Below are 57,671 nucleotides of genomic sequence, written 5' to 3'. Positions count from 1 at the left end.
TTGGTACAGTCTGGAATCCTAGTGCAACAGGACCAGATGGCAAGCCGCTAGTTGGTGCTTTACCGATGATCTTAGGATCGTTTATGGTTACCTTTTTATCGGCTATTGTAGCAACGCCTTTTGCAATTGGGGCGGCGGTCTTCATGACTGAAATTTCTCCAACCAAAGGACAGCGATTTTTACAGCCGGTCATTGAGTTACTTGTAGGGATTCCTTCGGTTGTATATGGGTTTATTGGTTTAACAGTGATCGTACCGTTTATTCGTTCGATTTTTGGCGGCACGGGATTTGGGATCTTATCTGGGACATTTGTTTTGTTCGTCATGATTTTACCAACTGTAACTACGATGACCGTGGATACGTTAAAATCAGTACCACGTCATTATCGGGAAGCCTCACTGGCTCTTGGCGGCACACGCTGGCAAACGATTTACAAAGTTGTCTTGCGTGCGGCAATACCAGGAATTTTGACGGCGGTCGTTTTTGGTATGGCTCGTGCCTTTGGTGAAGCCTTGGCCATTCAAATGGTTATCGGGAATGCGGCATTGATGCCAACAAGCCTGACCACTCCAGCATCGACATTGACTTCGATTTTGACAATGGGAATCGGAAATACGATTATGGGCACAGTAGAAAATAATGTTCTGTGGTCATTGGCACTGATCCTATTATTCATGTCTTTAGTTTTCAATATCTTGATTCGCTACATTGGAAAGAAAGGGGAGATCAGCAATGGATAAAGCAAAACGTGCAGATAAAATCGCAACGGGTATTCTATATGCCGTCTCTGGCCTAATTGTCGCAATCTTAGCTTTTCTATTACTTTATATTTTAATTCGCGGCTTGCCGCATGTTTCGTGGGAGTTCCTGACCTCGCCTTCGAAAGCTTATCAAAAAGGCGGCGGGATTGGTATTCAATTATTTAACTCGATCTACTTATTGCTGATAACGATGATTATTAGTCTGCCTATCTCATTAGGTGCAGGTATTTACTTATCTGAATATGCGAAGAAAAATTGGGTTACTAATCTTATTCGTACCTCAATCGAAATTCTGAGCTCGCTACCTTCAGTGGTTGTCGGTTTGTTTGGCTTCTTGATTTTTGTTATTCAGTTTGGTTACGGCTTTTCAATCCTTTCAGGTGCGTTGGCTCTAACATTGTTTAACCTACCATTATTAACAAGAAATATCGAGGAATCACTAAGAGCGATTCATTATACTCAACGGGAGGCAGGCTTGGCTTTAGGCTTGTCACGTTGGGAAACTGTTACAAAAATTGTCGTACCGGATGCTTTACCAGGAATTTTAACAGGGGTTATTCTAAGCTCTGGCCGAATCTTTGGCGAAGCGGCAGCCTTAATCTATACGGCAGGACAAAGCGCACCAGCTTTGGATTTTACCAACTTCAATCCATTAAGCGTTTCGAGCCCGTTAAGCATTTTCCGGCAAGCAGAGACCTTAGCAGTGCACATTTGGAAGATTAACACTGAAGGCACGATGCCTGATGGAACTTCTGTTTCAGCAGGGGCTTCAGCGGTCTTAATCTTAGCAGTTTTATTGTTTAATTTTGGAGCACGGGCAATCGGTAAACGACTGCATCGAAAAATGACTTCAGCTTAAAATAGTTACATTAGTGTGAACTAGGATGTCAGTTCTGCTTTTCGCAGGAAATATCGAACTAGGAGAAATTCAATGAAAGAATACAATTGGGAAGAGCGTAACATCATCAGAATGCCTGGTGAAATCGCCTTGCATACGGAAGATTTACATGTTTATTATGGAGATAACGAAGCCATTAAGGGTGTTGATCTTGAATTTGAAAAAAATAGAATCACCGCTTTAATTGGACCTTCGGGTTGTGGAAAATCAACTTATCTACGTTCGTTAAATCGGATGAATGATGGAATTGCTAGTGCCAGCGTGACTGGAAAAATCGTATATAAGGATGTTGATGTTAACGCCTCAAATATCGATGTTTATGAAATGCGCAAACGTATCGGCATGGTGTTCCAGCGTCCGAATCCTTTTAGTAAATCGATTCGCGACAACATCACTTTTGCGTTAAAGCAGCACGGAATGCGTGATAAACAGCAATTAGAAGAAGTGGTTGAAACAAGTCTGAAGCAAGCGGCTTTATGGGATCAAGTAAAGGATAATTTAGATAAAAGTGCTTTGGCTCTATCTGGGGGACAACAACAACGTCTATGTATTGCACGAGCAATTGCGATGAAACCGGATATTTTACTATTAGATGAACCCGCTAGTGCGCTGGACCCAATCTCAACAGGTACCGTTGAAGAAACCCTGGTTCAATTAAAAGAAAACTATACCATCATCATTGTGACCCATAATATGCAGCAAGCTGCTCGGATCAGTGACTATACTGCCTTTTTCTATTTAGGTCATGTTATTGAGTACGACGAAACAGCCAAAATCTTTACGCGACCGAAAATCCAAGCTACAGAAGATTATGTATCAGGTCACTTTGGTTAATATCAGTTCCTCTTTTCGCAGTTTGTAATAGTTGAAAGAGGTATATAATGAGCAGCCGAACCATACAAAAACCAAACTAGAGGAATGATATACGGCTTGAAGATCAGACTAATTTTTCTGACAAGAAAAATTAATTCCTAAATATGAAAAAGGAGCGAACGAATGTCGAAGATTATTACTTCCAAAGACCTTCATTTGTATTATGGTAAAAAAGAAGCCTTGAAGGGCATCAACATGGAAATAGAAAAAGGCGAGATTACAGCGATGATCGGACCATCGGGTTGCGGCAAATCAACCTATTTGCGGTCACTAAATCGCATGAATGACTTAATTCCAGGTGTGACGATCACAGGCAGTGTGATGTATAAAGATAAAGATATTTATAGTCCGAAAACAGATACTGTAAAGTTGCGTAAAGAAATCGGCATGGTATTCCAACAACCGAATCCTTTTCCATTTTCGATTTACGAGAATGTCATCTATGGGTTAAAATTAAAGGGTGAGAAGGATAAAAGCAAGCTCGATCAAGTCGTGGAAGAAAGCTTGAAAGCTGCTTCAGTTTGGAACGATGTCAAAGATAAGCTCCATGAGAGTGCGTTATCCTTATCAGGCGGACAGCAGCAACGAGTTTGTATCGCACGAGTATTAGCGGTCAATCCGGAAGTGATTCTGATGGATGAACCGACAAGCGCATTGGACCCAGTTTCAACAGGAAAAATCGAAAACATGCTATTGGAATTAAAAGAAAATTACACTATCATTATTGTTACCCACAATATGTCACAGGCATCACGGATCTCAGACCGCACTGCTTTCTTCTTGCAGGGTGAGCTGATTGAATTTGACAAGACCAAGAAGATATTTTTAGACCCAGCAAAACAAGAAACCGAAGACTATATTTCAGGAAAATTTGGTTAGAGATAGAAGGAGGGCAACGATGTTACGTACACAATTTGAAGAAGAGCTGTTGAATCTTCACAATCAGTTTTATGAAATGGGCATGATGGTCTCAAGCGCTGTGCACAAATCAGTCCGTTCATATATTGATCATGATAAGAAATTAGCACAAGAGGTTATTGACCATGACATTGAAATCAATGACATGGAAGTCCGTTTGGAGAAAAAAAGTTTCGAAATGATTGCCCTGCAGCAACCAGTTACGACTGACCTGCGTACGATCATTACGATCATGAAAGCTAGCTCTGACTTGGAACGTATGGGAGACCATGCGGTGTCAGTAGCAAAATCAACAATTCGCCTAAAAGGCTTGCCGCGAATATTAGAAGTTGAAAAAGAAATTAATGAAATGTCTAATTACGTAAAAAAAATGGTAGACAATGTTTTAATTGCGTACGTGAAGACAGATGAAAAAGATGCTCGTATGATCGCAAAAATGGATGAGCGGGTCAATGATTATTTCCAAAAAATCTATGATATGACGACCAATACGATGGAAAAAGAATCTGATACCATTATCAGTGGAACGGATTATCTGCATGTTGCCGGCTACTTAGAACGTGTGGGAGATTACGTGACAAACATTTGTGAGTGGATCGTTTACTTAGCGACAGGAAAAATTACTGAACTGAACAGTAATCGTAACGAAACATTTTAAAGTAAGTACCAGTTAGAGAATTTTCTAGCTGGTTTTTTTTATTTTAAATAGGAAGAAACACAATCTTCAAAAAGTCGGATAAAAAGATGGGTCTTTAGTCCTATGACAAATACCCAAAAACATTGCATAATATGAATGTAACCAAAAGTAATGTATTTGCTTTTTGAAGGAGGCAATTTCTATGAATGAAAGACAACGAATTTTAGAATTAGTTAAAAAAGGTATTTTATCAACTGAAGAAGGTTTAGATTTATTAGAAAGCATGGCGAAGGCGAAGGATGAAGCGCAGATTAAACAAGCTGCGGATAAAGTGGATTCTTATCACCGCGACCAAGCAACCAATTTAGTTGATGAGTGGGAAACAGGACAAGATACAGAAGAAGCTAAAGGCTCTGAAAAACAGGACTTGGAAGACCTTGAGGCTTACTTCGATGATTTAGCGACAGAAGCGAATCAGATTTCTGCTCGAATTGATGAAATCAATCAAAAGAAAAATGAACTGAAAGCCGCGCTTCATGAAAAACAAGAAGTTTTGATGGAGTTGGACACGAAAGAAGAATTAGATACATTATCAGAAGAAGATGATGACATTCGTGAAGCAGTTGAAGATGAAATCGATGACTTGAAAGAAAAAATCGCTAAGTTAGAAGAAAAAGTTGCTGAAGAAGAAGAACTGAAAAATGTTCAAGACAACCAAAGTGAAAATCGCAAAGAACGTAATCGTACACGTTTTGATATTCCAGACGATTTGAAGGATCAAGCAAGCGAAACTTTCTCGCAAGTTGGTGAAAAATTGGGAGAAGCCGGCGTTCAATTAAGCCGCTTGATGAAAAAGACCTGGAAAACCGTTTCTGATACGGTAGAAGAAAATGTTGATTGGAAAGACTTCAACGTCAAAGTTCCTGGTTTAGTAACGTCTAAGTTTGAACATCAATTCTTATATACTGATGTTGAACCAACCTTGATCGATATCAAATTAGCAAATGGTAAAGTTACCTTAAAAGCTTGGGATGATGCGGCTATTAAAGTAGATGCCAAAATCAAACTTTATGGTAAAATGAATGAAGCAACGCCATTACAATCATTAATGGAACGAAGCCAGATCGAAGTGAATGATGAACATATCTCATTCCAAATCCCGAATAAACGCGTTCAAGCAGAATTAGTCTTCTACTTGCCAAAACGGACCTACGATCATGTGGCGGTTAAATTACTAAATGGTGATTTGAATGTTGAAGAGATGGATGCCAAAGATGTATATGCAAAATCAACTAACGGCAATATCACCTTCAAACATATTGATGCGACAATGCTTGAGATCCAAGGGGTCAACGGCAACATTGAGATTCGTGAAGGCGCGATCCTAGATTCGATTATCGAAACCGTTAATGGAAATATCGTTACGAAAGCAGCGATTCAAAATTATGGCATTTCGTTAGTCAATGGCGATGTGAAATTGACGGCTGGTCATGATAGCCTACAAAAAATCAAAGCCAGCTCAGTGAATGGTAATGTTAAAGTTTCTTTAGGAAAAACAATCGGCTTGGAAGGCTTAGCCAAGACAAGCTTAGGCAGTATCAATGATCGCTTATCAAACTATGAAGTGATCAGAGAGAAAAAAGAAAAGACCAATCGTTTATTACAATTCCGTCGAGTTGCCGATGACATGGCAAAGATCGATGTTTCGACAACGACTGGTAGTATTTTCTTGAAAGATTTCGACAATTAGGAAATAATAAGGAAGGAAGATTCATATGCAAAAGAGATTACAAAAGTCACGAACAAATGTGGTACTGACAGGTACCTTAGCCGGGATCGCCGAATACTTCGGGATCGATCCAACAATCGTGCGTGTGATTTATGTTTTCTTAAGTTTCGGCTTAATCGGCGCACCGGTTGTATTATATGTCTTGTTAGCATTGGTGATTCCCGCAGCTCCAAGAGGGGGACGGGATTCATATGGACACAATAATCCATACTATGGAAACAACGACTACAACAATTATGAGAAAAAAGCGTCACGCCAACGTAAGAAAGCGGACAAAATCGACGATGATGACTGGAGCGACTTTTAATGACTTACCTACAGCGCTTAATAGCTAATGCACTGATCTTTATTTCACTGTCAGTGCTCTTTCCTGATCATGTATATGTGGAAAGTCTGATGATGGCTATTACTGCAAGCTTTGTCCTATCCATTTTAAATACCTTAGTGAAACCGATTCTGATTTTACTTTCACTACCGTTGAATATTATGACTTTGGGACTGTTTAGTTTTGTAATTAGCGCTGGTATGCTGCAATTGACTTCCAACTTATTAGGAAATTATCGTTTTGGCTTTTCCAGCTTTGCCATCTCAATTCTGGTGGCTGTCGTCATGGCGATTGTCAATGCGATCGTTTCAGATCATAATATCGATAAGTACACGGATAGGTAATTTACCTATCCGTTTTTTGGAAAAATAATTCCTTAAAAGTGAGCTAGCTGTTAACCAATATGCTATTTTGCAGATAAGTATATTATAAAAAATCTGATTCTTTTAGGAGAACAGCACCTAAATCGTGGCTTTACAAAATATTTGTAAGGCCTTTTTTTATTCTTTCTTGGAAAGTTGTCTCTACCTAGTCACTCCATGGATAAAATGATAAAATAGAGCGGAAGTGTAGAAAAGAGGGATTATATGGCTGAAACAGTAAAAGTAAAAGAACTAGTTGATAAGCTTTCGTTGGAAGTAGTAACTGGAGATGAAGAAAGTCTTGAACGAGTCATCACCACTGGCGATATTTCACGTCCCGGGTTAGAATTGACCGGCTATTTTAATTATTATTCGCATGATCGTTTACAACTTTTTGGAAATAAAGAAATTACCTTCGCAGAACGCATGATGCCAGAAGAACGATTGATGGTTCTACGTCGGATGTGCAGCGATGATACACCTGCTTTCATTGTTTCTCGGGGGTTGACACCACCAAAAGAAATGATCGAAGCAGCTAGTGAACGGAATATTCCGGTACTGAGTTCTCCAATCTCAACCTCACGTTTGTTAGGGGAGATTTCAAGTTTTTTAAACGGCGGCTTAGCGCCTCGGACGAGTGTTCATGGGGTATTAGTCGACGTTTATGGATTAGGTGTGCTGATCCAAGGGGATAGCGGTATCGGTAAAAGTGAAACCGCATTGGAATTAGTTAAACGCGGCCATCGTCTGATCGCAGATGATCGTGTCGATGTCTACCAGCAGGATGAACTGACATTAGTTGGTGAACCACCAAGAATTTTACAGCATTTAATCGAAATTCGTGGAATCGGAATCATCGACGTGATGAATCTATTTGGGGCTAGTGCTGTTCGGGGATCAATGCCTGTTCAATTAGCCGTTTACCTAGAAAGCTGGTCCAAAGATAAAAAATATGACCGCTTAGGCAGCGGCAACACAGAAGTAGAAATCGCAGAAGTAAAAATTCCACAAGTGAAGATTCCTGTGAAGACTGGCCGAAATGTCGCGATTATTATTGAAGTTGCGGCAATGAATTTCCGTGCGCGTACTATGGGCTACGATGCGACGAAGACCTTTGAAGATCGTTTGACCCAATTAATCGAAGAAAATTCTGGGCAGTAAGATGGTTGCTCAAATAAATCGTGTGGCCTTTGAATTGTTTGGTCTTCAAATTTATTGGTACGCGATCATCATCGTCTCTGGAATTGCACTTGCTCTATGGATGTCTAATCGTGAAGCAGTGAGAGTCGGGCTAAAGGAAGATGATATGACGAATTTTATTTTATGGGCACTGCCGATCGCGATTATCGGTGCTCGCTTGTATTACATCTTGTTTGATTTAGAACCTTATCTTGCTGATCCAATCCAAATCTTCAATACACGAAGCGGTGGTCTAGCTATCTATGGTGGATTGATTGCAGCAGTCATCGTATTGATTGTATATACTCGCCATAATTTTATTGATCCATGGCTGTTTTTAGATGTAGTTGCGCCAGGCGTAATGCTGGGGCAAGCGATGGGTCGTTGGGGGAATTTCACGAATCATGAGGCTTATGGCGGAGAAACAACGCGTCAATTTTTAGAGAGTCTACATTTGCCGCAGTTTATTATTAACAATATGTATATTGACGGCGCTTTTCGTCAACCTACCTTTTTCTATGAATCAATGTGGAGCCTATTAGGACTTATCCTAATTTTGATTATTAGGAAAAAAGTCGCGGTTAAACGTGGAGAATTGTTCTTAGGCTATGTGACATGGTACAGCTTTGGTCGTTTCTTTGTCGAAGGAATGCGAACAGACAGTCTCTATTTCTTTGGGGGACTTCGCGTCTCTCAAGTATTATCACTGGTTCTTTTTGTTGGAGGAATCGCTCTATTATATTATCGACGAAAAAAACGAACAGACATCAAGTTATATGAACGTGATCAAGGAACTAATCAAGCCTTGATATGAGAACCTATTACCAGTTTATGCTATGATAGTAAAAAGAACTTTCTTACGAAATAAATTATTTACTATGTTATCAATTCGATGAAGTATTTAGAAAATTGTTATCTTGTTAGCTATCTTCTATTTACAATCGAATGCGCTATTATGAACTAGGAGGAAATTTCTTTGAAACAAAAAGTTGCAGTTTTAGGCCCAGGATCTTGGGGAACGGCGTTGGCACAAGTATTAGCCGAAAATGGACACGAAGTAAGACTTTGGGGGAACCATGCGGCACAGATTGATGAAATCAATACTTACCATACGAACCGCCATTATTTACCGGATTTAAAAATTCCTGAAAGCATCAAAGGTGAGAAAAATCTTAAGGATGCTGTGAAGGACGCGGATGCTGTTCTTTTCGTAGTTCCAACAAAAGCGATCCGTTCAGTCGCTCAGGAATTTGCTCAAGTGGCAGAGAACAAACCTGTGATTATTCATGCTAGTAAAGGGCTTGAACAAGACACGCATAAACGAATCTCTGAAGTTTTAATCGAGGAGATCCCAGAAGCGCATCGCCAAGGAGTCGTCGTTTTATCTGGACCAAGCCATGCAGAAGAAGTAGCGGTTCACGATATCACTACCATCACTGCTGCCTGTAAAGACGAAAAATTAGCAGGGTATGTACAAAAGCTGTTCATGAACGAATATCTTAGGATTTATACGAATCCAGATGTGATTGGTGTTGAAATGGGCGCGGCATTAAAGAATATCATTGCTTTGGGAGCCGGAGCTTTGGCGGGGCTTTCTTATGGGGATGATGCTAAAGCAGCGATTATGACTCGGGGATTAGCGGAAATCAGTCGTTTAGGCGTTAAAATGGGTGCGAATCCATTAACGTTCATCGGTTTGAGCGGTGTTGGTGATTTGATCGTAACCTGTACTTCCGTTCACTCACGTAACTGGCGCGCTGGGAATCTATTAGGAAAAGGCCATAAGCTAGATGAAGTTCTAGATAATATGGGCATGATCGTCGAAGGTGTTTCAACGACGAAAGCTGCTAAAGAGCTAGCTGATAGTATGGATGTCAGCATGCCGATTACAGAAACGATTTATGATGTTTTATACAATGACAAAGACGTACGTCAGGCTTGTCGAGACTTGATGATGCGTGAAGGTACGTTTGAAAATGAATTTACTTTAGAATAGAAAGAGTGGGATAAGATTTATGCGAGTAAAAAAAGCAGTTATTCCAGCCGCAGGGTTGGGAACAAGATTTTTGCCAGCTACAAAAGCAATGGCTAAAGAAATGTTGCCTATCGTCGATAAACCAACAATTCAATTCATCGTTGAAGAAGCGCTGAAATCTGGGATTGAAGATATTTTGATCGTAACTGGCAAAGCAAAACGACCAATTGAGGATCATTTTGATGCAAATATTGAATTAGAAATGAATTTACAGGAAAAAGGTAAAACCGATTTGTTGAAGTTGGTTGAAGAAACAACTGATGTGAATCTGCACTTTATCCGTCAGTCACACCCTAAAGGACTAGGTCATGCAGTTTTACAGGCGCGGGCATTTGTCGGCAATGAACCATTTGTTGTCATGTTAGGTGATGATTTAATGGAAGATCGTGTGCCGTTGACGAAACAATTGATGAACGATTACGAGCAAACGCACGCATCAACAATCGCAGTGATGCGCGTACCTGAAAAAGAAACGTCAAAATATGGAATTATTAATCCAGGCGAAGAAGTTTCTAAAGGATTATTCAATGTAAAAAACTTTGTAGAAAAACCAAAACCAGAAGAAGCACCAAGTAATCTGGCAATCATTGGCCGTTACTTGCTGACACCGGAAATTTTTGAAGTGTTGGCAGCGCAAAAGCCAGGCGCGGGTAATGAGATACAATTAACAGATGCAATTGATACGTTGAATCGCACACAACGCGTATTTGCTCATGAGTTCAACGGAAAACGATTCGATGTTGGTGATAAATTTGGCTTTATGACAACGAGTATTGAATACGGCTTGAAGCATCCTGAAATCAAGGACAAATTACATGATTACATCATCGCCCTAGGCAAAGAATTAAGCGGACAAAACAAAGTAAAAAAATAATTTCCTAAAGCGCAGTTTTGAAACTGCGCTTTTTATATTGATAGTTATTTTAAAAAAATAAATTATTAGTTTTTTAAATGCCAATCATCACTATTACTAATAGAAAAAATTAGTCTTTTTGTTATATAATGTCTCTTGAAAATAACTAAATACAAAGAGGAAAATGAATGAAAAATTCCCGCTTAACGAGAGAAATCGTGATTGATTGCGCAATGAGCTTGGTTCATGAATCTGGCCTTCACGGCTTGAGACTAAATAAAATTGCTGAACGTCTAGAGGTCAAGTCCCCTTCACTGTATACGCATACTGGGAGTGTTACTGAATTGCGTCAAGCGGTGGTCAAAAGAGCAATGGAGGAATTTCGTGAGGAGTTAGTAGATTCCTTACTTGGCAGAGCAAATCTTTATGCATTTATCGAATTAGGTAAAACTTGGGCTGCTTATGCGAAAAAAAACAATGCTTTTTATATTGTTTTTTATGAAAAAGATTACATAGACTTTTATGAAGAAAACATTTCTTTTTTCCTAAGAGCTGCATTTGAACGAATTTTTCTAGAATGCGATCTGACTGATCAGGAGGTTCTTCAAGTTGAACGTGTTTTAACGAATTATTTCCGCGGCCACGCAGATAGCTTCGCTGACAGCAGTTTTGATGAGTCGGATTTGATTAGTGATTTAGAGATTATTTACAGTGGTATCCTGCAAAATTTTATGAAGGTATCTCAATGAATTCATTGAGATATTTTTTTTATTAGAGTTTATTACAATTCTTTCTCTTTCATTAATTTCTTTGGGAATGGTATAATTTAAGTTAGCATAATGAGTGAAAAATGAGAGGAGCGATTGAATGAGTTTAGGCGGTATTGCGGCAATTATTGCGGCACTCGCATTTGTTGTGTTGGTCATCTTTTTAGTGCGTGTCTTGAGTCAGGTTTCAAAAACAGTTGAAAAGGTTGAGACAACAGTAACTGAGGCGAATACAACAATCGATGTTCTTACAAAAGATGTTGATTTACTCATGCAGCAGGTGGAAGGATTACTAGTTAAAGGAAATCACTTGCTGAATGATATTAATGGGAAAGTAGAAACGATTGATCCATTGTTTACGGCGGTGGCTGATTTGAGTCAGAGTGTTTCTGATTTAAATACGACGAGTCGAAATCTTGCTGGAAAAGTTGGCGGTGTCGGAAAGAATGCGGCAAAGGCGAGTGTCGCAGGAAAAGTTGGCGCGACAACGATGAGATTCTTTAGAGATCGTAAGACAACAACGAAAACGGAGGGATAACAACATGACTAAACGTGGAAGATTTTTTGCAGGAGCCTTAATTGGTGGAACGGCAGCAGCTGTAGTAGCATTGCTATTAGCACCAAAATCGGGCAAAGAGATGCGTGAAGATTTAGCGAAGAAGACAGATGAGTGGTTAGACTTAGCTTCAGATTATACCGATGATTTTGTATCAAAAACCAGTGAAGTGGGATCTATTGTAAAAGAACGTGCTTCTGATTTGGGCGATCAAGCCAATGACTTAGCTTCAAACGTGAAGAGTAAAGTAAGTGATTCGATGGATGACATGGATGATATTACTTCTGATACGTTAGAAGATTTGAAACGCCAAAGCTCTGATTTATCTGATCGTTTCCGTAAAGCAGCCGGCGATGCCAAAGATGTTGCAGAAGATGCTTCAGAGGATATCGTGATCGATGTTAAGGAGACAAAAGAAGAGGCGAAGGAAACCGTTACTGAAGGCGCCGATGAGTTAGCAGATAAAGCCAAAGAAGTAAATGAAGAAAAACCGGCTTTCGAGGAAGTCAAAGAAGAATTAAAAGAAGAAGTCGAAAAAAATAATCCAGAATAAAAAATCTAGTCCTCAGCTTTGAGGGCTATTTTTTATGCGGAAAGTATAAAAGTTTCTCATGAATAAATCGCTTTACAGCAGGAGTATCCATGTCCGGCTTCACGAACTAGCTTTTCTACGCATACAGTTACTGCTAAACTCCGTTAAGCAGAACTAGCATTTCGGCAATAAGCAAAAATATTTCTAAATTTGAGAAGCACCAAGTAGGTACCAATCAACATCAGTTCTCTTCGATCACTGTGTTTCTTGGCAATTTAGAAATATTTTGGTCTTATTGCTGAGACACACAGCGACTGCTTGCAGAGCTGATGTGGAACAGTACCTACCTGGTGCTCAAAAGCTGAGCGAGTTCGTGAAGCCTTTTTTATGCAGAAAAATCGGTTTGCTTAAGAAAATCTTTCAAGAAATAGACTCATTTTAAAAGTGTTGCGTGCGCAACGCCTGTTGTTGCTGTAATCTCAAGATATAGTAAATAATAATAGAGGAGTAACGAAAATTTGGAAATAGGAAAAATTATTCGTTCAAAAAGAGAAGAATTGAAGATGACCCAACAGCAATTGGCGGATCAACTTTATGTTACAAGACAAACGATTTCAAAATGGGAGCTAGGAAAAAGTGAACCAGATGCGCTTTCAAAAAAAAGTTTGGAAAAAATTTTGGCCGTTCAATTAGTGCAGGAGTCTTCTTCAAAAGAAAATGAGGAGGAACATGTTATGAAGAAAATTCAGTGGTTTGTGGGGTTGTTTTTATTTGGTATTGCTTTTTTACCATTGCGCTTTTTATGGGTTACGATACGTCGATACTGGAGGCAGCCTTGGATTCGTTTTGCTGTGATGCCAGTGCTGTTATCCTTTATACTATGGTATTTGCATTCGCTTAAGGACAATGTCTTCTATTTGTTTTTAGCAATGATTGTAGCGGCATACTTGATTACCAGTTATTACTTTTTTGGCGATCGTGAAGGAGTAAGGGATAATTAAAAAAAAGTGATCCTTATCAATTAAGATAGATAAGGATCACTCGCTTTTTTCTATAAGATAATCAACTCTTTTGATGTCTTAGTAAATGGAATGCATCCGTCTTTTGTCACATAGATGCAGTCTTCGATTCGAACGCCTACATCATCTGGTAAATAGATGCCTGGTTCAATTGAGAAGCACATACCCTCTTTAACCACTAAATCATTACCGCCTACAATTTGTGGAAATTCATGGATCGTTGTTCCGATTCCATGACCTAGGCGATGATTGAAGTATTCTCCATAACCATGGCTTTCAATGACATCACGTGCGATTTTATCAAGTTCGCCACAAGTAATACCCGGTTTTACCGCTTCTTGTGCGCTTAGTTGAGCCTCTAGGACAATATTATAAATATCCTTTTGATGATCGGTTGGTTTTCCGCAGGCAACAGTTCTTGTCGCATCACTGCAGTAACCGTTAACGATCGTCCCTAAATCAAACAAGACCAATTCGTTTTCTTTACACGTATTTTTCCCTGGTGTGCCATGAGGACTAGCAGCGTTTGGTCCAGCGAGTACTTCGGTTGGGAAGGACATTTGTTTGATGCCTTTTTTCTTCAATTCATATTCGATTTCTGCCACGATCTCTTCTTCAGTAATACCTGGTTTTACGTGTCTGAAGCCAATTTCAAAAGCAAGATCCGCAGTTGAGCCAGCTTCAATCAACTGTTGGCATTCCTCTTCGGTCTTATATAATTGCAATTCTTGAACTAGCGGAGTCAAGTCAGCTGAAAAATCAGCAGCTGGGAACGCTTCGCTTAATCGCAGGTAGCGGTCTAGAACTAATTGATTTTTTTCTAACGCAATTTTTTTAGGAGAACCGTAACGTTTTTTGATTTCATCCACGATGATAGAGAACGGGTCTTGGCTGTCTAAGTAGCCCACAACATCATATTCGAAGCTGCTGGCTTTAGCATCTTCTACTTCAAGACCGGGTGCAAATAGAAAAGGGTCTTTTTCAAGTGGAATGAATAACGCTAATACACGTTCCATCGGATTGCTGTCAAAGCCTGAGAAGTAGCCAATATGGCTGGCGTCAGAAATATAGGCTAGATCGACATTGTTTTTTTGCATCCAATTTCGTAATTCTGAAACTTTTTCTTGGTTCATTAAAACTTCCTTCTTTCTTTCAGCATTATTATTATTGTAACACTGATAAATTTTATTGGAAAACGATTTTTATAAAACGCTTACAAAATTTTGAGAAAAAATGTGTAAAACGGTTGCAATCAATGAAACAACGTGCTATTATCTTTTAGAAATGTAAATGATATTTTCTGAAAACAATTTTAAAGGAGCATATCCATGGAAAAGCAAACAATTACGATTTATGATGTTGCCCGCGAAGCTAATGTTTCAATGGCGACCGTTTCTCGTGTGGTCAACGGCAACCCCAATGTGAAACCAACAACACGTAAAAAGGTGTTAGAAGTTATTGAGCGTCTCGATTATCGTCCAAACGCTGTCGCACGAGGACTAGCAAGTAAGAAAACAACGACAGTCGGTGTAATCATTCCGGATGTCAGCAATATGTTTTTCGCGTCATTAGCACGGGGAATCGACGATATTGCAACAATGTACAAGTACAATATTATTTTAGCTAACTCAGACGGCGAAGCACAAAAAGAAGTAAATGTGCTGAACAACTTATTAGCAAAACAAGTTGACGGAGTGATTTTCATGGGTCATCGAATCACTGATGAAATCCGTGCGGAATTCTCACGTTCAAAAACACCGATCGTTTTAGCTGGTTCAATCGATCCAGATGAACAAGTCGGCAGTGTAAACATCGACTACAAAGCAGCAACGAAAGAATCAATCGACTTATTAGCAAAACATGGCAATAAGAAGATTGCCTTCATTAGTGGCGCCTTAATTGATGCCATCAATGGACAAGCTCGTATGGGCGGCTACAAAGAAGCATTAGCTGAAAATGGTTTAGACTATAACGAAGGCTTAATCTTTGAAGCACCTTACAATTTTAAAGAAGGTTTAGCATTGACTGAACGCATCTTAAATAGTGGAGCAACAGCCGCTTATGTAACCGATGATGAATTAGCGATTGGTTTATTGGATGGTTTAATCGACAAAGGCGTGAAAGTTCCTGAAGACTTTGAAATCATTACAAGCAATGACTCATTACTGACAGAAGTAGCTCGTCCACGCCTAAGCAGTGTAACACAACCGTTGTATGATATCGGTGCTGTCGCAATGCGTCTATTAACAAAAATGATGAACAAAGAAGAGATTGAACAAAAAACGATCGAATTGCCACATGGTATCTTCGAAAAGGGTTCAACAAAAGAATAATTTTAAAAAAAGCTGTGCCGATTTAGGCGCAGCTTTTTTTGTAAGTATTCTACATCGTCGAAGGATGACGTCGAGCAAAATCAAAGAAACGAAATTTATCCACTTGATGACGACTTTCAGTATATTGGAACTGACGGGCATCGCTGGTAAAAACGCGGCTCTTTACTGAAACGATATTGATGTCATGCTGATTGAGATCAAGCAGTTCACGATCTTCATCAGTCAATGCATCAATCGTAATTTCTTTTTCAGCGAAAGAAATAGTCAATCCAAGTTGGTTTTCAAAATAGCGATAAATTGAGTCTTTTGCAATTTCAGTATCTAATTCTGGTACGATAGTTGTTAGTAGTATGTCCTTGTCGAGGATTACTTTCTTTTGATCAATGGCACGCGTACGGATCAATTTCCAACAAACGGCGCCTGCTTCAAAGCCTGTCACATGGGCTGTTTTATCATCAATCACAATTTTTTTAAGACTAACAACTTCGGTACTACTTTCATAGCCATAAGAATTCTGCAATTCTTTGTAGCTGGTCAGACCTGATACAGGAAATCGCAATTGCTCCCGTTTCAAGACAAGTGACCCCTTGCCTTGGATTTTCTGAATATAACCGTTAGCCATTAAAAGAGATAAGGCTTTGCGTATCGTGTCACGAGAGACATGATAGCTTTGCCGTAGTTTGTTCTCGCTGGGTAGGAAATCTCCTGCTTCATACACACCCTTTAGAATTCCTCGCTCAATCGCCTGATAAATTACTTCATAGTTTTTCATCGTGTCCTCCTTCTATATAAGAAACTAATTTTGTATTTTGATGAACGATCATTTGTTAACTTGTCCGTATAGGTATTTTTATTATACGAATAAAGATTTAGAATGTAAAACGCTTTCTGTTGCTTTAACAAAATTAAAATGAGTAAATTTTTATTTTATAGCTAACTTGTTTGGTAACATCCAAACCTGTTTGTAGTTGCAATACCGATATTCTATGTTTAAACTTAGCTAACTCTTTTTTTAATGAGTATTTTCTCATAAAGCAAAATTCTATCAAGATGTAAGCGATTTACAAAAAAGCAAAAACCTTTTATAGTTAACTTATCAGCTGAACTTATCCATACAAGTTAAAATTATTCGGAGGGAAAAATGATGGGAAAATATGAAAAGGATTCAAAGGACCTGCTGGCAGCAATTGGCGGAAAAAAGAACATTTCCGCGGTCACTCACTGTGCTACACGAATGCGGTTTGTCTTAAATGATCCAAAAAAGGCCGATGAAGCTAAAATTGAAGAAATACCTAGTGTTAAAGGAATGTTTACCAATGCCGGTCAATTTCAAGTGATTATCGGAAATGATGTCGCCGTATTTTATAACGAGTTCGTTAAAATATCTGGAATTGAAGGAGTATCGAAAGAAGCAGCCAAATCAGCAGCAAAACAAAATCAGAATCCAGTTCAACGCGCCATTACTGTTTTAGCAGAAATTTTTACACCGTTATTACCAGCAATTATTGTCGGCGGTTTGATTTTAGGATTTCGTAATATTCTAGAAGCTGTACCGATGGGTTGGCTAGATGGTCAAACGATTGTTGAAGCTTCAACTTTTTGGAGTGGTGTTAATGGTTTCTTATGGCTCCCTGGTGAAGCAATCTTCCATTTCTTACCAGTTGGTATTACCTGGAGTATCGCTCGTAAGATGGGGGCTACGGAAATCCTTGGAATTGTGCTTGGGATTACACTGGTTTCTCCACAATTGCTAAACGCATATGCAGTGAACGGAACGACTGCTGCAGAAATTGCTAAGAACTGGACATGGGATTTCGGCTTTTTTACAGTCGATAAAATTGGTTACCAGGCGCAGGTTATTCCAGCGATGCTGGCAGGTTTCTTATTAGTTTATCTGGAGCGCTTCTTCCGCAAGCATATACCAGAAGCAGTCTCGATGATTTTTGTACCATTTTTCTCATTGATTCCAACGATTTTAGCTGCACATATTATTTTAGGTCCAATCGGTTGGAAAATCGGGACGGCTATTTCCGCTGTCGTGAATGCAGGATTGACTTCTAGCTTAAGCTGGTTATTCGGTGGTATTTTTGGAGCACTTTATTCGCCTCTGGTCATCACAGGTTTGCATCATACCACCTTGGCGATTGATTCACAGCTGATTGCCGACTTTGGTTCAACGAATCTTTGGCCAATGATTTGTTTATCAAATATTGCTCAAGGAGCCGCTGTTTTAGCAATAGTATTTGCTCATCGCGGCAACAAAAAAGAAGAACAAGTATCGATTCCGTCGGTTATCTCAGCTTGGTTAGGTGTAACCGAACCGGCAATGTTCGGGATCAATCTGAAATATACTTATCCATTTATTGCAGCTATGATCGGCAGCGGAATCGCTGGATTGTTCGTTACACTTTTCAAAGTACGAGCGCTATCGATCGGAGTCGGCGGATTGCCAGGGATTCTAGCAATTCGTCCACAGGATTATCCAATCTTTGCCATCGGTATGGTGATTGCGATCGCCGTTCCATTCTTGCTGACCTTGACTTTCCGACGCATCGGTCTATTTAATAAAATCGATCGTGTGGAAGAGGGCAATGTACCGACTTTAGGCAGCGAGACAACTAAAAAAGCTGGGGCTGTCGTTGAATTATTTGCTCCAATTGCTGGTATGCTGCACCCATTAAGCAGTGCCAAAGATCCTGTTTTTGCTGAGGGGATGATGGGACAAGGCGTTGTGATTGATCCTAGCGAAGGCAAACTATATGCGCCATTTGATGGTCAAATCAGCTTACTATTCCCAACGAAGCATGCAATCGGATTAGTCAGTACAGAAGGTACTGAAGTGTTGATCCACATCGGAATCGATACAGTACAGCTGGATGGAAAATACTTTACCAGTCATGTGAAGCAGGGTGACAGCGTCAAAAAGGGTCAGCTCTTGATGGAATTTGATGTGGAGGCGATCAAAGAGGAAGGGTATGAAGTGCAAACACCAATCATTGTGACAAATTCGACCGATTTTCAAGTGGATCCTTTGTTGGAAGAAGCAACAGTCACAAGTAATGAAAAAATCTTAACCGCAACAGAATTATAGAAAGCTGGAGGGCGACATGAGTTTTAAAGAGAAGGTAATTTACCAGATTTATCCCAAATCATTTTTGGATACCAATCAAGATGGAGTAGGGGATCTGCCGGGAATTGAAAAAAAATTGCCATACTTAAAGCGTCTGGGTGTTGATATGGTTTGGCTAAGTCCAATCTATCCGAGCCCACAAAATGACAATGGCTATGATGTCGCTGACTATACAGCGATCAATCCAATGTTTGGAACAATGGATGATTTTGAAAGCCTGATGGCAACCGCCAAAGATAATGGTATCGAAATCATGCTGGACATGGTCTTCAATCATGTTTCTATTGAGCATGAATGGTTTCAAAAAGCATTAGCCGGTGATCAGAAATACCAAGATTACTTTATCTTAAGAGACAAACCAACTGATTGGGTTTCTAAATTCGGCGGAAATGCTTGGGCGCCCTTTGGTGATACAGGGAAGTATTATCTGCATTTATATGATGTTACCCAAGCTGATTTGAATTGGCGAAACCCAGAAGTTCGTGAAGAGCTGTTTGAAGTTCTGCGTTTTTGGATGGATAAAGGCATTAAAGGCTTCCGCTTTGATGTAATCAATGTTATTGGTAAAGACGAAGTGTTGATTGATTGTCCAGAAAATGACGGCAAACCAGCTTATACTGATCGTCCAATTGCCCATGAATTCATCCGTATGATGAATCAAGCGACCTATGGTGAGGATACCGAGATCGTCACAGTTGGTGAAATGAGTTTTACTACAGTGGAAGATTGTATCTTATATACAAATCCTGAGCGTGAAGAATTAAATATGACTTTCAATTTCCACCATTTAAAAGTGGATTATAAAGATGGAAAAAAATGGACGCAAATGCCGTTTGATTTTGCGAAATTGAAAGAATTGTTTCATACATGGGGAACGCAAATGAGTGAGGGGGATGGCTGGAACGCACTTTTTTGGAATAATCACGATCAGCCTCGTGCGCTAAATCGTTTCATCGATGTGGATAACTATCGAGTAGCAGGAGCTAAAATGCTCGCTAGTTCGATTCATTTAAATCGAGGAACGCCTTATATTTACATGGGAGAAGAAATCGGGATGCTTGATCCAGATTTTGACATGATGGAACAATATGTTGATGTAGAAAGTTTGAATGCTTATCAAGAGCTGTTGATTGCTGGCAAGTCCGAACAAGAAGCCTTCGAGATCGTCAAAGCCAAGTCTCGTGATAATTCTCGTACACCGATGCAGTGGGATAGCAGTGAATACGGTGGTTTTTCAAAGACTGATCCGTGGTTAGGATTAGGGAAATCTGCTGATGAAATTAATGTAGCAAAAGAACTGCAAGAAGGTTCGATTTTTACCTACTATCAACAATTGATCAAGTTGAGAAAAGACTATCCAGTGATTGCAAAAGGCAGCTACGAGGCTTTTTTACCTGAGCATCCGCAAATTTACGGTTTTGTGCGCCGCCTAGAAGAACATTCACTGCTGGTGCTTAATAACTTTTTCCCAACGGAAACTACGATCAACATACCAGAAGAATTTTTGACTGGAAACATATTGATTGATAATTATGAGACGCAAGCTGTTGACGAAGTAATCACACTGAAACCGTATCAAACAATCGCCATCTATCATTAAAAAAACGCGTGAGCAAATCTGCTCACGCGTTTTTATTTCGTCAAATCAATTCGTTTATTCACTAAGTAAATCAATATACCGCCTAAAGACATTGAAAGCAATTCGCCTAACCCGATAATTAACCAATTGAAGAAAAACGGTGCTTGATAAAAGAAGGTCAATTGACCTGCGACCGTAAACATGGAAAAGGCAAAAATCAACGTGGTAACGATCATTTTTTTCTTAAGGCTGGTGATTCTTTTGGTGACAGCTCGACAGATCAGTAAAACGATCAATGTAGATACACTGCCGAAGAGCACATCGACAATCCCAAGCGGGGAAGCCAGGTTGGCGATCGCTACGCCTAAAGTTACTGCGATCGTATAGCGTTTGTTGAAGAGGGGTAAAAAATTGAACATTTCTGCCAAACGAAATTGGATCGCGCCAAAGCTTATAACAGATAAAACAATCGTGACAGCGACATACACTCCTGTCACAACGGCCATTTTAGCCGTATCCGCAGTCGTCCAGCGTTGTGCGGCACTTTTTTCAAGATGCATTTTTATCATTCTCCTTTACAAGACATTGTCTCGTTAATAACTGCGACCAAAGGATTGAAGTGTCGCAGTGCGAATTTCTCGCTATCACTTATCTTAGAGGATTTTATAAAAAATGCAAGCTATTTTAATAGCCAGCCGCCGTCAATTGGTAAAATATTTCCTTGCATGTAGCGTGTTTCTTCACTAGCTAGGAACAAGGTGGCATAGGCTACTTCCTCAGGCTTGGCCCAACGTTTAACAGGTGTTTCTTCAGCTACCCACTTAGCCATTTGTCCATCGCCAGCAAAGTCTGCTTGATTCATGGGTGTCTGAATCGCACCAGGTGCAAGGGCGTTGACATGGAGTCCTTCAGCAGCGTAATCTAATGCAAGCTGTTTAGTGAAGCCGACAATGGCATGCTTGCTAGTGGTGTAAGCAATACCACCTCCGCCAGCTACCAATCCGGCAATCGAAGCCATGTTAATCACCGTTCCTCGATTTTCCAGTAGCTCAGGTAATAATAGCTTGGTCAATATAAACATGCTTTTTAGATTGGTATCTAAAATCTTTTCCCAAAGGTCATCCTCCGTATTAGCCAAGGGCAAATAATTATCCAATACTCCAGCAGTATTCAACAAGATATCGACCTTGCCAAAAATTCCGTGACATGTTTCGATGGCTGCTTTCAAGCTATCTTTATCTCGAACATCCCCGAGGCAATAGGCAAAATGATTGGGGTAACATTTTTGAATTGCTGATAAATTCAATTCTTGCTGATCAAAAGCAAAGACGCGAGCACCAGCCTTTAAAAAAGCTTGCGCTTGAGTAGTACCGATGCCTGAGGCTGCGCCAGTGACGAAAACAGTTTTATCAGTAAAATCAAAGGTCATCATTCGACGATTTTCCAGTCTTCTGCAAGAATATCACAAACTGTCGGAGCAAAGCTTGAAAAGCCTTCATCAGCCGTTTTAATCAAAAAGTAAGGCGTCACTGGTGCACCGTCAAACACTTCACCTTCAACTAATGTGACATATAACTCGAAACCGCCCCAGCCTTCACGAATAATTTTTGCGCCTTTTTTCAATTCGGGTAATATTTCTTCAAACGTCAATTGTTGTTCCTCCATTCAAAAAGTTCTTTCTTTTGGTAGAATACCAAAAAGCCAGGAACGTCACAAGAAGTTTAAGAGGAGAGAAAAAGACCTCTCCGAAAAAAGAGAGGTCTTAGAAATATTAATCATCTGTTTCTGTATCATCCTTGTTCTTGGCGTTGACTTTGTTACGAGTATTCCAATAGGACTTGTAATCTTCGTCATTTCCGCCAATTCCAAATTCATAGGCATTATCTGCTGGACCATCTTTTGCCCAAAGGGAAGTAGTTTCGCCACTAGGAACTTGGTAATTTGTTCCATTATGACTGACTTTTCCAGGCTTTAGACCAGTGAAGTCAGAAACTTTAATTTGCTTCACATCATCAGACAATTCAAATTTCTCGTCTTCACCGAAAATCGTCGGGTTGACTTGATAAATTCTCGCGGCAAGATAGGCCATATAGGTCGCTGTCCGATTTCCCGCGCCATCATTCATTGGTTTGTTGTCATCACGACCGGTCCATGTTCCTAACGTAATAGTCGGTGTGGAGACAATCAGCCAGTTATCGGCATAATTATCTGTGGTACCAGTTTTACCAACCCAATCTGCAGTACTTAATGGATAGTTTACTCCACTTAAGATGGATTTGAAAGGAGTGGTGTGTTGTTCATTGATTACACTGCGCATCATATCATTCATAATCGATGCGGTTGCTTTTGAATAGACTTGAACGGGATTGTCCTTGTGCTTATAGATTTCCTTGCCGGTGCTGTCAGTAATAGAGTCAATCAAGTAGCCTTGCTGATAAACGCCATTATTCGCCAAGGTTTGGAAGCCGTTGACTTCTGTTAAGGTTGAAACGTTTGTTGTTCCTAATGGTGCGGCTTCAACACCCCAGTCATTAGAAGTTGGATAGTTCATTTTTTTCAGATAATTGTCATAAGCAAACTGGTCAGAGCCTTTATTCGTTAATAAGTCTTGATATACATGATAGGCAGTAATATTAGTTGATTCGACAAGTGCTTCTCGCGTAGTCTGGAAGGTCTTAGAACCTTTGTTTTCGGCATTCTTCAATTCCTTACCAGCATCGTCGCCATGCTGATATTTCATTGGGTAATCGGCAATACGTGACGCGCTTCCTAGTAATCCTTGGTCGATCGCAGGACCGTAAACCAATACGGGCTTGATTGAAGAGCCTGCTTGTCGTGCAGTGTCAAAAGCGTGATTATTTTGGTTTGTATTGTAATCACGACTGCCGACAAAACCATATATTCTACCTGTGCTGTTATCCATCATAACCGTTCCCGGTTCAACAGTAGCTCCTGAACCATCGTCTAAGTATTGGCCGTATTCAGCGACTCCTAATTGCATTGCGTCATAAATATTTTTATCAATCGTTGATTTTACAACCAGTCCTTGATTTTGCATTTTAACTTTGGCTTGCTCGACATAACGATTGCGAACATCGTCTTTATTATAATCAGCGTCGCTGACCCCATCTTCTTTGGCCTGCTGTTTTGCCACGATGCTGATGGCTTCGTTATAGACGGTGTAATATAAGAATCCGTGTTGTTGAACCTCTACATCTTGACGTCCTTGGAAGTCTTTTGAAAGGTCATATTTTTTTGCATCTTCATATTCCTTTTTAGAGATCATCTGTTCACGGTACATATTGAACAATACATCATCTTTTCGATTCATCCCAAGGGAATAATCTTGCTTCAGATCGCCAGTATTCGTGTAAGGACTGTATACAATCGGACTTTGCGGCAGACCTGCAATAAAAGCAGATTGCGGCAGATTCAAGTCTTTTGCATGAACCCCAAAGATTCCAATCGCGGCTTCTTCAACGCCGGCAATATTTTGTCCCTTGTTATTACGACCAAAAGGTGAGACATTCAAGTAGGCTGTCAAAATTTCATCTTTACTTAAATATTTTTCCAAATCTAACGCTAAGACGATCTCATTTGCTTTCCGTTTAAAAGAAGTCTCATTAGTTAAAACCTGTTGTTTGATCAATTGCTGTGTCAGAGTAGAACCACCTGATCCAGCACCAAAGCCTACAACTTCTCCCAAAAGAGCACGTACCACAGCTTTTGGGACGACACCACGGTGTTCATAGAAGTTTTCATCTTCAGTTGCGACCAGAGCTTTTTTCACCCATGGAGAAATCTCGTCAGAATTGATTTTTTCACGAATTGGATCAGCTTGGATCGTTGCTAATTCGCGATCATCTGCATAAAGCAATTTTGATGACTCTGCGATATCGCCGACTTTTTGCTTCATTTCCGATTTTGTAGGTGTCGGTGTTCCTTCTACAAGATGGGCAAAATACCCAGCACCGATTCCGACGACGAGCATGCCGCCTAAAAAGAGCACAACAACTAAGCCAAGCAGCAATGACTTGACTACTCGCAAAGAGACATTTAATGCAAAAGGCCCTCCAAGACTTGTTCTTGATTTGCTTTTGCTGCTCTTCTTCGGTTGCTTATTTACTTTTTTCTTGTGAGCCAAAAAGTCCACCTCATTAGATTCTATCATTTTAATTATCTGTTGAATTATAGCAAAGTTTTACTTCTATTAACAAGCGGATGCAATGTTTGTAATCAAAACTTCAACTAATTGTTAAGTAAAACAAAACAAACATGATTATATTGTCCGGCTTTCTTTTTACTGCGGACTCTTTTTTCTTGATCTAGAACTTCGAAGAAATCTGACGAATGGCTTTTATTTCCCTGTTATTTCGGTTAATATGGGAAAGTATAAGTCATTTAGAAATGATATGCGTAATGAGTATATGCCTAACGGTTAGTTAGCGCATCAAAAATAATTAGGAGGAAAAAACATGCATTCAGACTTTTTTCAAGAACTAAAAGCCCGTGGCTTAATTTTTCAAGTAACAGATGAAGCAGCCCTAGAAAAACAATTAAACGAAGAGTCTGTTAAACTATATATTGGCTTTGATCCAACAGCAGACAGTCTGCATATTGGTCATTTATTACCGATTTTAACGTTGCGACGTTTCCAACAAAACGGACACGTACCCATTGCTCTAGTTGGCGGCGGTACCGGAATGATCGGAGACCCTTCATTTAAAGATGCAGAGCGCCAATTAAACACCTTAGATACCGTTCAAAGCTGGTCGCAAAGTATTAAAAATCAGCTTTCGGGGATCATTGACTTCGAGAATAAAGAGAATCCAGCAATCGTTGCTAATAACTATGAATGGTTAGGCGAGTTGAAGCTGATCGACTTTTTACGTGATGTTGGTAAGAACTTTACGATCAATTACATGATGAGCAAAGAAAGTGTCAAACGCCGGATCGAATCTGGAATTTCATACACAGAGTTCGCTTACCAGCTACTACAGGCCTACGACTTCTATGAATTGAATAAACGTTACGGTTGCCTGCTACAATTAGGTGGTAGTGATCAATGGGGCAACATTACTTCTGGGATTGAATTGATCCGTCGAGAAGAAGGCAAGCAAGCATTTGGTATGACGATGCCTTTGATTACAAAAGCTGATGGCACAAAATTTGGTAAAACAGAAGGAAATGCGGTTTGGTTAGACGCAGAGAAGACCTCTCCATATGAGTTCTACCAATTCTGGATTAATACAGATGACCGCGATGCCGTTAAATTCTTGAAATACTTTACCTTCTTGAGTTTAGAAGAAATTGACGCGATCGAAAAGGAATTTACTGCAGCTCCAGAACAACGAGCAGCTCAAAAGGCCTTAGCCAAAGAAGTGACTGTTTTAGTTCACGGAGAAGAAGCATACAATCAAGCGGTGCACATTTCTGAAGCGTTATTCAGCGGTGATGTGAAAAACTTAAATGCAGCAGAAATCAAACAAGGCTTCAAAAATGTACCCAATTATCAAGTTCAAGCAGGCGATGACTTGAACTTAGTTGAGATTCTGATAACAGCAGGCATCGAAGCGTCTAAACGCCAAGCTCGCGAAGATATTAACAATGGTGCGATTTATATCAATGGCGATCGCGTACAAGATGTAGCCTACACATTAAGTGATCAAGATAAATTAGCTGATGAGTACATTGTTGTACGTCGCGGGAAGAAAAAATATTTTGTTTTGCAATTTTAGTTGTGATTAGGAAAGGGATTGTACCAATTTTGGAGCAATCCTTTTTCTATGTAGTGATGGGAAAACGTTTTAGAGGTTAGGAAAGGTGAGCATGTGGGAGCAATTTTATTAAACTCGTTAGGATTATTTGTTATTATCTTGATTGGCTATCTAACGAAACGCTTGAACCTATTAATGAAGGCAGATGGCTCGATGATCTCAAAGATTGTCGTCAACGTCACACTGCCGGCTGCGATCATTGTGAATCTGCAATATTTGGCAGTAAAAAACCAGTTACTATTGCTAATTGTTGCTGGTTTAGTATTAAATCTGGTTATGATTCTAATCGGTCACTTCTTATCGAGAAAACAAGAACAGGTAGAGCGAGAATTTTTGATGTACGGTGTTTCTGGCTACAATATTGGAAATTTCGCGATCCCCTTTGTTCAGAGCTTTATACCGCAGGCGATTCCGATTCTATCCTTTTTTGATATTGGCAATAGTGTTATGCTGGCTGGCGGCTCGAATGTAGTAATCGAAGGCATCAGTGGCAGCGATGAAGAACGTCCGAGCGTAAAAAAAGTTCTCGGAAGATTGTTTCGATCGGTGCCGTTTCTTTGTTACTTGATCATGCTGTCCTTGCGAATTCTAGAGCTTGATTTACCAGAAGCAGTTTTTCAAATTGCGCAGCCAATTGCTGATGCTAATACATTTTTGTCGATGTTTATGATAGGCTTGTTTTTGGAACTTCGTTTGCCGAAAAAGGATTTAGCATTAGTTGGACGTGTGTTAGCAATCAAATATGGTGCGGGCCTATTGCTGGTGGCTTTTTTTATGCTGTTACCGTTTCCGGCAATGATCAAAATTGTTTTATGTCTTGTTTCAGTCGGACCGATTCCGACATTTGGCGTGATCAACAGTGTAGCTGCAGGAATGCGTGCAGAAGTGGTGGGGTTCACTTCTTCGCTTAGTTTCTTGATCAGTTTGCCGTTAATGACGAGTTTGTTGATATTCCTATAAATAGAAAATTTGGAGGTTTTTATGTTAATTGGTTCTCATGTAAGTATGAAGGGAAAAGAAATGCTACTAGGGGCGGCACAAGAGGCAGCTAGCTATGAAGCATCAACATTTATGATTTATAGCGGTGCACCGCAAAATACTCGCCGCAAGCCAGTTGATGAGATGAATATTCCAGCTGGAGAAGAATTTATGAAGGAGCATGGCTTGTCAAACATTGTCATGCATGCGCCGTATATCATTAACCTTGGAAATACCAAAAAGCCTGAGATGTTTCCTTTTGCAGTACAATTTTTACGCGATGAAATTATGCGAGCAGAAGCACTGGGAGCGATGCAGATTACGTTACATCCAGGAGCTCACGTTGGTGCAGGAGAAAAAGCTGGCTTAGATCAAATCATTAAAGGACTAAATGAAGTACTGACTAAAAATCAGCGAGCTCAAATTGCTTTAGAGACAATGGCTGGCAAAGGAACGGAGTTAGGTAAAACTTTTGAAGAGTTGGCTTATATCATTGATGGGGTTTTATTGAATGAAAAGCTTTCAGTGACTTTTGATACCTGTCATACAAATGATGCAGGATACAATGTCAAAGAAGATTTTGATGGCGTATTAGAGGAATTTGATCGTGTGATCGGTTTGGAACGTTTAAAAGTCGTTCATGTGAATGATTCGAAAAATCCAATGGGCTCTCATAAGGATCGTCATGCAAATATTGGTTTTGGTACGATTGGCTTTGACACCTTGAATGCTATTGTTCATCATGAAAAGTTGAAAGACTTACCAAAAATCTTGGAAACACCTTATGTGGGAGAAGACAAAAAGAACCAAAAACCACCGTATGGTTTCGAAATCGCTATGTTGAAATCGCAACAGTTCGATCCAGATTTATTAGCAAAAATTCAAGCGCAATAAAATAAGAGGTTGTGACAGAAGTGGTCAGCTTCAAGAAATAAGAAGGAATTTCCGAAGAAGCTACTTCTGGAACACCGTTTATTCAGAAAAAGAAGCTATGACAAGTCTTTTGTCACAGCTCCTTTAAGCTTATTCTCTAACTTGTCCATCGCCATAAATAATGTATTTACTGGAAGTTAATTGCTCCAATCCCATAGGCCCGCGAGCATGCAATTTTTGAGTAGAAATGCCAATCTCCGCACCAAAACCAAATTTGAAACCATCTGTGAAACGAGTCGAGGCATTGATGTAGACGGCTGCCGCATCAACTTCTTTCAAAAATTTTTGTCCGTTCTGATAATTATCCGTCACGATTGCCTCGGAATGCTTGGAATTATAATGATTGATGTGCTCAATGGCTTCTTCGATAGAAGCAACAACTTTGATTGCCAAAATATAATCCAAAAATTCTGTTGACCAATCTGCTTCGGTTGCTAGATCCGCTTGTTTCAAATGCTTTAGCGCCTGCGCATTTCCGCGTAGAGTAACCAGTGATGTTAGTTCTTTTTCTATCAGAGGTAAAAACTCTGCCGCGATTTCCTCGTGAACGAGTAACGTTTCGATCGCATTACAAACAGAGGGACGTTGAACTTTAGCGTTTTTTACAATGTTTAGTGCCATGTCCAATTGTGCGGCAGAATCAACATACACGTGATTGTTACCAGTTCCCGTTTCGATCACTGGCACCGTCGCGTTGCTTTTCACGCGTTGGATTAAACCTGCACCACCACGGGGAATTAACACATCTAAATAGTCGTTTAGGCGCATCATCTCATTTGCGACATCATGTGAAATGTCGCTGACAAACTGAATCATAGCGGGATTCAACTGACAGTTGCATAATGTCTTTTGCAGAAGCTCCACCAAGGCTTGATTTGAATGGAAGGCTTCTTTGCCGCCACGTAAGATGACCGCATTTCCTGATTTGAAACATAAACTAGCCGCATCGGTCGTCACGTTTGGCCGAGACTCAAAGATGATTCCGATCACACCTAAAGGGACGCGTTGTTGACCAATCATCAATTGATCCTCTGTCCGCCACATTTTCTCTACGACACCAATTGGATCAGGCAAGGCTGCTACTTGGCGGATACCTTCAGCCATTTCCTTGATTCTTTCATCGTTTAAACGTAAACGATCAATCATTGGATCAGAAATCCCGTTATCCTTTGCTCGGCATAGATCTTGTTGATTTGCAGTCAAAATAACTGCGGTATTGTTTTCCAAATCTTCAGCCATCTGCAGCAAGCAGTCATCTTTTTGAGTAGTTTCCAGCTGCCCCAATTGTTGCGCAGCGGAGCGGCTCTGTTGCCCTAAGGTATTCATCAAGTTATCCATGTTTTTCCTCCTTAAATAATGTTCCGACATCTACTCCAGCTAAAATATCAAAAATTATTCTGGGAGGTTTCCCATTCGCTAAAACCATGGCACTTTTTGCTTCTAGAATTCGTTGAGCTGCTTTCAATTTGCTGACCATACCGCCAGTGCCAAAGCGGCTGCCTTCACCGCCTGCCTGATTCATCAATGTTTGATTGATGGTCGAAATAGTCGAGTATAAAATCGCTTGTTTATTTGTTGCGGGATTGTCTGAATAAAATCCGTCAATGTCACTTAACATAATCAGCACATCTGCTTCCATTAACTGTGCAACGATTGCGGAAAGCTCATCATTGTCTCCGAACTTTCTCGTATGATCCATTTCGTCTACTGCGACGGTATCATTCTCGTTAATAATCGGAACGATTCCCATTGAAATGAGCTGTTCTAGTGTATTGATTACATTTTTACGACTTTCAGGAAAATCTACTACATCTCGTGTTAGGAGAACTTGAGCGGTTTGTTGACTATACACTAAGAAACGTTGGTTGTAGATATGCATTAATTCTGATTGACCAACGGCTGCAACCGCTTGCTGAACAGGGATCTCCTGCGGCCGTTCGGGGATTCCAAGTTTGTCCATTCCAACGCCAATCGCGCCAGAAGAGACCAGTATTATTTCTTTGCCTTGATTTCGAAGGTCAGTTAATACGAATGCTAATTGATCAATTCCAGCGAAATTGATCTTGCCATTTGGATGGATCAAGGAACTTGTCCCAATCTTCACCACGATCCGATTGACGGATCTTAAAAAATCTCTCATGCTTCCACCTCTTCACTTAGCCACCAGCGAGGAAGATATTGTTTTGCATTTTAGCATATTCTAATCAATATTTCATCAAATGTTTAAAATTTACTGGAAATTTTTTTGGATCATGAAAATTTATTTCAGTTACTAGCTGCTAAGATATTGTTAAAAGGGAAAATTCTTTCTTTTTCAAGGCCAATTAGTAAGATTAGACTAAAAATCTTGTGGATTGATTTGAAGTTTCTTAAAACGGCTTTTCTTTTAGGGTATCTTTTAGTAAAATATACGAGAATGTGTCAGGAAAGGAGCGGTGAAAATGGTATCAACTGGAATTGTAGTATTGATCGCAGTAATCGCTGCACTATTAGGTGCTGTCGGCGGTTTCTTCTTAGCCCGTAAATATATGCAAGACTATTTTAAAAAGAATCCTCCGATCAACGAGGATATGTTACGTCAAATGATGATGTCAATGGGACAAAAGCCTTCAGAAAAGAAAGTTCGTCAAATGATGCAGCAAATGAAAAATCAACAATAATGATGAAAGGACAATCGTCTCAGGATGGTTGCCCTTCTTTTTTGGTAGTTGCACTTTTCGAGTATGATGGCGTTTGAGATGAAATCAATTTGTTAAAACAGATAAAATTACACGAAGTTTAGTTAGATCGTAAGCGTGATGAGAACCAAACTAATTTTCTCGTCTTTTGAAAAAAATAATCCTTATTACTGACTTAGCTGCGAATTTGCAAAACTGACAATTAGTAAGCAGATTTGTCGACATAATAAATTTAGGGTTGTAAAGTAAAGGCGTATGGGAGGAATGTCTGAATGTATGATGTAATAGTTATCGGTGCGGGCCCAGCTGGGATGACCGCTGCCTTATATGCTTCACGCTCGAATCTAAAGGTGCTTTTGATTGAACGGGGGGCGCCAGGCGGACAAATGAACAATACCGCTGAAGTAGAAAATTATCCAGGCTTCGAGTCAATCATGGGTCCAGAGCTTGCGATGAAAATGTATGATGGAGTCACAAAATTTGGCACGGAAAATGCCTATGGAATCGTTCAAGATATCGTTGATCACGGTGACTACAAGGAAGTTATCACTGAAGATAAAAGCTATCAAACCAAAACGATCATTATTGCTACAGGGTGTGTCCATCGTAAATTAGGCGTGCCAGGTGAAGAATCTTTCGCAGGACGCGGAGTCTCTTATTGTGCTGTATGTGATGGTGCTTTTTTCCGTAATAAACGCTTGATTGTTGTTGGCGGAGGAGATTCAGCGGTAGAAGAAGCGATTTATTTAACACGTTTTGCTTCTGAAGTCGTGATCGTTCATCGTCGTGATGAATTACGCGCACAAAAAATTATTCAAGATCGTGCCTTTGCAAATGAAAAAATTTCATTTATTTGGGACAGTGTTGTGGATGAAATCGTCGGTAACGAAATGGTCGTAACAGGCGCACAAATACGCAATGTAAAAACTGATGACGTTCATTTAGAACCAGCAGATGGTGCTTTTATTTATGTTGGTTTAGAACCATTGACTGAGCCATTTAAAAATAGTGGTATCACGAATGCTGCAGGCTGGATTGAGACAGATCAAGAAATGAAAACTAAAATTCCAGGTGTTTTTGCAATTGGAGATGCCCGTGAAAAAGATCTACGTCAAATAACGACCGCTGTCGGTGAAGGCGGGATCGCAGGCCAACAAGTCTATAAGTATATCGAAGCACAAAATTAATAAGTAAAAGGTAAGAGAATCTGATCATTGGTTAGATTTTCTTGCCTTTTTTTTATAAAAAACATTGGATTTGAAAAAATGCTACAATTGATTGAGACGATTTTGCTGCTTTTCTGCAAGGTATTAAGCCTCATGTAATTAACTAAAACAATAAGGAGGGAACCAATTGTCAGCTATCAAACTACGAGCGTACCAGCAGCGAGTCATCGATCAATTAGCTAGTTATTTGGATAATGACAGTATCCATATTGTTGCTCCGCCGGGATCAGGGAAGACGATTTTAGGAATGGCGCTTGTTGAGAAGATTCAGCGAAAAACATTGATCCTTGTTCCTTCAATCCTGTTGAAAAAGCAGTGGATTGAAGTGATTCAGCATTACTATCCGCAATGGGAAATTTCCGAGGAACTGCTTCAACCTGCAAATATAACAGTTACTACGTATCAATACTTGTACAGTAAGAGGAAAGAATTAGACAATCACTTTACTGAACATGGGATTGGTTTTCTAGTGCTGGACGAATCCCACCACTTAAAGAAAAACTGGTCAGATTTGCTGCTGGACTTAAAAGAAAAAGCTACTGAGCTGCAAACGTTAGCCTTAACGGCAACACCTCCTTTTGACGCGAATCAAAAAGAATGGGGCAACTATATTCGGCTGACCGGTGCTATCGATGAAGAAATTACTGTCTCCGAATTGATTAACGAGGCGGTTCTTGCTCCATATCAAGACTATGTTTACTTAGCACCAGTCACGAAGGAATCACAGAAACAATTTACCGAATTCTTAAATGAGCAAAATCAAATCGTATCGCATCTTTGCAGTCAACCAGAAGTGACGGATTACCTCTTGGCTCAAGAATTCATTCAGCAGCCGTTAAATCAAACAGAATTTATCTATCAGAATTTTGACAGCTATTTAAGCTGTTTACTTTATTTGAATGAACAGCAGTATCAGTTCAGCGACGATCATTGGCAGGTTCTGGGTATAAAACGAAATAAAATAAAAATTCCGCAGCAAACAAGAAAAAGTATTATTGATTTGTATCAGTATCTTTTTCAAGTTGTTCCACAATTGGAAATATTTCGCTATCTTTCAAAGAAGGGCTGGTTATATGAGGACAAGCTCCGACTTTTTCCAGATTTCGAAATAAACAATCAAGCAAATATACCGTTAATGAAAGAGGCCATCGAGCATATTGTGGTAAAGGAGGAAAGCTATCTAGGGAATGAACTGCGGTGTGTACTGCTGTTTGATTATATCAAGCAGGAGGTTTTAGCCGGAAAAGAGGACTATTTAGAGTATGGTGTTGTGCCTACCTTCTTATCATTGAAGGAACTGATTCGGCCTGAAACATCTCTGGCTGTCGTTTGCGGCGAATTTCTGATTGTCAGTCAAAAAATATTTCAAACTCATTTTCAAACTTACGCAGAATTTCGCAGAGAGAAAAAGCTGGCTGGTTATATCTACTTAGCGATGACGGATAAAAAACGCAGTGAGCTGTTAGCGTTGACTACGCAGCTTTTGGATTCAAGCGAGATCAATCTATTGATCGGGACGGTCAGCTTGTTAGGCGAGGGCTGGAATTGTCCCGCCGTTAACACGATTATTATGGGAAATGCGGCCGGCTCGTATGTTCAAACTCAACAGATTCGCGGTAGAGGATTGCGGTGTTCCGGGGATGAGAAGCTGACCAATATCTGGCATATTGCTTCGATTTATCCGAATATTCCAGTGACAGAGCAGCCGCTTTTTGCTGCTATTTTGAAGCGTTTATCATTTATCGAAGGCTTGAATCTGATGGATGAACCTGTGATCTCAACTGGCAGAGAACGGTTTGAATTACCTGATATCCTAGATCTGAGGACAATCGCCGGCTATACTCAAAATAATCTTTATCGCGCGAAAGAACGGAAGCAGCATTTTATGCTTTGGGAGACGGCTTTAAAGCAGGGGACCCATTTGGCAATGCCTCTGTTCATTCGAAGCCGGCCTAAAGAAACGGAAGTACATTTAGAGTCGAATGCCTTTAAACTTGATAATGTGGATCAGCTCAATCTTATTCAAGCATTCCTGCAAGGAGCGTTAAATATCTACTTTAAGGAAAGAAAAAGGAAAAAGCATTGGCATAAGGCTTGTCAGGTTCGGCAGAAACTAGTTCAAACGCTCTATCAGTTACTGCTAAATGAGGGTGTACTCTCAGAAAGCATCCCATTAGTCATTGATTGGAATAATCATTCTTTTTCTTGTGAAATTGTCGCGAGTTATCATCAGGAAAAACTTTTCAATGAGCTGATTTGTGAGTTATTAGGAGAGATTCATTCACCACGATATCTGCTAAAAATTAAACAGGATTATTTTGTGATACCTGGTCGTTATAGCAAAAATAAAAAAGCGGTGCTAATTTTTTTGACCGCAATTAAACAACAAGGATTAACGGCCGACTTTTTTTATACGAAGAATATTTCTGGACGTAAACAGCTGATTAAGGCACGATTGAATTCACTACAAGCTTCCGATACGCTGGATATTAACGAACGAAAAATTTGGCAATAATAACTTGAAATTACTATGGCAGTCAGGATCACTGTATTAAATCAGGTCGGATCTTCATTTATGTAAAAAATAGCGCGACTTTTTATTGCATGTTGAATAAGATACAAGTTTGCTTTGCTGAATATAACAGTAATGGTATACTTAAATGGTAAGAAAAATTTTGAAAGAGGTGCGTTTCATGTCTTGGGAACAAGTTTATGAACAATGGATTGATTCAGATAAATTAGATGAAAAAATGCGTAAAGAATTACAAGACTTAGGCAAAGACCGAGAGTTGAAAAAAGATGCGTTTTATAAACAACTAGAATTTGGAACAGCAGGCATGCGAGGTGTCTTAGGTCCTGGTGTCAATCGAATGAATATTTTCACTATTCGTCAAGCAACTGAAGGCTTGGCTCGTTTCATGGATACGCAAGATCCCGAAACGAAACGTCGCGGTGTGGCGATTGCTTATGATTCACGCCACATGTCACCAGAATTTGCAATGGAAGCCGCTAAAACATTAGCAAAGCATGATATTCCTTCCTTTGTATTTGAGAGCTTACGCCCCACACCAGAATTATCGTTTGCCGTTCGTTTTGAAAATGCCTTCACCGGCATTATGATCACGGCATCCCACAATCCAGCTGAATATAATGGCTACAAAGTTTACGGCGAAGATGGTGGACAAATGCCGCCAGAAGATGCAGATGCATTGACAAAATTTGTTCGTGACGTAGAAAATCCATTAGAAGTTGAAGTGCTATCTGATGATGAAGTTAAACACAGCGGTTTAATCAATATTATTGGTGATGAAGTCGATTCAGAGTATTTGAGAAAAATCAAATCGGTGACCATCAATCAAGAACTGATCAATGAAATGGGTAAAGAGTTAAAATTGGTTTACACACCATTACATGGAACAGGGAAAATGCTAGGTGAAAAGGCTCTAAAACAAGCTGGTTTCGAAAAATTTGTTTTAGTTCCTGAACAAGCAATCGCTGATCCAAATTTCTCAACAGTTAAATCACCAAATCCTGAAGAACACTCTGCCTTTGAATATGCGATCAAGCTAGGTGAGCAAGAAGGAGCAGACCTGTTAATTGCGACGGACCCTGATGCCGATCGTCTTGGTGCGGCTGTTCGTTTGCCAGATGGACGATATGAAGTGTTGACTGGAAATCAAATCGGGGCTATCATGATTCGTTACATCTTGGAAGCTCATAAGCAAGCAGGAACTTTACCAGACAATGCAGTCGTACTTAAATCAATCGTATCAAGTGAATTAGCAACAACGATCGCAGATGCCTACAATGTAAAAATGGTTGATGTTTTAACCGGCTTTAAATTTATTGCTGAAAAAATCCAACAATATGAAGATGACCATTCACAAACCTTTATGTTTGGTTTTGAAGAAAGCTATGGCTATTTGATTAAATCCTTTGTACGTGACAAAGATGCGATCCAAGCGTTAGTCTTGTTAGCAGAAGTGGCCGCTTACTACAAAAAACAAGGCAAGACGCTATACGATGGCTTGCAAGATATTTTTGAAGAGTATGGCTACTATGCTGAAAAAACTATCTCAGTGACCTTGAGCGGTGCTGAAGGGGCCGAACAGATCAAAACGATCATGGGCAATCTGCGTAACGAAGCACCAAAAGCTTTTGCGGATGTTGCAGTAACAATGACAGAAGATTTCAAAACTTCGAAATCAATTGATGCCAATGGGGATGAAACAGCGATCGACATGCCTGCTTCAGATGTCTTGAAGTATACTTTGGCAGATGAAACATGGATTGCCGTTCGTCCTTCTGGAACAGAACCAAAAATCAAGTTCTACATCGGTGTAAAAGGAGATTCCCATGATGCGGCTGCTGAAAAGATTGCCGCATATGAAGAAGCGATCCGTAAAATCGCCGAATAGAGTAAATGAGGGCTGTAAATGAAGGAACAAGAAGAAGTTCGAGCGGTCAGTCAATTTTTTAAAATTTTGAGTGATCCTACACGATTAAAAATATTAATGTTTCTAAAAGAGGGCGAGCGCAATGTCTCATCTATCAGTGATACGCTGAAGATGGAGCAATCCGCGGTTTCTCATCAACTAAAATTATTGCGTGACAATCGCTTAGTCAAAGCACGTCGTGATGGAAAGGCCATGCTTTATAGTTTAGATGATCAGCATGTCCTGGATGTTTTAGAGCAGACCTTTCGCCACGTTACGCATCAATAAAAAGAGCTTTTCCAAATTTTTTGGAAAAGCTCTTTTTTTTTACAGAAATTTTGTTATACTGATAGCTAACTATTAGAATACGATGAAATTACTTTTAATATGAATGTAATTTAACGGAGGCGGATTATGGAAAAAGCAGTCAAGGTAGGTCTATTAGGTTTAGGTGTAGTTGGTACCGGTGTCCTAGAAATTTTGGCAGATCACAAAGATAAAATCGAAAAAAGTATTGGCGGCCCCTTGGTTGTAACAAAAGCCTTGATCCGTCCAGAAGAAGATAAATCTGCTTTAGCAGAAAAATATCAATTGGAATTGGTTACTGAATTGGACGCAATTTTAAATGATCCAGAGATCGCTATTGTAGTAGAGGTGATGGGACGGATCGAACCAGCCAAGACCTTTATCAAAAAAGCACTTATGGCTGGTAAAAATGTTGTCACTGCGAATAAGGATTTATTAGCACAGCACGGGACTGAGTTAGTTAATCTGGCGCGTGAGCAGCAGCGAAATTTGTATTATGAAGCTAGCGTTGCTGGTGGTATTCCGATCTTACGAACGATCGCTAACAGCTTAGCAGCAGATGATATTACCGAAGTTCTTGGAATCGTCAATGGAACAACCAATTATATGCTGACTAAGATGGTTCAAGAGCATCGAACATATGATGAGACCTTGAAAGAAGCTCAAGAACTAGGCTTTGCGGAAAGTGATCCAACCAATGATGTGGACGGGATCGATGCCGCATATAAAATGGTTATTCTAAGCAAATTTGCTTTTGGAATGTCGATCACAATGGATCAAGTCAAGATCAAAGGTATTCGCGGATTGGCAGCAGAGGATGTGTCGATTGCCGATCAGCTAGGCTACACCGTGAAATTAATCGGCTCGACCATCAAAAATGACGATACGATTTCGGTGGAGGTTGGTCCGGTCTTAGTGCCGCATGAACACCCGCTGGCTTCAATCCATAATGAAATGAACGCTGTTTTTGTTAAAAGTTCAGGAATTGGCGAATCAATGTACTATGGTCCGGGAGCTGGTGCACGCCCAACGGCTACCAGTATCGTGGCGGATTTGATGACGATCGTTAATAAGATGAAGAAAAATACTGTTGGTCATCGCTTTACTGGCTATACCCAACCAACCAAAATTACTTCACCAGATGAAAACATCAGCAAGTACTTCTTATCATTAGAAATGCCTGATGAGCCTGGTCAATTTTTGAAGCTGGCTGAGATCATGACTGAAACAAAAGTAGGGTTCGAACAAGTTGTCCAAGAAAAAGGCGATGGTGAAAATGCTCGTGTAGTCTTGATTACACACGAGACATCAGAAACGAAGATGGGAACAATTCAACAGGAAATCAAAGAAAAAACGAGTTACAAATTACTGTCATTGATGAAAGTTATGGGGGAATAAACATGTACGAAGGTCTATTGAAACAATATAAAGAGTATTTGCCAATCACTGATAAGACACCTCAGATCGCATTGGCTGAAGGAAATACACCACTGATTCCTTTGAAAAATCTATCAAAAGAATTAGGGATTACGCTTTATGGGAAATATGAAGGCTTAAATCCGACAGGTTCTTTTAAGGATCGAGGAATGGTGATGGCTGTGGCTAAAGCCGTGGAAGATGGTGCAAAAGCAATCATTTGTGCCTCAACTGGTAATACGAGTGCCGCCGCCGCTGCCTATGCAACACGTGCAGGCATCAAGGCGTATGTTGTGATTCCAGATGGGAAGATCGCAATGGGTAAATTGGCTCAAGCGATTGCTTATGGAGCAGATATTATTTCGATCCCCGGAAACTTTGATGAAGCCCTTAAAGCAGTTCGTGATATTGCGGAAACAGAAGCGGTTGCTTTAGTGAATTCAGTGAATCCTTATCGTTTAGAAGGACAAAAAACAGCGGCGTTTGAAATTTGCGAACAATTGGAAAAAGCGCCAGATGTATTGGCAATTCCTGTTGGGAACGCCGGAAATATTTCTGCCTATTGGAAAGGCTTCAAAGAATGGCATGAGCAAAAAGGCACAGAATTGCCACGGATGCACGGTTTCGAAGCAGAAGGTGCTGCGGCAATTGTCCAAGGAAAAGTCATTGAACAACCAGAAACAGTAGCAACAGCGATTCGGATCGGTAATCCTGCTAGCTGGAAATTAGCTGAAGAGGCTCGCGATGAATCAAATGGCTATATTGATTCTGTAACTGATGAAGAAATCTTAAATGCATATCGCAAAGTGGCTTCTCAAGAAGGTGTTTTTGTTGAACCAGGTTCAGCAGCATCATTGGCTGGTGTGATTCAGCATGTGGAAAATGGTCGGATCAAGCCAGGTGAAACCGTCGTAACGGTCTTTACTGGAAATGGGTTAAAAGATCCAGATACAGCGATCAACGAAACAGACATCAAAATCAATAAGATGAGTGATTTGGAGGATATGCGCCGACACTTACGTGAAGGAGTGGCTGCTCTATGAAAATCCGCGTCCCAGCAACCAGCGCCAATTTAGGGCCCGGCTTTGATTCGTGTGGGATCGCGTTGTCTCAATATTTGACGATCGATATCGGTTCGGAAACTAAAAGATGGCAGATCAAGCATCAGTTGGGCAGCAGCATCCCTTCGGATGAAAAAAATCTATTGATTCAAACGGCATTAGATTTGGCACCTAATTTGAAACCGCATGAACTCACGATGACTTCAGACATTCCAATCGCTCGTGGATTAGGCAGCAGCTCTTCTGTTGTCGTAGCGGGAATTGAATTGGCCAATCGTTTAGGAAATCTAGGAATGACGCCACAGCAGAAAGTGACCTACGCAACCAAGATCGAAGGCCATCCTGATAACGTGGCCCCAGCAATCTGTGGAGATTTTGTGGTAGCGAGCTATAATAACAATGAAGTAAATTTTGTGAAGCATACGTTTCCTGATTGCGATGTGATTGCCTTTATCCCGAATCATGAGTTGCTGACTTCAGAAAGTCGTTCGGTTTTACCAAAAGAGTTATCCTATCAGGATGCGGTCAAAGCCAGCTCGATTGGCAACGTAATGATTGCGGCAGTTTTGAATGGTAATTTGCCGCTAGCTGGGAAAATGATGGAAAAAGATATCTTACACGAAAGTCATCGCCAGCACCTTGTTCCGCATTTGAAAAAAATTCGAGAATTTTGCAAAGCTTATGGCGGTTATGGCAGCTTTTTAAGTGGCGCAGGTCCAACTGTTTTAGTATTGACCCCGCCTGAAAATACTGAAAAATTAGTCACGGCCTTGAAAGCCTTCGATCATGAAGCGTTGATTGATGTGCTTTCTGTTGAAAAAGAGGGCGTCCAAATATTTTAATTGCGTAGAAGAGAAGAGTACAACGAATCGGACTTGACAGAGAGCTTCGGTAATTGAGAAGAAGCAGCAGCGATTTGTTAGAAGATGGCCTCGGAGCAATTGTCAGTGAGACACGGGAATGCCCGTTACAGCAGTTCGCAGCAATGCGACTAAAGATCAGTCTTGTGAGAGGCTGATAAATTAAGGTGGTACCACGGCACTCCCGTCCTTTCAGCTATGAAAAGACGGGAGTGTTTTTTATATTACGAAAACAATTGAAAATGACAGGTATGAGAAAAATTATGAGCAACAATCGTGTTCAAAAAAAGCTAGTAGGAGGAATAATGATGGAATTTGAAACAAAGTGTTTACATGCAGGGTATCAGCCGGAAAATGGAGAACCACGAGTATTACCGATCGTTCAAAGTACGACCTATGCCTATGACTCGACAGAGGAAATTGGAAAGCTTTTTGATTTGGAGGCGGCGGGGTATTTTTATACACGTTTGGCAAATCCAACGACTGGTGTAGTAGAAGAGAAAATCGCGGCACTAGAAGGCGGTGTAGGAGCATTGTGTACATCATCCGGGCAAGCAGCCACCTTTTATGCGGTACTGAATATTTTAGAGGCTGGAGATCACATGATTTCTTCTAGCTATATTTATGGCGGGACCTACAATCTATTTGCTCATACCCTTAGAAAAATGGGAATTGAAGTGACATTTGTCGATCAAGATGCCTCAAAAGAGGAATTGTTGAAAGCGGCGAAACCAAATACGAAAGCCATTTTTGGCGAAACAATCGCTAATCCCGCGGTGAAGGTGTTGGATCAAGAAAAATTTGCATCTGTAGCAAAAGAGTTGGATATTCCTTTTCTTATCGATAATACGTTTGCGACTCCATACTTTTGTCGACCATTCGAGTTTGGCGCAGATATCGTGATTCATAGTACGACCAAGTATTTAGATGGTCATGCAGTGCAGACAGGCGGTGTCATCGTTGATGGCGGGAAATTTAATTGGAATAATGGCAAATTTCCTCAGCTCTCAGAGCCTGACGAAACGTATCATGGCATCGTTTATACAGAGAAATTTGGCCAAGCGGCGTATATCACCAAAGCACGTGTGCAATTAATGCGAGATTTAGGGGCTACACCTTCCCCGCAAAATTCATTCTTGCTTAATTTGGGGATGGAGACATTACCGGTTCGGATGGATCGCCATTTTGAAAATGCAGTGACAATAGCGAAATACTTAACTGAGCAAAAAGCGATCAAACACGTGTATTATCCTGGCTTAGAAAGTGATGAAAACTACAATTTAGCGCAAAAATATGTGCCAAATGGCCTTTGCGGTGTCATTTCTGTTGAATTCGCAGAAGGAAAAGAACAGGCGGCCAAGTGGTTAGACGCATTGGAACTTGTTTCATTAGAAGTTCACGTGGCGGATATTCGTACGTGTGCGTTGCATCCTGCAACCTCGACGCACCGCCAACTGACTGATGAAGAGCTGCAGCAGGCAGGAATTTCACCAGGGCTAGTTCGTTTATCTTGCGGAATCGAAAATGTGAACGATCTCCTTGCTGATTTGCAACAGGCCTTTGATAAATTGGAGGGATAACTCATGCCGATTCGCTTAGAGCCTGATTTTCCGGCAAAGTCTGTTTTAGAATCTGAAGATATTTTTGCGATTGATAATTCACGTGCGGAGCAACAGGATATTCGACCGCTAAAACTATTGATTTTAAATTTGATGCCGAATAAAATCGACACAGAAATTCATCTGCTGCGTTTGATTAGCCAAAGTCCTTTGCAGATTGATGTAGATTTCTTAAAAGTAGCTAGCCATGAGCATAAGCATACAAGTAAGAATCATTTAGATAAGTTTTATTTGGATTTTTCACAGGTAAAAGAGACTTGTTATGACGGCTTGATCATTACTGGAGCACCAGTGGAGCAGTTGGCCTTTGAGGAAGTCGATTATTGGCCGGAGTTAGTAGAAATCATGGAGTGGAGCCAAACGTCAGTTACTTCTGTTGTTCACATTTGCTGGGGAGCACAAGCAGGCCTGTATTATCATTTTGGAGTTGATAAGGTTCCTTTTGAAAAAAAATTATTTGGTATCTATAAACAAGATATAGAGCATCAATTCCGATTGTTTAGAGGCTTTGATGATCGTTTTTGGATGCCTCAGTCACGATATACGGGAATCAATGAAGAGCAAGTGCGTCAAGCAAAAATCAAAGTGATTGCTAAGGATGAGGAAGAACGGTCCGCGATCTTAATCTCAGAAGATGAGCACGATGTCTTTTTGATGGGACACTTTGAATATGCGACAGATACTTTAGAAAAAGAATATTTGCGTGATCATGAACGGGGAATCAATACGGCGAAGCCAGCGAATTACTATGAAGACGGGAAAATTTACAATTATTGGCGTGCGCAGGCACATTTGTTTTATCATAATTGGCTGAATGACGTTTATCAAATAACACCTTATCGCTTAGAAGAGATTCGTGAATTACAAAAAGAAAGAAAACTGAGATCGATTTGATCTCAGTTTTCTTCTTCCATAAAGTAGTAGCTATGGTCTTCTAAATCCAAGGCGCTCATGATCATCGCTGCCGTTTCCTCGATCGAAAGTGTGGCAACGTTAATAATCTCGCAGCCTAACTTGTGATAAAGCTCATTGGCGAATTTCAGCTCTGCTTGAATCTTTTCGCGATCGGAATAGGCCGTTTCAGGATTCAATCCGTAAGCTCGCATCCGTTCTTTACGGATACCAATCAATACTTCAGGATCGTTGGTCAGTCCAACGATTTTTTTCGGATCGATCTCAAATAGCTGTTTAGGAATATGTGCTTGTGGAATTAACGGTAGGTTAGCAACTTTTAAATTTTTATTAGCCAAATAAAGACTTAGCGGTGTTTTTGAAGTTCTTGAAACGCCAAGTAACACAACATCAGCCTCTAAGAAGCCGCGGGGATCTTTTCCGTCGTCATATTTAACCGCAAACTCCATGGCCTTAATTCGTTTGAAATAATTTTCGTTCAAGTGATGAAGTGCACCACGTTCGCCAGTAGGCTCTAAATGAGCGCGTCGTCCAATTTCGCTCACAACCGGATTCAACAAGTCCATCGTAAAGACGTCTTCGTTGTCACAAAATTCTTTAGCAATTTTAGATAATTTTGGATCAATCAATGTATAGATGATCATGCCGTTTTCGGCCTTAGCATCGTTTAAAGCTTTCATCAATAATTCTTCCGTGTGTACAAAGGTCCGGCGGAAGAGACAGAATTCTACGGTAGGATACTGCGCCATTGAAGCTTGTGCTAGTTTCGATGCAGTTTCTCCCGCAGAATCGGAGATGATGAAAATAGTGACTAACTCGTTTTGTTTTTCGCTATCCATAAAGAAAATCTCCCTTGCAATCAGTAATAATTTATTATACCATACACTTTATTCGGAATCATTACACTTTGAAATGAGGGATAACATGACACAAACGACGTTATTAGAAAAAGCTCTGACGAAGGTCAAAGAAAATGGCTTCAAGTATACTAAAAAACGTGAAACTCTCTTAGACTACCTGATCAAATCCAACCGCTATGTTTCCGCCCGTGAGGTTTACAATCATATGAATGGTCAATTTCCAGGATTGAGCTATGATACTGTGTATCGCAACCTAAGAGAATTTTGTGAGATTGGATTGATTGAAGATACCGAATTGCAGGGAGAGATGAAATTCCGCTTTAGCTGCAGTGAAAATTTTGAACACCATCACCATTTTATTTGTACAGTTTGCGGAGAAACGAAGGAGATTCATATGTGTCCCATGAACTTCTTTAAAGAACAGCTAGATGGCTGCGAAATCGAAGGTCATCGCTTTGAGCTCTTTGGACGCTGTGCAAAATGTCAAAAAGTTAATGGATAAATTAAGAATTAAAATTCTTCAGTACCTTGACTCAAAATAGCCCATTGGATATAATGACTTATGGACGGTCTTGTTTATTGAAAGCATATTTCAATAACAAAAACGGTTACATTTCAAGCCCGGAGGGAGGGAATTTATATGTCAAAAACAGTGGTTCGTAAAAATGAATCTCTTGACGATGCTCTTCGTCGCTTCAAACGTTCCGTTTCAAAAGCAGGGACTCTGCAAGAATCTCGCAAACGTGAATTTTATGAAAAGCCAAGCGTGAAACGTAAGAAAAAATCAGAAGCAGCTAGAAAACGTAAGAAATTCTAGTCTGTCAACGGAGTGATTCTATTGTCACTACTTACTACCTTGAATGAAGACATGAAGCAAGCGATGCGAGCAAAAGATAAAGAGACTTTGCAAGTGATCCGGATGCTTAAAGCTTCGATTCAAAATGAACAGATTAAAAAAGGTCAGGACTTAAATGACGAAGAAGAATTGACTGTCTTATCTCGCGAGATGAAACAGCGTCGAGATTCTCTAACGGAGTTTGAAAAAGCTGATCGCACCGATTTGGCTGATAAGGTCAAAAAGGAAATCGTAATTGTTGAAAAATATTTGCCGGCTCAACTTTCTGAAGATGAGATCCGTGCGATTGTTACAGAAGCAATTGCAACAACAGGAGCGACTTCACCAAAGGAATTTGGGAAAGTAATGGGTGCAGTGATGCCGAAAGTCAAAGGCAAAGCCGATGGCAATCAAGTCAACGCAATCGTCAAGGAGCTTCTGAATAAATAAGCAATAATGAAAGCCGAGAGATTTTTCTCTCGGCTTTTTTTGCGAGTTCAACTTTTCGCAGTTTGTTAAAGTACGAGATGAATGATATGGTCTCGGCTAATTAATATTACGTGAGGTTTAGTTGAATCGTATGCGTGGCAAAAATAAACTTCCATTAACTGAGCTAGCTGCGAGTTCTACTTTTCCCAGTTTGTTAGGCTTGAGCTCTAATTATTAATTTTCTTGAATATAGCGAACAGACTCTTTAGCAGAATCGTATGCGTGGTGAAAATACGATTATTTTTCCCGAATTTGGAAAAATGACTTCATAGATAGACAGTTAGCTATGAGTTATGCTCTAGTCCGAGCTGCTGTTAAAATTTGTGAGATTAAATAATAAGATAGGCAAAGTAGTATTGTATGCACAAGATAATCTATAAAATAGACTCGTGATTTCATCTTAATCAAACTCAGGTATAGCTAATATTTAAGCGAAAGCTTAGACAATTTTTCTTTTATTTAGAGTGTGGTATTATAAGAAGGAATGATTTATGAAGGGATGAGCGCTTGTTGAATAGCAACGATTTTGAGTCGTTAGAAATAAAGCTTGATGGAAAAGATGACATCAGTATGCTTTTAGGTACCCACGATAAACATGTTAAATTTTTAGAAGAAAATACAGAGACGACCATCAATACTCGCGGCGAAATGATTCAGATCATTGGACCAAAGGAAGAGGCAAAATTAGTAGGAGATATCATTCGCACCTTGCAGATTTTGATCGATCGCGGGATTAAAGTCGCGACACCAGATGTCATGACCGCATTGCGTTTAGGACGTGAGAATCATCTGGATGAGTTCGTTATGATGTACGAAGAGGAATTATTGAAGGACCGTAATGGGAAACCCATTCGTCCTAAAAATATTGGACAGAGCCGTTATATAGCAGCAATACGTAAATCGGATGTTGTTTTTGGTGTGGGACCAGCAGGGACTGGTAAAACTTATTTAGCAATCGTTATGGCAATTGCTGCACTGAAAAAAGGGGAAGTACAACGAATTATTTTGACCCGCCCAGCAGTAGAAGCCGGCGAAAGTCTAGGATTTTTGCCAGGTGATTTGAAGGAAAAGGTTGACCCTTACTTACGTCCGATGTATGATGCCTTGCATCAAATTTTTGGTATGGAACATACGAACCGCTTATTGGAACGCGGAGTGATTGAGATCGCCCCGCTTGCTTATATGCGTGGTCGGACGTTAGATGATGCCTTTGTCATCTTAGATGAAGCTCAGAACACGACGATTTCGCAAATGAAGATGTTTTTAACGCGCCTTGGCTTTAATTCTAAAATGATCGTCAATGGCGACACTTCACAGGTGGATCTGCCGAAAGGGCAGGTCAGCGGTTTGATTCATGCCGAAAGAACCTTGAAGGGAATCAAAAAAATCCGCTTTGTGAACTTTGAAGCTGGCGATGTTGTAAGGCATCCTGTAGTTGCAGAAATTATCGAAGCTTATGAACAAGAGAACCTACGACACCAAGAAAAGTAGTCAGGAGGGAATTGGATGTTAAATCGACCCATCAATAACTTGCTGAAAAAGTTAGGTTCAAATTTTATACCAATCATTTTAGGCGCTTTTTCGACTATATTAGTATTAACGATGCTTACGAGCGTCATTCAAAAAAGTGTAGATTATAAAGAAGGTCAAGTGGCTACAGAAAGTATTCGAGCCAATAAAACCATTGAAAATAAAGCTGAAACGGACCAAAAGCGTCAATTGGCCGCTGAAGCAGTCACGCCAGAATATACATATCAAGCTGACTTGGCGCAAACACAGCATGATCGTATCAATCAATTAATCTCATTGATTCAAAAGGCGAATACTGAATTAGATAAAAATTATCAGACGAAGGTTTCACAAGCTAAAGATGGAGAAAAAGTTCCCCAACCGACAGTGGATGAGCGTGTAGCAGCGGTAAAAAAGAATTTTGAAGGTTTAGATCAGGATACAGTTACTTTCTATCAACAGCTGCCAGAAGAATTTTATCAAGTCGTTGTCCAACTAAGTGCTGCTGATTTGACGAAGGTTGGAACAGAAAGTCTGAAACTGTTAGATGAACAAATGACAAAACGCATTCGTCAAAGCGATCTTGCTGAATACAAACAGCAGGCTATTGATAAGATCCAAAGTTTAGGATTGTCAGAAGAATCTAATCAAGCAATGCGTTACTTATTAGAAGCAGGGATTGTTATCAATGATTCCTTAAATCAAAAGCGGACGGATGAATTGAAAGAGCAAGCCAGTGATTCAGTTCAACCTGTAATGATTTACCAAGGTGAAGTCATTGTTCGTGAAGGCAGTCAAATTGATGCAAATGCGATTAATAAGTTGAAACTATTAGGCTTAACTAGCTCCAGTACATCGATTTTCCCATTGATCGCAATGGTTTTATCCGCAATATTACAAGGTGTTTTGTTATGGTTTTATAGCCGTCAGTTTGAAGTTGAGTTTCAACGTGTCCGCTTCATTTTATTCTATAGCGCGACGATGACGATTGGCGTTTTTATCATGAAGATACTGCAATCTTTTCAAGGAGGCACTTCGAATAATCTAGCGTTGTTCTTCCCAGCAGCCTTCATTCCACTGATTCTGACGGTCTTTGTTAATCGACGAGCAGGGGCTTTGTCCGCAGTTTTTCAGACCGTTTTTGCACTGTTTATTTACTACAATGCGATTGGTACGAATATGCTGCCCGTCATTTTAATGACGTACCTTTTCTCAGGTACATTGGCTGTTATGGTAAAACAAAGACGCTTATCTGATCAAGTGAAGCAAGCAATGCTTTGGATCGTGGCCTTTCCAGTTGCCTGGTCGATCATTTTAAGTATCTATCAAGGAATGTCCTTTACTGATTCGCAAACCTGGGGACTGCTACTAGGTGCTTTTGCCGCCAGCATTTTATCCTTTATTATGGGAATGGGACTTCAACCATATATCGAAATCTTAGTAACAGATAGCGGTGTAATTACCTTAAATGAGTTAAGTAATCCGAACCATCCGTTGCTAAAAGAACTGCTGGAGAAGGCTCCCGGAACCTATCATCACTCAATGATGGTGGCTAATCTGAGTGCTAATGCTGTGGCAGAAATCGGCGGTCGTTCGTTGTTGACGCGAGTAGCCTGCTACTATCACGATATTGGAAAAATTCGTCATGCAAATTTCTTTGTAGAAAATTTACCGACTGGGGCAGAGAATCCGCATAACTTCCTGCTGCCGGAAGATAGCAAACAAATTATTTTCGGTCATGTGATTGAAGGGGCGAAAATTCTGAAGGAATATAAGATGCCGCAAATGGTGATTGATATTTGTAATCAGCATCATGGAACAACCTTGATGAAATTCTTCTATTTTAAAGCCAAGGAGCGCAACCCTGAAGTAACAGAAGCAGACTTCCGTTATCCAGGACCTAGGCCACAGACTCGCGAAGCTGGGGTTGTAAACATCGCGGATAGCTGTGAGGCGGCGGTCAGAGCGATGGATCATCCTTCGATTGATAAGATTACGGAGTTTGTGCATAATCTGATTGAGGAACGAATCAATGATGGTCAGCTAGACGATTCTGGATTGACGTTGAAAGAGATTCGCATCGTTGAAAAATCATTGATTAGCGGTTTAAGCTCAACCTTCCATTCACGCATCAAATATCCGAGAATGCAATCAGAGGCGGAGAAAATGAAAGAAGAGCAAGAGAAAAAAGGGGAAGAGTAATGGATATTACGTTTATTGACGAAACAGAGCAGGTCTCTGAAGAAAAAAATCAAGAAATCGATGGCGTATTACAGTTTGCGGCAGATTATTTAAAATTGCCGAAGGATACGGAAATGTCTGTTACTTTTATGGATAATGCAGCGATCCAAGTCATCAATCGTGATTATCGCGGCAAGGACGCACCGACTGATGTCATCAGCTTTGCGCTGGAAGAAGAAGGTGAAGATGAGATTCCGATCATCATGGACGAGGAAGATCCAATGCCGCGGAATTTAGGCGACATCATGATTTCTACGGAACGTGCCGCAGAACAGGCAGAGGAGTATGGGCATAGCTTTGATCGCGAACTGGGATTTCTAGCTGTACATGGTTTTTTGCATATCAATGGGTACGACCATATGACTCCTGAGGACGAAAAAGAGATGTTTGGTCTGCAGAAAGAGATATTAGATGCCTATGGACTTAAAAGATAAAACAGAGAAAAACAAACATTTTATCACCTCGTTAGAATTTGCGATTCAAGGGATCAAGACAGTCTTTCAAGAGGAACGCAATATGCGTGCTCACGTGGTTTTTGGCCTGATGGCGATTCTGGTAGCATTTTTATTAGGAGTCTCTGTGTTAGAATGGCTTTGGATTTTTTTAGCCGTCTTTCTCGTTTGGATTGTGGAGATTATCAACACGGTTTTTGAGAATGTGGTAGACATGGTAACCGATTGCCATTTTCATCCAATCGGCAAGAAAATCAAAGATATGGCTGCCGGAGCTGTTTTAGTGACGTCAGTGTTTGCGATAATCGTTGGTGTGATTATCTTTTTACCAAAAATTATTGAGCTTTTTCTTTCGGGAAAATGAGTATTTAAGGTTCAGAAAGGAACTTTTACATGTCAGAACATAAATCAGGGTTTGTGGCGATTGTTGGTCGACCAAATGTTGGTAAATCAACATTACTAAATCGCATCGTAGGTCAAAAAATCGCGATTATGAGCGATAAGGCACAAACCACTAGAAATAAAATTCAAGGTGTTTATACAACACCGGAAGCACAAATAGTTTTTATCGATACGCCAGGTATTCATAAACCGAAGCATCGCTTAGGCGATTACATGGTAGAGATGGCCTATAGCGCTTTGCGTGAAGTGGATGCCATCATTTTCATGGTTAGTGCAGATCAAAAACGTGGACGCGGTGATGACTTCATTTTGGAACGATTAAGCAAACAGGAAGTGCCTGTTTACTTGGTCATCAATAAAATCGATACGATCCATCCAGACGAGTTATTGGCGATCATTGATGACTATCGGACAATCATGGAATTTAAAGAAATCATCCCTATTTCGGCGACAGAAGGCAACAATGTCGAGCATTTGCTAGATGTTTTAGTCGATCAAATGGATGAAGGTCCACAATATTTCCCAGACGATCAAATTACTGATCACCCAGAATATTTTATCGTTTCTGAACTGATTCGTGAGAAGGTATTGAGTTTAACGCGTGATGAGGTCCCCCATTCAGTGGCTGTCGTAACAGAGTCAATGAAACGAGATGAGCACGATAAAGTTCATATTCAAGCGACAATTATTGTCGAGCGGACAAGTCAAAAGGGGATTATTATCGGAAAAGGCGGCAAGATGTTGAAAAATATCGGGACGCAAGCTCGTAAAGATATTGAGACGCTTTTAGCTGACAAGGTATACTTAGAGCTTTGGGTTAAAGTCCAAAAGGATTGGCGCGATAAACAAACTTATCTCCAAGACTACGGTTACCGTAAAGACGACTATTAATAAACAAAGCTTCACGATTTCTTCGTGGAGCTTTTGTTAGCTCTGCTTTTCGCAGGATGTTTAGATAGACTTTTGTTAAACTGAGTTAGATGTTATCGAAGAGAGGTGCGTATGGATGGCGCAGGTTGGTGAAACCAAAGGCATCATTTTATTTAGTCGGGATTATAAAGAAAAAGACAAGCTAATCAAGATCTTCACGGAATCGGCTGGGAAGGTCATGTTTTTTGCAAAGGGAATTCATCGTGCGAACAATCCCTTGCAAACAGCGGTTCAGCCTTTTACTGAAGCAGTATTTATCGGGAATTTGAAAACGGATGGCCTTTCTTTCTTAAATAGTGCCAAAGATATCCATCCTATGCGAAAGCTTCAAGAGGATATTTTTTTGAATGCTTATGGTTCCTATATCTTAGGTTTAACGGATGCAGCGATTGAAGATCATGTGTATGATCCGGCTTTGTACGGGTTCACTCGAGAAGCATTGCAGCGAATGGATGAAGGTGCAGATGGTGAGACGATCATGAATATTTTTGAAGTTCAAATCATGCAGCGCTTCGGAGTTTCGCTTAATTGGCAGGCTTGTGGAGTGTGCGGAAAGAAAATCGGCGCCTTCGATTTCTCCTCGAAGTACAATGGGATTCTTTGCCAAGATCACTGGCATTTAGATCAGCATCGTTATCATGCTGACCCACGAGCAATCTATTTTATCCGCTTGTTTAATAGTGTAACCTATGAAAATATCAATACGATCAATTTAAAGCCGGAGACAAAAAAAGCGATCCGCCAAACACTGGATCAATTATACGAAGAATATATTGGCCTGCATTTGAAGAGTAAAAAGTTTATTGATCAAATGGGCGAATGGCAAGATGTATTAAAACCTAAAGACGCAGAATAAGCTGTAGAACCTATTCAGGACTACGGCTTATTTTTTGTCTTTAACTGTTTACAGAAGAACAGCCAAATCAGACTGCCGGTGAAGGACAAGAAAAGATAAAGAAAAATCATCTGTCCATTTGGTTGGTTCTGATAAATGATTACCGAGGCAAATGTACCGATGAACAGAAAGTAAACGAAATAAAAGAAGGTCCGGATTTTATCAGATAAAGAGGTTCTGGTTTCAATGAAGTAGGAAGCGATTAAGAATAAGGTAACAGTGAGTATGTTAAATAAGGGTTTAATAGACCAGCCATTTGTATACAGCTCATGTGACCAATCGGATAACAGTCCACCTACGAGCAAAACGAGAAATACGAAATACAAATTCGTTTTTCTTGATTTTCGGGTATTACTCATCATTAGAAATCTCCAGATCATTTTTACGCTCACCTAGTTTTCCCACATTTTTCATTCCTTTAGTTTTCTAACTTTCTCGTTAAGAAAAGTATATCAGAAAAGTTTGCTGAAAAAATCAAATCTTTTATTTCTTACTCTGCAAAATGTTCGCTCATTCACAGATTACCATTGCTAATTTATGGCAAAACGATTAATATTGTTAGAAAACACTAAGGATATATCAGATAAACTAAGAATACGTGTCGAGCTGGTATGCGAGATGAAAATCAACTTCATTTTTTATGAACTTGAAAAAATGATTACATAAATTGACTTAGGATGCCAGTTCAGCTTTTCGCAGTGTGCGGCATCCGACCTGAATACAACAAAGTAGGGCAAAATAAAGCTCGAACTGTTTAGCTGAATGGTATACGGTAGGAAAATCAGACTTAATTTTCTGTAAAGAAAATTAAATACATAAAAATGACTTAGGATGCCAGTTCAGCTTTTCGCAGTGTGCGGCATCTGGTCTGAATACAACAAAGTAGGGCAAAATAAAGCTCAAGCTGTTTAGCTGAATGGTATACGGTAGGAAATCAGACTTAATTTTCTGTAAAGAAAATTAAATACAAAAAAATGACTTAGGATGCCAGTTCAGCTTTTCGCAGAGTGTGGCATCTGGTCTGAATACAACAAAGTAGGGCAAAACAAAGCTCGAACTGTTTAGCTGAATGGTATACGGTAGGAAAATCAGACTTAATTTTCTGCAAAGAAAATTAAATACATAAAAATGACTTAGGATGCCAGTTCAACTTTTCGCAATGTGCGGCACCCGAACTGAGTACAACAAAGTAGGGCAAAATAAAGCTCGAACTGTTTAGCTGAATGGTATACGGTAGGAAAATCAGACTTAATTTTCTGTAAAGAAAATTAAATACATAAAAATGACTTAGGAGTGATAAGTGTGGAAGAATTATGGGAAGTATTAAGACCCGAAGAGCAAATCGAATTGAAATTAAGAAAGTTATATACTCAGCATCATTTTCAACCTTATCACTTAAACAACTTTGAGGAATATGGTGACTATCAGCAAAATTACAATTTTTTGCGAAATTCCTCCATCATTACTTTTACTGGAAACGATGGTCGAACAATGGCATTGAAGCCGGATGTGACGTTGTCAATTGCTAAAAATACACCAGATGGCGAAGCACGAAAGGTCTATTATGTAGAAGATGTCTATCGCCATGATCGTCAGGCAGGCGAGTATCAGAAAATTTATCAGATCGGTCTAGAAATTATTGATGAAATTACTTGGGATGATCAGCTGGAAATGTTAAAGCTTGCTTGGAAAAGTTTGGCACAAGTTGGTGAAGGAACACTAGATCTTTCACATATGGGAATCATCAATGGGATTTGTGATCGTTTTTCAATTGAGGATCGCCAAAAGGTCTTGGATTGCCTGCGAGATAAAAGTTCTCATGGTATGGATGAATTGACGGCCAAAGCAGGATTGTCAAAAGAAGAATCGGACAACTTAGCCAAATTGGTTCGTTTATCAGGAGATTTTGAAACAAAGTATCAGCGTGCCAAAGTTTTGTTGGCGACTTATCCTGAAGCACAGGCTGGACTAGAAGAATTGAAACAATTATACAAAGCATTGCAGGAAGAAGAGTTATCAGAGAAAATTCGTCTGCGATTAGATTTTTCGATCATGAATGACGCGGATTATTATAGTGGATTGTTATTCCAAGGCTTCATTAAAGAAGCGCGTGAAACAATTTTATATGGTGGACGTTACGACCGTTTAATGAGTCGTCAAGGAAAGCGTCAAGGTGCGATTGGCTTTGGACTAAAGCTAAATCATGTCGGGCAAAAACTACCATCGGATAATCAAAGTTCAGAGTACTTGAATGTAGCTCTGCCTAAGGGGCGAATGGGAGATGCGGTGTATGATCTGTTCACCAAGGCCGGAGTGGCAGCTGAAGGTGTCTTTGAAGACAATCGCAAACTGATTTTTTGTGATGAGGTTAATAAATTACGTTTCTTTTTAGTGAAGCCTAGTGACGTAGCAATCTATGTGGAGCACGGAGCAGCGGACATCGGCGTGGTAGGAAAAGATATTCTATTAGAAAACAAAGCAGATGTTATTGAATTTTTGGATTTACATATGGGTGTCTGCCGATTAGCGGTTGCTGCGCATAATGATTTCGAAGAAGATTTTTCACGTCCGTTACGTGTATCAACAAAATATCCGACCATCACTCGTGAGTATTATGAAGGGATTGGGCGGTCTGTAGAATTGATTCATTTACACGGTTCGATCGAATTAGCTCCATTATTAGGGTTATCCGACGTGATTGTCGATATTGTCGAAACAGGCACGACCTTAAAAGAAAATGATTTGAAGGTGATTCAAGACATTGCGCCATCTTCTGCTCGGTTGATCATTAACAACGCGACATGGCGCTTTAAGCAAGAACGAATCCAAAAAGTGATCGAGAAGGTGAGGAAGCAACTATGAGAGTGTATTCAACTCAAACGGATCAATTAGCCGATATCTTAGCACGAAAGTATTCTGAGACTGCGGATGTATCTGAGGTGGTCAAAAAAATTATAGAACGCGTACAACAAGATGGAGATCAAGCCCTTTATCAATTAATCAAAGAAATCGATCATGTCACTTTGGATACATTAGCAGTCAGTGAAAGCGAGATCGAAGCAGCCTTAAAGGGAGTATCGCCAGAATTATTAAAGGTGATGGAGCAGGCGAAAGAAAATATTCTATCCTTCCATCAAAAACAAGTACGACAAGGATTTGTTTCAACAGAACCAAATGGTGTTGTGATGGGGCAGCGGATCATTCCTTTAGCACGTGTCGGAGTCTATGTACCTGGTGGAACGGCGGCTTATCCCAGTACCGTCTTGATGGATGTCCTACCGGCTAAGATCGCTGGTGTGAAGAAAATTGTCATGATGACCCCAACAGATAGTGAAGGAAATGTTCCAGCAGCTATCTTAGCGGCTGCTTCTATTGCTGGAGTAGATGAAATTTACAAAGTAGGTGGAGCACATGGTGTAGCGGCACTTGCGTATGGCACAGAGACGATTCCGAAGGTAGATAAGATTGTGGGACCGGGAAATATTTATGTTGCCACGGCCAAGCGCATGGTTTATGGCGAAGTTGATATTGATATGATCGCCGGACCGAGTGACGTGTTGATCGTTGCTGATCATAGCGCAAATCCTCGCTGGATTGCAGCCGATCTTTTAGCGCAGGCGGAGCATGATACACTAGCACAAGCAATTCTGGTAACGACAGAAGAGACACTGATTGAAAAAGTTCAATCAGAATTAGAGCAACAATTAGCGGTATTGCCGCGTAAAGAAATCGCTGGAGCAGCTATCGAGAATACAGGGAAAATTATTTTAGTAAAAGATTTGGAAGAAGCGATCTCTATCACTAACCAAATCGCGCCGGAGCATTTGGAACTATCTGTATCAGAGCCGTTTGCTTTGTTAGGAAGGGTTGAAAATGCCGGTAGCGTCTTTTTAGGTCATCACACTCCAGAGGTTTTAGGGGATTACTTTGCGGGACCGAACCATACTTTACCGACAGAAGGAACAGCTCGGTTTTATTCGCCATTATCGGTGGATGATTTTATAAAGAAGAGCAGCTACCTGTATTATACCGAAGAGGCTATGAAAGAAGCAGCCTCTGCAGTTGAACTATTCGCGGAGACTGAAGATTTAATCGGCCATGCGCGATCCATGAAAGTGAGAAGAGGTGAAGAGGCATGACATTTTTAAATCAAAAATATCAGGATCTCACTCCATATACACCAGGAGAACAAGTAAACGAGGGAGAATTCATTAAATTAAACACAAATGAAAGTCCTTATCCGCCGGCCCCCAGCGTGGAATCAGCAGTTGCTGAGGTGTCACAAAGCTTAAACCGTTACTCAGATATTACCGTCGAAGCTGTAGCAAAACCGTTAGCACAGCATCTAGGTGTGAAGCAGGAGCAGCTTTTCCTTGGTAATGGTAGTGATGAGGTGCTCTCGTATATTTTTCAAGGCTTCACTGAAGAAGGCATCGCTTTTCCAGATGTGACCTATGGTTTTTATCAGGTATATAGCGCTCTTTATAAAGTTGATTCAACCGTTGTTCCGTTGAATAATGATTTCACGCTAGAGCTCAAGGAATACGATGCGTTGGCCGGCACAGTGATTTTTGCCAATCCCAATGCGCCAACAGGCATCTATTTGTCACAAGCAGAAATCTGCGCCTTTTTAGAGCGTCATCCAGATCGCTTAGTTGTTGTGGATGAGGCGTATATTGATTTTAGCGGAGCTTCAATGGTGACTTTGATTGAAAAATATCAGAATTTATTTGTGGTAGGAACCTTCTCAAAATCCCGTCAATTGGCGGGAGCACGTTTAGGCTTTGGCGTTGGGAATACGGATTTGATAGCAGATATGAATCGCTTACGTTTCAGTTTAAATCCTTACAATATCAATAGCTTAACTCAAGCAGCTGGCGGCGCAGTTTTACAGGAGCAGGAATACGTAGATCAAAAAATTCAAGAAACAATTCAGATTCGAGAATGGAGCAAGCAGGCGCTGACAAAGCTTGGTTTTGAACAAACAGATAGTCAGGGAAACTTCTTGTTTGCAAAACATCCGCAAATTACTGGAGAAAAATTATTCGAGGCTTTGCGAGAAAAGAAAATTTTAGTGCGCTGGTTTAATCAGCCGCGTACAAAGGATTATTTACGGATCACTGTGGGAACCCAGGAGCAAATGGAGCAGCTAGTTAAAGTATTATCAACAATACTAGAAGAGGTGGAAGCATGAGAAAAGCAGAAGTGACACGTAATACATCTGAAACAAAGATTCAACTGGCTCTGACGGTTGATGGTACAGGACAACAAACGATCAAAACAGGTGTGGGCTTTTTAGATCATATGTTGGAATTATTTGTTCGCCATGGACGCTTTGATCTGGAACTGGTATGTGACGGTGATATTGAGGTCGATGCTCACCACACAACTGAGGATGTGGCGATCGCGATTGGTCGAGCTTTTTCTGAAAGTCTTGGCGAACGTCGAGGCATCAAACGTTATGGCAGTATGCTATTACCGATGGATGAAGCTTTGGTGATGTCAGCGATTGATATCAGCGGACGTGGGATGGCTGTGGTCGAGCTGGATATTCCCAGCGAAAAAATCGGTTCGCAATTTGATACTGAGTTAGTTGAGGAATTCTTTATCGCTTTTGCCCGAGAACTAGGTGCGACGATTCATCTGCACCAAATTGCTGGTAAGAATAGCCACCACATCGTGGAAGCCTGTTTCAAAGGTTTTGGAAGAGCGTTAGGTGATGCGGTGGCGATCAATCGATTAGCACCAGATGAGATTCCATCAACAAAAGGAACGATCAATTAAGGGGGAAGCCTATGCTAGCAATTATTGATTATGGTGTCGGCAATCTCTTTAGTTTGTCGCGCTCATTGGAGTATTTGGGAGTAGAATGTCAGATTACACGTTCGTTAAATGAATTGAAATCGGCCGATCGAATCATTTTACCGGGGGTTGGAGCATTTGGCGATGCACGAAAAAAACTAGAAGAATTGTCTTTAGTTGAGCCGATTCAGGAGCTGGCAGCTTCTGGCAAGCCATTTCTTGGGATTTGCTTAGGGATGCAGCTCTTATTTGATAAAAGTGAAGAGTTTGGAGAGCATCCTGGTTTAGGCTTGATTCCTGGGCGAATTGTCTCAATGCGTGAAGCATTTGATCAAGCAGATATCGATCTAAAGGTTCCACAGATTGGTTGGAACAAGCTAGATATACGAAATACAGAGTGTCCGTTGGTTAAATCATTGGGTCCTAATGATTTTGTCTATTATGTTCACAGCTACTTTGCAACGGATTGTCAAGAGCATCTGGTCGCCGACAGCGAATACGGACTCTC

Annotated in this window: 56 protein-coding genes (2 of these 56 running past the window's edge); 46 read left to right on the top strand and 10 right to left on the bottom strand. The window is 40.3% G+C overall.

The genetic code is table 11. From position 1 onward, the window contains the following. The 16 genes from pstC to AUF14_RS09995 all read left to right on the top strand — a co-directional run. Nucleotides 1-740, top strand: the 3' portion of a protein-coding gene (pstC, locus tag AUF14_RS10070) for a phosphate ABC transporter permease subunit PstC (protein WP_016181276.1). The gene continues 193 nt to the left of window position 1, outside the view; 740 of the gene's 933 nt are visible here — the last part of the coding sequence; its start codon lies off the left edge, out of view; its stop codon occupies nt 738-740. Further along, entirely contained in the window at nt 733-1,620 is an 888-nt protein-coding gene (gene pstA / locus AUF14_RS10065) for a phosphate ABC transporter permease PstA (RefSeq protein ID WP_016181277.1), read from the top strand. The genes pstC and pstA overlap by 8 nt, the downstream gene beginning before the upstream one ends. A 72-nt stretch (nt 1,621-1,692) precedes the next feature. Next, the gene (gene pstB / locus AUF14_RS10060) at nt 1,693-2,493 is read left to right on the top strand and encodes a phosphate ABC transporter ATP-binding protein PstB (protein WP_016181278.1); all 801 of its coding nucleotides are present in this window, start codon (nt 1,693-1,695) and stop codon (nt 2,491-2,493) included. A gap of 162 nt (nt 2,494-2,655) precedes the next feature. Beyond that, nucleotides 2,656-3,411: a phosphate ABC transporter ATP-binding protein PstB gene (gene pstB / locus AUF14_RS10055; protein WP_016181279.1), complete on the top strand. Its 756-nt coding sequence runs from the start codon at nt 2,656-2,658 to the stop codon at nt 3,409-3,411. Nucleotides 3,412-3,430: 19 nt separating this feature from the next. Beyond that, nucleotides 3,431-4,108, top strand: coding sequence for a phosphate signaling complex protein PhoU (gene phoU, locus AUF14_RS10050; RefSeq protein ID WP_016181280.1), 678 nt, complete (start codon nt 3,431-3,433; stop codon nt 4,106-4,108). 181 nt (nt 4,109-4,289) lie between these two features. Further along, the gene (liaX, locus tag AUF14_RS10045) at nt 4,290-5,837 is read left to right on the top strand and encodes a daptomycin-sensing surface protein LiaX (protein WP_102866025.1); all 1,548 of its coding nucleotides are present in this window, start codon (nt 4,290-4,292) and stop codon (nt 5,835-5,837) included. A gap of 25 nt (nt 5,838-5,862) precedes the next feature. Continuing rightward, a complete protein-coding gene (locus tag AUF14_RS10040; RefSeq protein ID WP_016181282.1) occupies nt 5,863-6,183 on the top strand; it encodes a PspC domain-containing protein in 321 nt (106 codons plus the stop codon). Continuing rightward, nucleotides 6,183-6,545 (top strand): phage holin family protein, encoded by a 363-nt coding sequence (locus tag AUF14_RS10035; RefSeq protein WP_016181283.1) that lies wholly within the window; start codon nt 6,183-6,185, stop codon nt 6,543-6,545. The genes AUF14_RS10040 and AUF14_RS10035 overlap by 1 nt, the downstream gene beginning before the upstream one ends. Before the next feature lie 243 nt (nt 6,546-6,788). Then, nucleotides 6,789-7,724 (top strand): HPr(Ser) kinase/phosphatase, encoded by a 936-nt coding sequence (gene hprK, locus AUF14_RS10030; RefSeq protein WP_016181284.1) that lies wholly within the window; start codon nt 6,789-6,791, stop codon nt 7,722-7,724. A gap of 1 nt (nt 7,725) precedes the next feature. Further along, nucleotides 7,726-8,556: a prolipoprotein diacylglyceryl transferase gene (lgt, locus tag AUF14_RS10025; RefSeq protein WP_016181285.1), complete on the top strand. Its 831-nt coding sequence runs from the start codon at nt 7,726-7,728 to the stop codon at nt 8,554-8,556. 162 nt (nt 8,557-8,718) lie between these two features. Further along, nucleotides 8,719-9,738, top strand: a complete 1,020-nt coding sequence (locus AUF14_RS10020; RefSeq protein ID WP_048720626.1) for an NAD(P)H-dependent glycerol-3-phosphate dehydrogenase — start codon at nt 8,719-8,721, stop codon at nt 9,736-9,738. Nucleotides 9,739-9,757: 19 nt separating this feature from the next. After that, a complete protein-coding gene (galU, locus tag AUF14_RS10015) occupies nt 9,758-10,651 on the top strand; it encodes a UTP--glucose-1-phosphate uridylyltransferase GalU (RefSeq protein ID WP_016181287.1) in 894 nt (297 codons plus the stop codon). 167 nt (nt 10,652-10,818) lie between these two features. Next, nucleotides 10,819-11,379 carry a TetR/AcrR family transcriptional regulator gene (locus AUF14_RS10010; RefSeq protein WP_048720624.1) on the top strand — a complete coding sequence of 187 codons (561 nt, stop codon included), beginning with the start codon at nt 10,819-10,821 and terminating at the stop codon, nt 11,377-11,379. Nucleotides 11,380-11,497: 118 nt separating this feature from the next. Beyond that, complete coding sequence (locus AUF14_RS10005) at nt 11,498-11,935, top strand: DUF948 domain-containing protein (protein ID WP_016181289.1); 438 nt, start codon at nt 11,498-11,500, stop codon at nt 11,933-11,935. Between the two features lie 4 nt (nt 11,936-11,939). Further along, complete coding sequence (locus tag AUF14_RS10000) at nt 11,940-12,506, top strand: YtxH domain-containing protein (protein WP_016181290.1); 567 nt, start codon at nt 11,940-11,942, stop codon at nt 12,504-12,506. Between the two features lie 497 nt (nt 12,507-13,003). Then, nucleotides 13,004-13,486, top strand: a complete 483-nt coding sequence (locus AUF14_RS09995; RefSeq protein WP_016181291.1) for a helix-turn-helix domain-containing protein — start codon at nt 13,004-13,006, stop codon at nt 13,484-13,486. 50 nt (nt 13,487-13,536) lie between these two features. Here AUF14_RS09995 and AUF14_RS09990 read toward each other — a convergent pair whose 3' ends face one another. Continuing rightward, complete coding sequence (locus AUF14_RS09990) at nt 13,537-14,637, bottom strand: M24 family metallopeptidase (protein WP_016181292.1); 1,101 nt, start codon at nt 14,635-14,637, stop codon at nt 13,537-13,539. 195 nt (nt 14,638-14,832) lie between these two features. On the opposite strand from AUF14_RS09990, the gene ccpA reads away from it, so the two are divergent. Next, nucleotides 14,833-15,837 (top strand): catabolite control protein A, encoded by a 1,005-nt coding sequence (ccpA, locus tag AUF14_RS09985; protein ID WP_016181293.1) that lies wholly within the window; start codon nt 14,833-14,835, stop codon nt 15,835-15,837. A gap of 49 nt (nt 15,838-15,886) precedes the next feature. Here ccpA and treR read toward each other — a convergent pair whose 3' ends face one another. After that, complete coding sequence (gene treR, locus AUF14_RS09980; RefSeq protein ID WP_016181294.1) at nt 15,887-16,609, bottom strand: trehalose operon repressor; 723 nt, start codon at nt 16,607-16,609, stop codon at nt 15,887-15,889. A gap of 372 nt (nt 16,610-16,981) precedes the next feature. Between treR and treP the strand changes: the two genes are divergently transcribed. Continuing rightward, a complete protein-coding gene (gene treP / locus AUF14_RS09975) occupies nt 16,982-18,928 on the top strand; it encodes a PTS system trehalose-specific EIIBC component (protein ID WP_049218580.1) in 1,947 nt (648 codons plus the stop codon). Between the two features lie 16 nt (nt 18,929-18,944). Further along, complete coding sequence (gene treC / locus AUF14_RS09970; RefSeq protein ID WP_049218577.1) at nt 18,945-20,567, top strand: alpha,alpha-phosphotrehalase; 1,623 nt, start codon at nt 18,945-18,947, stop codon at nt 20,565-20,567. A gap of 32 nt (nt 20,568-20,599) precedes the next feature. Here treC and AUF14_RS09965 read toward each other — a convergent pair whose 3' ends face one another. The 4 genes from AUF14_RS09965 to AUF14_RS09950 all read right to left on the bottom strand — a co-directional run bounded on the left by AUF14_RS09965 (nt 20,600) and on the right by AUF14_RS09950 (nt 24,690). Further along, entirely contained in the window at nt 20,600-21,106 is a 507-nt protein-coding gene (locus tag AUF14_RS09965; RefSeq protein ID WP_016181297.1) for a QueT transporter family protein, read from the bottom strand. Between the two features lie 119 nt (nt 21,107-21,225). Further along, nucleotides 21,226-21,978, bottom strand: a complete 753-nt coding sequence (locus AUF14_RS09960; protein WP_082158225.1) for a 3-oxoacyl-ACP reductase — start codon at nt 21,976-21,978, stop codon at nt 21,226-21,228. Further along, nucleotides 21,975-22,196 carry a DUF2829 domain-containing protein gene (locus AUF14_RS09955; RefSeq protein WP_016181299.1) on the bottom strand — a complete coding sequence of 74 codons (222 nt, stop codon included), beginning with the start codon at nt 22,194-22,196 and terminating at the stop codon, nt 21,975-21,977. Before AUF14_RS09955 ends, AUF14_RS09960 begins: the two co-directional genes overlap by 4 nt. A gap of 121 nt (nt 22,197-22,317) precedes the next feature. Continuing rightward, nucleotides 22,318-24,690, bottom strand: a complete 2,373-nt coding sequence (locus AUF14_RS09950; RefSeq protein ID WP_082158224.1) for a transglycosylase domain-containing protein — start codon at nt 24,688-24,690, stop codon at nt 22,318-22,320. Nucleotides 24,691-25,021: 331 nt separating this feature from the next. Between AUF14_RS09950 and tyrS the strand changes: the two genes are divergently transcribed. From tyrS to AUF14_RS09935, 3 genes are all read left to right on the top strand, one after another. Further along, nucleotides 25,022-26,284 (top strand): tyrosine--tRNA ligase, encoded by a 1,263-nt coding sequence (tyrS, locus tag AUF14_RS09945; protein WP_048720760.1) that lies wholly within the window; start codon nt 25,022-25,024, stop codon nt 26,282-26,284. Nucleotides 26,285-26,377: 93 nt separating this feature from the next. Further along, the gene (locus AUF14_RS09940; RefSeq protein WP_016181302.1) at nt 26,378-27,283 is read left to right on the top strand and encodes an AEC family transporter; all 906 of its coding nucleotides are present in this window, start codon (nt 26,378-26,380) and stop codon (nt 27,281-27,283) included. Between the two features lie 21 nt (nt 27,284-27,304). Next, a complete protein-coding gene (locus tag AUF14_RS09935; protein WP_016181303.1) occupies nt 27,305-28,195 on the top strand; it encodes a deoxyribonuclease IV in 891 nt (296 codons plus the stop codon). Between the two features lie 129 nt (nt 28,196-28,324). Here AUF14_RS09935 and AUF14_RS09930 read toward each other — a convergent pair whose 3' ends face one another. Then, entirely contained in the window at nt 28,325-29,572 is a 1,248-nt protein-coding gene (locus tag AUF14_RS09930) for a glutamate-5-semialdehyde dehydrogenase (protein ID WP_016181304.1), read from the bottom strand. Further along, nucleotides 29,565-30,374, bottom strand: a complete 810-nt coding sequence (gene proB, locus AUF14_RS09925; RefSeq protein WP_016181305.1) for a glutamate 5-kinase — start codon at nt 30,372-30,374, stop codon at nt 29,565-29,567. Before proB ends, AUF14_RS09930 begins: the two co-directional genes overlap by 8 nt. Before the next feature lie 301 nt (nt 30,375-30,675). On the opposite strand from proB, the gene AUF14_RS09920 reads away from it, so the two are divergent. From AUF14_RS09920 to AUF14_RS09875, 10 genes are all read left to right on the top strand, one after another. Next, a complete protein-coding gene (locus AUF14_RS09920; protein ID WP_010740033.1) occupies nt 30,676-30,894 on the top strand; it encodes a YneF family protein in 219 nt (72 codons plus the stop codon). A gap of 290 nt (nt 30,895-31,184) precedes the next feature. Continuing rightward, nucleotides 31,185-32,099, top strand: a complete 915-nt coding sequence (gene trxB, locus AUF14_RS09915) for a thioredoxin-disulfide reductase (RefSeq protein WP_016181306.1) — start codon at nt 31,185-31,187, stop codon at nt 32,097-32,099. Nucleotides 32,100-32,265: 166 nt separating this feature from the next. Further along, on the top strand, nt 32,266-34,653 hold the full coding sequence (locus tag AUF14_RS09910) for a DEAD/DEAH box helicase family protein (protein WP_016181307.1): 2,388 nt from the start codon (nt 32,266-32,268) through the stop codon (nt 34,651-34,653). A 178-nt stretch (nt 34,654-34,831) separates the two neighbouring features. Then, complete coding sequence (locus AUF14_RS09905) at nt 34,832-36,556, top strand: phospho-sugar mutase (protein WP_016181308.1); 1,725 nt, start codon at nt 34,832-34,834, stop codon at nt 36,554-36,556. Nucleotides 36,557-36,574: 18 nt separating this feature from the next. Then, nucleotides 36,575-36,862, top strand: coding sequence for an ArsR/SmtB family transcription factor (locus AUF14_RS09900; RefSeq protein ID WP_016181309.1), 288 nt, complete (start codon nt 36,575-36,577; stop codon nt 36,860-36,862). Nucleotides 36,863-36,988: 126 nt separating this feature from the next. Then, nucleotides 36,989-38,278 (top strand): homoserine dehydrogenase, encoded by a 1,290-nt coding sequence (locus tag AUF14_RS09895; protein ID WP_016181310.1) that lies wholly within the window; start codon nt 36,989-36,991, stop codon nt 38,276-38,278. A 2-nt stretch (nt 38,279-38,280) separates the two neighbouring features. Next, entirely contained in the window at nt 38,281-39,339 is a 1,059-nt protein-coding gene (gene thrC, locus AUF14_RS09890) for a threonine synthase (RefSeq protein ID WP_016181311.1), read from the top strand. Beyond that, nucleotides 39,336-40,199 carry a homoserine kinase gene (gene thrB / locus AUF14_RS09885; protein ID WP_016181312.1) on the top strand — a complete coding sequence of 288 codons (864 nt, stop codon included), beginning with the start codon at nt 39,336-39,338 and terminating at the stop codon, nt 40,197-40,199. The genes thrC and thrB overlap by 4 nt, the downstream gene beginning before the upstream one ends. A gap of 326 nt (nt 40,200-40,525) precedes the next feature. Beyond that, on the top strand, nt 40,526-41,797 hold the full coding sequence (locus AUF14_RS09880) for an O-acetylhomoserine aminocarboxypropyltransferase/cysteine synthase family protein (protein WP_049221072.1): 1,272 nt from the start codon (nt 40,526-40,528) through the stop codon (nt 41,795-41,797). A 3-nt stretch (nt 41,798-41,800) separates the two neighbouring features. After that, the gene (locus AUF14_RS09875; RefSeq protein ID WP_016181314.1) at nt 41,801-42,730 is read left to right on the top strand and encodes a homoserine O-succinyltransferase; all 930 of its coding nucleotides are present in this window, start codon (nt 41,801-41,803) and stop codon (nt 42,728-42,730) included. Between the two features lie 2 nt (nt 42,731-42,732). Here AUF14_RS09875 and AUF14_RS09870 read toward each other — a convergent pair whose 3' ends face one another. After that, nucleotides 42,733-43,587 (bottom strand): pyruvate, water dikinase regulatory protein, encoded by an 855-nt coding sequence (locus AUF14_RS09870; RefSeq protein WP_016181315.1) that lies wholly within the window; start codon nt 43,585-43,587, stop codon nt 42,733-42,735. Between the two features lie 85 nt (nt 43,588-43,672). Between AUF14_RS09870 and AUF14_RS09865 the strand changes: the two genes are divergently transcribed. The 9 genes from AUF14_RS09865 to recO all read left to right on the top strand — a co-directional run bounded on the left by AUF14_RS09865 (nt 43,673) and on the right by recO (nt 51,322). Then, nucleotides 43,673-44,110: a Fur family transcriptional regulator gene (locus AUF14_RS09865; RefSeq protein WP_016181316.1), complete on the top strand. Its 438-nt coding sequence runs from the start codon at nt 43,673-43,675 to the stop codon at nt 44,108-44,110. A 138-nt stretch (nt 44,111-44,248) separates the two neighbouring features. Further along, nucleotides 44,249-44,425 carry a 30S ribosomal protein S21 gene (rpsU, locus tag AUF14_RS09860; protein ID WP_002356740.1) on the top strand — a complete coding sequence of 59 codons (177 nt, stop codon included), beginning with the start codon at nt 44,249-44,251 and terminating at the stop codon, nt 44,423-44,425. 21 nt (nt 44,426-44,446) lie between these two features. Then, nucleotides 44,447-44,893 carry a GatB/YqeY domain-containing protein gene (locus AUF14_RS09855; protein ID WP_048721501.1) on the top strand — a complete coding sequence of 149 codons (447 nt, stop codon included), beginning with the start codon at nt 44,447-44,449 and terminating at the stop codon, nt 44,891-44,893. A 609-nt stretch (nt 44,894-45,502) separates the two neighbouring features. Continuing rightward, nucleotides 45,503-46,423 (top strand): PhoH family protein, encoded by a 921-nt coding sequence (locus AUF14_RS09850; RefSeq protein WP_048718175.1) that lies wholly within the window; start codon nt 45,503-45,505, stop codon nt 46,421-46,423. Between the two features lie 15 nt (nt 46,424-46,438). Then, on the top strand, nt 46,439-48,643 hold the full coding sequence (locus tag AUF14_RS09845; protein WP_102866024.1) for an HD family phosphohydrolase: 2,205 nt from the start codon (nt 46,439-46,441) through the stop codon (nt 48,641-48,643). After that, complete coding sequence (gene ybeY, locus AUF14_RS09840; protein ID WP_049220182.1) at nt 48,643-49,116, top strand: rRNA maturation RNase YbeY; 474 nt, start codon at nt 48,643-48,645, stop codon at nt 49,114-49,116. The genes AUF14_RS09845 and ybeY overlap by 1 nt, the downstream gene beginning before the upstream one ends. Beyond that, nucleotides 49,094-49,498 carry a diacylglycerol kinase family protein gene (locus AUF14_RS09835; RefSeq protein WP_049220184.1) on the top strand — a complete coding sequence of 135 codons (405 nt, stop codon included), beginning with the start codon at nt 49,094-49,096 and terminating at the stop codon, nt 49,496-49,498. The genes ybeY and AUF14_RS09835 overlap by 23 nt, the downstream gene beginning before the upstream one ends. A gap of 29 nt (nt 49,499-49,527) precedes the next feature. Continuing rightward, nucleotides 49,528-50,427 carry a GTPase Era gene (era, locus tag AUF14_RS09830; protein WP_049220186.1) on the top strand — a complete coding sequence of 300 codons (900 nt, stop codon included), beginning with the start codon at nt 49,528-49,530 and terminating at the stop codon, nt 50,425-50,427. A 115-nt stretch (nt 50,428-50,542) separates the two neighbouring features. Beyond that, nucleotides 50,543-51,322 carry a DNA repair protein RecO gene (recO, locus tag AUF14_RS09825; protein WP_049220188.1) on the top strand — a complete coding sequence of 260 codons (780 nt, stop codon included), beginning with the start codon at nt 50,543-50,545 and terminating at the stop codon, nt 51,320-51,322. A 20-nt stretch (nt 51,323-51,342) separates the two neighbouring features. Here recO and AUF14_RS09820 read toward each other — a convergent pair whose 3' ends face one another. Further along, a complete protein-coding gene (locus tag AUF14_RS09820; RefSeq protein WP_049220191.1) occupies nt 51,343-51,723 on the bottom strand; it encodes a hypothetical protein in 381 nt (126 codons plus the stop codon). Nucleotides 51,724-52,663: 940 nt separating this feature from the next. Here AUF14_RS09820 and hisG point away from each other — a divergent pair. The 5 genes in view from hisG to hisH are tightly spaced (at most 11 nt apart) and all read left to right on the top strand, a layout consistent with a single transcriptional unit that may run on beyond the window. Further along, the gene (gene hisG, locus AUF14_RS09815) at nt 52,664-54,223 is read left to right on the top strand and encodes an ATP phosphoribosyltransferase (RefSeq protein WP_049220074.1); all 1,560 of its coding nucleotides are present in this window, start codon (nt 52,664-52,666) and stop codon (nt 54,221-54,223) included. Continuing rightward, a complete protein-coding gene (gene hisD, locus AUF14_RS09810) occupies nt 54,220-55,500 on the top strand; it encodes a histidinol dehydrogenase (protein WP_102866023.1) in 1,281 nt (426 codons plus the stop codon). Before hisG ends, hisD begins: the two co-directional genes overlap by 4 nt. After that, entirely contained in the window at nt 55,497-56,555 is a 1,059-nt protein-coding gene (hisC, locus tag AUF14_RS09805; protein ID WP_049220070.1) for a histidinol-phosphate transaminase, read from the top strand. The genes hisD and hisC overlap by 4 nt, the downstream gene beginning before the upstream one ends. Next, a complete protein-coding gene (hisB, locus tag AUF14_RS09800; protein ID WP_049220068.1) occupies nt 56,552-57,145 on the top strand; it encodes an imidazoleglycerol-phosphate dehydratase HisB in 594 nt (197 codons plus the stop codon). The genes hisC and hisB overlap by 4 nt, the downstream gene beginning before the upstream one ends. An 11-nt stretch (nt 57,146-57,156) precedes the next feature. Beyond that, a protein-coding gene (gene hisH / locus AUF14_RS09795; protein ID WP_049220066.1) for an imidazole glycerol phosphate synthase subunit HisH crosses the window boundary here: on the top strand, nt 57,157-57,671 show its 5' portion. The gene runs 112 nt beyond the window's last position; the window shows 515 of its 627 coding nt (coding positions 1-515); the start codon lies at nt 57,157-57,159; the stop codon falls past the right edge of the window.

It is taken from the genome of Enterococcus avium, assembly GCF_002891025.1.
Lineage (GTDB): Bacteria > Bacillota > Bacilli > Lactobacillales > Enterococcaceae > Enterococcus_A > Enterococcus_A avium.
The sequence above is the reverse complement of the archived record's forward strand: the minus strand, read 5'-3'. Positions and strand labels throughout refer to the sequence as shown.

Excerpts from the sequence above, each read along its gene's own strand:
- pstA (WP_016181277.1), top strand. The coding sequence starts at position 733 with ATGGATAAAGCAAAACGTGCAGATAAAATCGCAACGGGTATTCTATAT.
- pstB (WP_016181278.1), top strand. The coding sequence starts at position 1,693 with ATGAAAGAATACAATTGGGAAGAGCGTAACATCATCAGAATGCCTGGT.
- pstB (WP_016181279.1), top strand. The coding sequence starts at position 2,656 with ATGTCGAAGATTATTACTTCCAAAGACCTTCATTTGTATTATGGTAAA.
- phoU (WP_016181280.1), top strand. The coding sequence starts at position 3,431 with ATGTTACGTACACAATTTGAAGAAGAGCTGTTGAATCTTCACAATCAG.
- liaX (WP_102866025.1), top strand. The coding sequence starts at position 4,290 with ATGAATGAAAGACAACGAATTTTAGAATTAGTTAAAAAAGGTATTTTA.
- AUF14_RS10040 (WP_016181282.1), top strand. The coding sequence starts at position 5,863 with ATGCAAAAGAGATTACAAAAGTCACGAACAAATGTGGTACTGACAGGT.
- AUF14_RS10035 (WP_016181283.1), top strand. The coding sequence starts at position 6,183 with ATGACTTACCTACAGCGCTTAATAGCTAATGCACTGATCTTTATTTCA.
- hprK (WP_016181284.1), top strand. The coding sequence starts at position 6,789 with ATGGCTGAAACAGTAAAAGTAAAAGAACTAGTTGATAAGCTTTCGTTG.
- lgt (WP_016181285.1), top strand. The coding sequence starts at position 7,726 with ATGGTTGCTCAAATAAATCGTGTGGCCTTTGAATTGTTTGGTCTTCAA.
- galU (WP_016181287.1), top strand. The coding sequence starts at position 9,758 with ATGCGAGTAAAAAAAGCAGTTATTCCAGCCGCAGGGTTGGGAACAAGA.
- AUF14_RS10010 (WP_048720624.1), top strand. The coding sequence starts at position 10,819 with ATGAAAAATTCCCGCTTAACGAGAGAAATCGTGATTGATTGCGCAATG.
- AUF14_RS10005 (WP_016181289.1), top strand. The coding sequence starts at position 11,498 with ATGAGTTTAGGCGGTATTGCGGCAATTATTGCGGCACTCGCATTTGTT.
- AUF14_RS10000 (WP_016181290.1), top strand. The coding sequence starts at position 11,940 with ATGACTAAACGTGGAAGATTTTTTGCAGGAGCCTTAATTGGTGGAACG.
- AUF14_RS09990 (WP_016181292.1), bottom strand. The coding sequence starts at position 14,637 with ATGAACCAAGAAAAAGTTTCAGAATTACGAAATTGGATGCAAAAAAAC.
- ccpA (WP_016181293.1), top strand. The coding sequence starts at position 14,833 with ATGGAAAAGCAAACAATTACGATTTATGATGTTGCCCGCGAAGCTAAT.
- treR (WP_016181294.1), bottom strand. The coding sequence starts at position 16,609 with ATGAAAAACTATGAAGTAATTTATCAGGCGATTGAGCGAGGAATTCTA.
- treP (WP_049218580.1), top strand. The coding sequence starts at position 16,982 with ATGGGAAAATATGAAAAGGATTCAAAGGACCTGCTGGCAGCAATTGGC.
- treC (WP_049218577.1), top strand. The coding sequence starts at position 18,945 with ATGAGTTTTAAAGAGAAGGTAATTTACCAGATTTATCCCAAATCATTT.
- AUF14_RS09965 (WP_016181297.1), bottom strand. The coding sequence starts at position 21,106 with ATGCATCTTGAAAAAAGTGCCGCACAACGCTGGACGACTGCGGATACG.
- AUF14_RS09960 (WP_082158225.1), bottom strand. The coding sequence starts at position 21,978 with ATGATGACCTTTGATTTTACTGATAAAACTGTTTTCGTCACTGGCGCA.
- tyrS (WP_048720760.1), top strand. The coding sequence starts at position 25,022 with ATGCATTCAGACTTTTTTCAAGAACTAAAAGCCCGTGGCTTAATTTTT.
- AUF14_RS09935 (WP_016181303.1), top strand. The coding sequence starts at position 27,305 with ATGTTAATTGGTTCTCATGTAAGTATGAAGGGAAAAGAAATGCTACTA.
- AUF14_RS09930 (WP_016181304.1), bottom strand. The coding sequence starts at position 29,572 with ATGGATAACTTGATGAATACCTTAGGGCAACAGAGCCGCTCCGCTGCG.
- proB (WP_016181305.1), bottom strand. The coding sequence starts at position 30,374 with ATGAGAGATTTTTTAAGATCCGTCAATCGGATCGTGGTGAAGATTGGG.
- AUF14_RS09920 (WP_010740033.1), top strand. The coding sequence starts at position 30,676 with ATGGTATCAACTGGAATTGTAGTATTGATCGCAGTAATCGCTGCACTA.
- trxB (WP_016181306.1), top strand. The coding sequence starts at position 31,185 with ATGTATGATGTAATAGTTATCGGTGCGGGCCCAGCTGGGATGACCGCT.
- AUF14_RS09905 (WP_016181308.1), top strand. The coding sequence starts at position 34,832 with ATGTCTTGGGAACAAGTTTATGAACAATGGATTGATTCAGATAAATTA.
- AUF14_RS09900 (WP_016181309.1), top strand. The coding sequence starts at position 36,575 with ATGAAGGAACAAGAAGAAGTTCGAGCGGTCAGTCAATTTTTTAAAATT.
- AUF14_RS09895 (WP_016181310.1), top strand. The coding sequence starts at position 36,989 with ATGGAAAAAGCAGTCAAGGTAGGTCTATTAGGTTTAGGTGTAGTTGGT.
- thrC (WP_016181311.1), top strand. The coding sequence starts at position 38,281 with ATGTACGAAGGTCTATTGAAACAATATAAAGAGTATTTGCCAATCACT.
- thrB (WP_016181312.1), top strand. The coding sequence starts at position 39,336 with ATGAAAATCCGCGTCCCAGCAACCAGCGCCAATTTAGGGCCCGGCTTT.
- AUF14_RS09880 (WP_049221072.1), top strand. The coding sequence starts at position 40,526 with ATGGAATTTGAAACAAAGTGTTTACATGCAGGGTATCAGCCGGAAAAT.
- AUF14_RS09875 (WP_016181314.1), top strand. The coding sequence starts at position 41,801 with ATGCCGATTCGCTTAGAGCCTGATTTTCCGGCAAAGTCTGTTTTAGAA.
- AUF14_RS09870 (WP_016181315.1), bottom strand. The coding sequence starts at position 43,587 with ATGGATAGCGAAAAACAAAACGAGTTAGTCACTATTTTCATCATCTCC.
- AUF14_RS09865 (WP_016181316.1), top strand. The coding sequence starts at position 43,673 with ATGACACAAACGACGTTATTAGAAAAAGCTCTGACGAAGGTCAAAGAA.
- rpsU (WP_002356740.1), top strand. The coding sequence starts at position 44,249 with ATGTCAAAAACAGTGGTTCGTAAAAATGAATCTCTTGACGATGCTCTT.
- AUF14_RS09850 (WP_048718175.1), top strand. The coding sequence starts at position 45,503 with ATGCTTTTAGGTACCCACGATAAACATGTTAAATTTTTAGAAGAAAAT.
- AUF14_RS09845 (WP_102866024.1), top strand. The coding sequence starts at position 46,439 with ATGTTAAATCGACCCATCAATAACTTGCTGAAAAAGTTAGGTTCAAAT.
- ybeY (WP_049220182.1), top strand. The coding sequence starts at position 48,643 with ATGGATATTACGTTTATTGACGAAACAGAGCAGGTCTCTGAAGAAAAA.
- AUF14_RS09835 (WP_049220184.1), top strand. The coding sequence starts at position 49,094 with ATGCCTATGGACTTAAAAGATAAAACAGAGAAAAACAAACATTTTATC.
- era (WP_049220186.1), top strand. The coding sequence starts at position 49,528 with ATGTCAGAACATAAATCAGGGTTTGTGGCGATTGTTGGTCGACCAAAT.
- recO (WP_049220188.1), top strand. The coding sequence starts at position 50,543 with ATGGCGCAGGTTGGTGAAACCAAAGGCATCATTTTATTTAGTCGGGAT.
- AUF14_RS09820 (WP_049220191.1), bottom strand. The coding sequence starts at position 51,723 with ATGATGAGTAATACCCGAAAATCAAGAAAAACGAATTTGTATTTCGTA.
- hisD (WP_102866023.1), top strand. The coding sequence starts at position 54,220 with ATGAGAGTGTATTCAACTCAAACGGATCAATTAGCCGATATCTTAGCA.
- hisC (WP_049220070.1), top strand. The coding sequence starts at position 55,497 with ATGACATTTTTAAATCAAAAATATCAGGATCTCACTCCATATACACCA.
- hisB (WP_049220068.1), top strand. The coding sequence starts at position 56,552 with ATGAGAAAAGCAGAAGTGACACGTAATACATCTGAAACAAAGATTCAA.